General features: G+C 67.6%; 50 protein-coding genes and 1 pseudogene (1 of these 51 only partly in view). 38 read left to right on the top strand and 13 right to left on the bottom strand.

Annotation, left to right across the window (positions count from 1 at the left end):
• Both ASG95_RS22340 and ASG95_RS07340 read left to right on the top strand, forming a co-directional pair.
• A partial coding sequence (locus ASG95_RS22340) for a hypothetical protein (RefSeq protein WP_369820362.1) occupies window positions 1-491 on the top strand: 491 nt, incomplete at its 5' end.
• A gap of 866 nt (window positions 492-1,357) precedes the next feature.
• On the top strand, window positions 1,358-1,585 hold the full coding sequence (locus ASG95_RS07340) for a hypothetical protein (RefSeq protein WP_057377047.1): 228 nt from the start codon (window positions 1,358-1,360) through the stop codon (window positions 1,583-1,585).
• A 49-nt stretch (window positions 1,586-1,634) separates the two neighbouring features.
• Here the strand turns inward: ASG95_RS07340 and ASG95_RS07335 are convergent, their stop codons facing one another.
• The 4 genes from ASG95_RS07335 to ASG95_RS07325 form a co-directional block, all read right to left on the bottom strand.
• The gene (locus ASG95_RS07335; protein WP_057377046.1) at window positions 1,635-2,141 is read right to left on the bottom strand and encodes a hypothetical protein; all 507 of its coding nucleotides are present in this window, start codon (window positions 2,139-2,141) and stop codon (window positions 1,635-1,637) included.
• A gap of 195 nt (window positions 2,142-2,336) precedes the next feature.
• Window positions 2,337-3,428, bottom strand: coding sequence for a hypothetical protein (locus tag ASG95_RS07330; protein WP_057377045.1), 1,092 nt, complete (start codon window positions 3,426-3,428; stop codon window positions 2,337-2,339).
• A 93-nt stretch (window positions 3,429-3,521) separates the two neighbouring features.
• The gene (locus ASG95_RS21250) at window positions 3,522-3,683 is read right to left on the bottom strand and encodes a hypothetical protein (RefSeq protein ID WP_157581807.1); all 162 of its coding nucleotides are present in this window, start codon (window positions 3,681-3,683) and stop codon (window positions 3,522-3,524) included.
• A 69-nt stretch (window positions 3,684-3,752) separates the two neighbouring features.
• Complete coding sequence (locus tag ASG95_RS07325; protein WP_200961887.1) at window positions 3,753-4,256, bottom strand: ATP-binding protein; 504 nt, start codon at window positions 4,254-4,256, stop codon at window positions 3,753-3,755.
• Between the two features lie 148 nt (window positions 4,257-4,404).
• On the opposite strand from ASG95_RS07325, the gene ASG95_RS07320 reads away from it, so the two are divergent.
• Both ASG95_RS07320 and ASG95_RS07315 read left to right on the top strand, forming a co-directional pair.
• Window positions 4,405-4,782 carry a hypothetical protein gene (locus tag ASG95_RS07320; protein ID WP_057377043.1) on the top strand — a complete coding sequence of 126 codons (378 nt, stop codon included), beginning with the start codon at window positions 4,405-4,407 and terminating at the stop codon, window positions 4,780-4,782.
• 336 nt (window positions 4,783-5,118) lie between these two features.
• Entirely contained in the window at window positions 5,119-5,571 is a 453-nt protein-coding gene (locus tag ASG95_RS07315; RefSeq protein WP_057377042.1) for a hypothetical protein, read from the top strand.
• Window positions 5,572-5,677: 106 nt separating this feature from the next.
• Here the strand turns inward: ASG95_RS07315 and ASG95_RS07310 are convergent, their stop codons facing one another.
• The gene (locus ASG95_RS07310) at window positions 5,678-6,097 is read right to left on the bottom strand and encodes a hypothetical protein (protein ID WP_157581803.1); all 420 of its coding nucleotides are present in this window, start codon (window positions 6,095-6,097) and stop codon (window positions 5,678-5,680) included.
• Window positions 6,098-6,268: 171 nt separating this feature from the next.
• On the opposite strand from ASG95_RS07310, the gene ASG95_RS21245 reads away from it, so the two are divergent.
• The 17 genes from ASG95_RS21245 to ASG95_RS07230 all read left to right on the top strand — a co-directional run bounded on the left by ASG95_RS21245 (window position 6,269) and on the right by ASG95_RS07230 (window position 27,737).
• On the top strand, window positions 6,269-7,351 hold the full coding sequence (locus ASG95_RS21245) for a hypothetical protein (protein WP_157581801.1): 1,083 nt from the start codon (window positions 6,269-6,271) through the stop codon (window positions 7,349-7,351).
• A 197-nt stretch (window positions 7,352-7,548) separates the two neighbouring features.
• A complete protein-coding gene (locus tag ASG95_RS07300; RefSeq protein ID WP_157581799.1) occupies window positions 7,549-7,929 on the top strand; it encodes a hypothetical protein in 381 nt (126 codons plus the stop codon).
• Between the two features lie 479 nt (window positions 7,930-8,408).
• Window positions 8,409-10,202 (top strand): ATP-dependent endonuclease, encoded by a 1,794-nt coding sequence (locus tag ASG95_RS20805; RefSeq protein ID WP_082592413.1) that lies wholly within the window; start codon window positions 8,409-8,411, stop codon window positions 10,200-10,202.
• An 818-nt stretch (window positions 10,203-11,020) separates the two neighbouring features.
• Window positions 11,021-12,244 (top strand): urea ABC transporter substrate-binding protein, encoded by a 1,224-nt coding sequence (urtA, locus tag ASG95_RS07295; protein ID WP_057377038.1) that lies wholly within the window; start codon window positions 11,021-11,023, stop codon window positions 12,242-12,244.
• A 123-nt stretch (window positions 12,245-12,367) separates the two neighbouring features.
• Window positions 12,368-13,252 carry an urea ABC transporter permease subunit UrtB gene (gene urtB / locus ASG95_RS21240; protein ID WP_057377037.1) on the top strand — a complete coding sequence of 295 codons (885 nt, stop codon included), beginning with the start codon at window positions 12,368-12,370 and terminating at the stop codon, window positions 13,250-13,252.
• Window positions 13,249-14,340 (top strand): urea ABC transporter permease subunit UrtC, encoded by a 1,092-nt coding sequence (urtC, locus tag ASG95_RS07285; protein ID WP_057377036.1) that lies wholly within the window; start codon window positions 13,249-13,251, stop codon window positions 14,338-14,340. Before urtB ends, urtC begins: the two co-directional genes overlap by 4 nt.
• Window positions 14,337-15,110: an urea ABC transporter ATP-binding protein UrtD gene (gene urtD, locus ASG95_RS07280; RefSeq protein WP_057377035.1), complete on the top strand. Its 774-nt coding sequence runs from the start codon at window positions 14,337-14,339 to the stop codon at window positions 15,108-15,110. The genes urtC and urtD overlap by 4 nt, the downstream gene beginning before the upstream one ends.
• A complete protein-coding gene (locus ASG95_RS07275; protein ID WP_057377034.1) occupies window positions 15,110-15,790 on the top strand; it encodes an ATP-binding cassette domain-containing protein in 681 nt (226 codons plus the stop codon). Before urtD ends, ASG95_RS07275 begins: the two co-directional genes overlap by 1 nt.
• Before the next feature lie 866 nt (window positions 15,791-16,656).
• Window positions 16,657-17,991: a type IV secretory system conjugative DNA transfer family protein gene (locus ASG95_RS20800; RefSeq protein WP_235543560.1), complete on the top strand. Its 1,335-nt coding sequence runs from the start codon at window positions 16,657-16,659 to the stop codon at window positions 17,989-17,991.
• Between the two features lie 363 nt (window positions 17,992-18,354).
• Window positions 18,355-18,750 (top strand): hypothetical protein, encoded by a 396-nt coding sequence (locus ASG95_RS07265; RefSeq protein WP_057377032.1) that lies wholly within the window; start codon window positions 18,355-18,357, stop codon window positions 18,748-18,750.
• An 88-nt stretch (window positions 18,751-18,838) separates the two neighbouring features.
• Window positions 18,839-19,480, top strand: a complete 642-nt coding sequence (locus tag ASG95_RS21235; RefSeq protein WP_157581797.1) for a hypothetical protein — start codon at window positions 18,839-18,841, stop codon at window positions 19,478-19,480.
• Complete coding sequence (locus ASG95_RS07255) at window positions 19,477-20,931, top strand: CHC2 zinc finger domain-containing protein (RefSeq protein ID WP_057377030.1); 1,455 nt, start codon at window positions 19,477-19,479, stop codon at window positions 20,929-20,931. The genes ASG95_RS21235 and ASG95_RS07255 overlap by 4 nt, the downstream gene beginning before the upstream one ends.
• Window positions 20,932-20,971: 40 nt before the next feature.
• Window positions 20,972-21,295, top strand: a complete 324-nt coding sequence (locus ASG95_RS07250) for a hypothetical protein (protein ID WP_057377029.1) — start codon at window positions 20,972-20,974, stop codon at window positions 21,293-21,295.
• On the top strand, window positions 21,292-22,692 hold the full coding sequence (locus ASG95_RS07245) for a hypothetical protein (protein ID WP_057377028.1): 1,401 nt from the start codon (window positions 21,292-21,294) through the stop codon (window positions 22,690-22,692). The genes ASG95_RS07250 and ASG95_RS07245 overlap by 4 nt, the downstream gene beginning before the upstream one ends.
• A gap of 548 nt (window positions 22,693-23,240) precedes the next feature.
• On the top strand, window positions 23,241-25,535 hold the full coding sequence (locus ASG95_RS07240; protein WP_200961886.1) for a LuxR C-terminal-related transcriptional regulator: 2,295 nt from the start codon (window positions 23,241-23,243) through the stop codon (window positions 25,533-25,535).
• Window positions 25,536-25,705: 170 nt separating this feature from the next.
• The gene (locus ASG95_RS07235; protein WP_057377026.1) at window positions 25,706-27,409 is read left to right on the top strand and encodes a glycoside hydrolase family 13 protein; all 1,704 of its coding nucleotides are present in this window, start codon (window positions 25,706-25,708) and stop codon (window positions 27,407-27,409) included.
• Window positions 27,402-27,737, top strand: a complete 336-nt coding sequence (locus tag ASG95_RS07230; protein ID WP_157581793.1) for a hypothetical protein — start codon at window positions 27,402-27,404, stop codon at window positions 27,735-27,737. Before ASG95_RS07235 ends, ASG95_RS07230 begins: the two co-directional genes overlap by 8 nt.
• A gap of 198 nt (window positions 27,738-27,935) precedes the next feature.
• Here ASG95_RS07230 and ASG95_RS21230 read toward each other — a convergent pair whose 3' ends face one another.
• Window positions 27,936-28,085 carry a hypothetical protein gene (locus ASG95_RS21230; protein ID WP_235543542.1) on the bottom strand — a complete coding sequence of 50 codons (150 nt, stop codon included), beginning with the start codon at window positions 28,083-28,085 and terminating at the stop codon, window positions 27,936-27,938.
• Between the two features lie 148 nt (window positions 28,086-28,233).
• Between ASG95_RS21230 and ASG95_RS07225 the strand changes: the two genes are divergently transcribed.
• Entirely contained in the window at window positions 28,234-28,977 is a 744-nt protein-coding gene (locus ASG95_RS07225; protein ID WP_057377024.1) for an SDR family oxidoreductase, read from the top strand.
• Window positions 28,978-29,000: 23 nt separating this feature from the next.
• Here the strand turns inward: ASG95_RS07225 and ASG95_RS07220 are convergent, their stop codons facing one another.
• Window positions 29,001-30,218: an MFS transporter gene (locus tag ASG95_RS07220; protein WP_057377023.1), complete on the bottom strand. Its 1,218-nt coding sequence runs from the start codon at window positions 30,216-30,218 to the stop codon at window positions 29,001-29,003.
• Window positions 30,219-30,281: 63 nt separating this feature from the next.
• Between ASG95_RS07220 and ASG95_RS20795 the strand changes: the two genes are divergently transcribed.
• From ASG95_RS20795 to ASG95_RS21760, 3 genes are read left to right on the top strand one after another with little or no spacing between them, the layout of a single operon-like run.
• Window positions 30,282-30,911 carry an ABATE domain-containing protein gene (locus ASG95_RS20795; RefSeq protein WP_082592409.1) on the top strand — a complete coding sequence of 210 codons (630 nt, stop codon included), beginning with the start codon at window positions 30,282-30,284 and terminating at the stop codon, window positions 30,909-30,911.
• 51 nt (window positions 30,912-30,962) lie between these two features.
• On the top strand, window positions 30,963-31,118 hold the full coding sequence (locus tag ASG95_RS21765; protein ID WP_200961338.1) for a DUF6131 family protein: 156 nt from the start codon (window positions 30,963-30,965) through the stop codon (window positions 31,116-31,118).
• Window positions 31,119-31,165: 47 nt separating this feature from the next.
• The gene (locus ASG95_RS21760; RefSeq protein ID WP_056923668.1) at window positions 31,166-31,375 is read left to right on the top strand and encodes a DUF6582 domain-containing protein; all 210 of its coding nucleotides are present in this window, start codon (window positions 31,166-31,168) and stop codon (window positions 31,373-31,375) included.
• 27 nt (window positions 31,376-31,402) lie between these two features.
• Here ASG95_RS21760 and ASG95_RS22335 read toward each other — a convergent pair.
• Window positions 31,403-31,558: pseudogene (locus ASG95_RS22335) on the bottom strand (ANTAR domain-containing protein); the annotation flags it as partial.
• 301 nt (window positions 31,559-31,859) lie between these two features.
• On the opposite strand from ASG95_RS22335, the gene ASG95_RS07205 reads away from it, so the two are divergent.
• A complete protein-coding gene (locus ASG95_RS07205) occupies window positions 31,860-32,492 on the top strand; it encodes a hypothetical protein (protein ID WP_057377021.1) in 633 nt (210 codons plus the stop codon).
• Window positions 32,493-32,498: 6 nt separating this feature from the next.
• On the opposite strand, the gene ASG95_RS07200 is transcribed toward ASG95_RS07205, so the two are convergent.
• The 4 genes from ASG95_RS07200 to ASG95_RS07185 all read right to left on the bottom strand — a co-directional run bounded on the left by ASG95_RS07200 (window position 32,499) and on the right by ASG95_RS07185 (window position 37,935).
• Window positions 32,499-34,760: an alpha-L-rhamnosidase gene (locus tag ASG95_RS07200; protein WP_057377020.1), complete on the bottom strand. Its 2,262-nt coding sequence runs from the start codon at window positions 34,758-34,760 to the stop codon at window positions 32,499-32,501.
• A 90-nt stretch (window positions 34,761-34,850) separates the two neighbouring features.
• Window positions 34,851-35,684 (bottom strand): carbohydrate ABC transporter permease, encoded by an 834-nt coding sequence (locus ASG95_RS07195; RefSeq protein WP_056923671.1) that lies wholly within the window; start codon window positions 35,682-35,684, stop codon window positions 34,851-34,853.
• Window positions 35,681-36,646: a carbohydrate ABC transporter permease gene (locus tag ASG95_RS07190; protein ID WP_082592408.1), complete on the bottom strand. Its 966-nt coding sequence runs from the start codon at window positions 36,644-36,646 to the stop codon at window positions 35,681-35,683. The genes ASG95_RS07195 and ASG95_RS07190 overlap by 4 nt, the downstream gene beginning before the upstream one ends.
• Entirely contained in the window at window positions 36,640-37,935 is a 1,296-nt protein-coding gene (locus ASG95_RS07185) for an ABC transporter substrate-binding protein (RefSeq protein ID WP_057377019.1), read from the bottom strand. The genes ASG95_RS07190 and ASG95_RS07185 overlap by 7 nt, the downstream gene beginning before the upstream one ends.
• Before the next feature lie 282 nt (window positions 37,936-38,217).
• Between ASG95_RS07185 and rhaI the strand changes: the two genes are divergently transcribed.
• The 7 genes from rhaI to ASG95_RS07150 all read left to right on the top strand — a co-directional run bounded on the left by rhaI (window position 38,218) and on the right by ASG95_RS07150 (window position 46,899).
• Window positions 38,218-39,384 carry an L-rhamnose isomerase gene (gene rhaI / locus ASG95_RS07180; RefSeq protein WP_057377018.1) on the top strand — a complete coding sequence of 389 codons (1,167 nt, stop codon included), beginning with the start codon at window positions 38,218-38,220 and terminating at the stop codon, window positions 39,382-39,384.
• Window positions 39,385-39,444: 60 nt separating this feature from the next.
• A complete protein-coding gene (locus tag ASG95_RS07175) occupies window positions 39,445-41,481 on the top strand; it encodes a bifunctional rhamnulose-1-phosphate aldolase/short-chain dehydrogenase (RefSeq protein WP_057377017.1) in 2,037 nt (678 codons plus the stop codon).
• A gap of 3 nt (window positions 41,482-41,484) precedes the next feature.
• Complete coding sequence (locus tag ASG95_RS07170; RefSeq protein ID WP_057377016.1) at window positions 41,485-42,909, top strand: rhamnulokinase family protein; 1,425 nt, start codon at window positions 41,485-41,487, stop codon at window positions 42,907-42,909.
• Window positions 42,910-42,981: 72 nt separating this feature from the next.
• A complete protein-coding gene (locus ASG95_RS07165) occupies window positions 42,982-44,013 on the top strand; it encodes a LacI family DNA-binding transcriptional regulator (protein ID WP_157581789.1) in 1,032 nt (343 codons plus the stop codon).
• A complete protein-coding gene (locus tag ASG95_RS07160; RefSeq protein WP_057377014.1) occupies window positions 44,013-44,756 on the top strand; it encodes a (Fe-S)-binding protein in 744 nt (247 codons plus the stop codon). The genes ASG95_RS07165 and ASG95_RS07160 overlap by 1 nt, the downstream gene beginning before the upstream one ends.
• Entirely contained in the window at window positions 44,753-46,258 is a 1,506-nt protein-coding gene (locus ASG95_RS07155; protein ID WP_369820361.1) for a lactate utilization protein B, read from the top strand. Before ASG95_RS07160 ends, ASG95_RS07155 begins: the two co-directional genes overlap by 4 nt.
• Entirely contained in the window at window positions 46,255-46,899 is a 645-nt protein-coding gene (locus ASG95_RS07150; protein ID WP_057377012.1) for an LUD domain-containing protein, read from the top strand. The genes ASG95_RS07155 and ASG95_RS07150 overlap by 4 nt, the downstream gene beginning before the upstream one ends.
• A gap of 6 nt (window positions 46,900-46,905) precedes the next feature.
• Here the strand turns inward: ASG95_RS07150 and ASG95_RS07145 are convergent, their stop codons facing one another.
• On the bottom strand, window positions 46,906-47,784 hold the full coding sequence (locus ASG95_RS07145) for a helix-turn-helix transcriptional regulator (protein WP_057378790.1): 879 nt from the start codon (window positions 47,782-47,784) through the stop codon (window positions 46,906-46,908).
• Window positions 47,785-47,885: 101 nt separating this feature from the next.
• Here ASG95_RS07145 and ASG95_RS22200 point away from each other — a divergent pair, with 101 nt between their 5' ends.
• From ASG95_RS22200 to ASG95_RS07120, 5 genes are all read left to right on the top strand, one after another.
• Window positions 47,886-48,455, top strand: a complete 570-nt coding sequence (locus ASG95_RS22200; RefSeq protein WP_255358320.1) for a cyclophilin-like fold protein — start codon at window positions 47,886-47,888, stop codon at window positions 48,453-48,455.
• Between the two features lie 2 nt (window positions 48,456-48,457).
• Window positions 48,458-49,690: a multidrug effflux MFS transporter gene (locus tag ASG95_RS07135; protein WP_369820360.1), complete on the top strand. Its 1,233-nt coding sequence runs from the start codon at window positions 48,458-48,460 to the stop codon at window positions 49,688-49,690.
• 121 nt (window positions 49,691-49,811) lie between these two features.
• Window positions 49,812-52,031 (top strand): MMPL family transporter, encoded by a 2,220-nt coding sequence (locus ASG95_RS07130; protein ID WP_057377009.1) that lies wholly within the window; start codon window positions 49,812-49,814, stop codon window positions 52,029-52,031.
• A 49-nt stretch (window positions 52,032-52,080) separates the two neighbouring features.
• Entirely contained in the window at window positions 52,081-52,953 is an 873-nt protein-coding gene (locus ASG95_RS07125; protein WP_057377008.1) for a bile acid:sodium symporter family protein, read from the top strand.
• Between the two features lie 89 nt (window positions 52,954-53,042).
• A protein-coding gene (locus ASG95_RS07120; RefSeq protein ID WP_157581785.1) for an FG-GAP-like repeat-containing protein crosses the window boundary here: on the top strand, window positions 53,043-54,063 show its start. The gene runs 1,262 nt beyond the window's last position; only the first 1,021 of its 2,283 coding nucleotides appear in the window; its start codon is at window positions 53,043-53,045; its stop codon lies off the right edge, out of view.

Genomic DNA, 54,063 nt, shown 5'->3' with positions numbered 1-54,063 from the left:
CACCCCGGCGGGGCTTGAGGGCATGTTCGAGGAACAGAGCGCGTACTTCGCGAACCTCCGAGGTGCGCCCGACCCCGACAAGATCGCCGAGATCGGTGCTCGCTACGGCGTCAGCGCATTGGGACCACCGCTGCAGCCCTCCTAGCTCAGCATGCCAACCCGATGCCTGCCCAGCAACGCCCGCAGGCGGCGAAGAGACGCACTCCCGCATCGCGGCAGATGAGTGTGGTCAGTCGAGGGGACATACTCGTCCGGTGAGACACAGGGGCAGGGAAAGGCACGAGGGACGGAGTCGGCCCGTTCGTGTTGATGGTTCGAGCCCTCGCCTGGGTGCGAAGGAATGGCTCCTGGTCATCGGGACTCTGGTCTTTGCGCTCCCGTTCTTCTTTAAGTACTTGCTCTCGGGGGAGATGCTCAAGGCGCTTCTGGCGCTCTCGCTCTTCGTCGTCGCCTGCCTCGTGTTGGGGTGGGCGCGAGAACGTGACGAATGATGGGCGGCGAACAAGCGCCACCAACGGCAGGGTCGCTCTTTGGCATTACCGACCGCCGCGCGGCATGTCAGGGCGTTTGCCGTGGACCTCGTCTAAGAGTCGCGGCTAGGACTCCGCCGACCATGAGCACGATTGCGCCGAGGATGAGGATCGGATACCCCGGGCCGGGGAGCGGGATAAGTACAACACCCAAGACAGCGATGGCAGCACCGGCGATGATCAGCAATCTGCTCACGCCTATGACCCTATGTCCGCCGGCGCAGCCTCTGGCATCCGAAACGCGGCGTGAGCGGACGTCGGACGCGTACATGGCGCCACTGATTAAGTCGTCAGGCGTGCCGCTCTACCGTTTAGCAGTCTCTCCCGGCGACACTGCGTGGCGGCGGCGAGGCATCGAGAGCCACCACTCGGCGACGGCGCGGGCCCACATGAGATTGATGGCGGCGATGCCAACGAATGCGACCACGACCGTAGCTGCGCTGTAGAAGTTGCCCGTTGTCGTGTCGCCTCCTGTTGCAGTGGATGTCCAAGTGGCTAGCCAGCCAATTGGATAGGTGAGCAACCAGGAGAACGGGAGCGTGAGGATCGCACTGACCGCGTAGGGGACCACAGACCCACCCGAGACTTGATTCAGGACTGCGGCGATGCCGACGGAGGCAAGATAGGTCGCCTCCCATCTATGCCCTCGCCTCGCTTTCGCCCTCACGCGGCAAGGGTGGCATAAGGAGCGCCGCTAAGTAGACACAACTCAGAAGGATCAGTGCAAGGCCCCGAATCGCGGCATAAGTGTGCGTGTTCGCCCAAGGCGCGGTAACTGTCTCCGCAGCTTTGCACCTGCACTCCATCGCTGATGCGAGGATCGATCCATGACGAATGGTCAGGAGCCCAAGGGGTGGTCGCTCTGGGACGAGCCGGTCTTCCGTCTCCTGATGTTTGGGGGCTTCACCGTGTTCACACTGGACGACGCGCTGCATCGTCACGGGCTTTGGCGCATCGCGTATGGGATCGGCTGCGCGTTCTTCCTCGTCGGCGTCCTCATCGAAGTCCGCCACCTTGTCCGTAGGCGGCGGACCGGTCGCAGTCCGATCGAGTAGTGGTTCATTCATCGGCCGGAGCGACCGGATCGCGGCATGAGCGGACGTCCTAGTGGCGTGTCCAAAGCCCTCGAACGTGTTCTGACTGCTGCACCTGGTCAAGGTGAGTGACGTCGAGTTGGTGGTCCACGTCCAACGGCGCGGATTGGTTCGCGTGCAGAGTCTCGAACTCAACGTCGGTCAGGTACACCTTGCGTGTTCGAGCTCGTCGCCGCGCCTCCACCAGCGACACCGTGAGCCGGACAATGAGTACGTCTGGAATAAGCCGCCGATACTCCGCCAGTGATTGGGCGTCCAGAACGTCCGCCAGAATGACGTTGAACCCGGCACCGAGGAAGTTGCTGGTCAGCGCGGCGGCGTTCGTGACCCCCAGCAACTGCTGGGCTTGCCCCTCAGCACCCTCCCACGGCGCAGCATCGCCATTCTTGATCAACTGGCGAACGTCGTCGACGTCGAGGCAGGCGGTGCGCGGAGTCGTTTCAGCCAAGAGTGTGGCCGTGACGGTCTTACCGACGGCGGGACCACCCGTGAGCAAGAGTGGGGGCAGCGGAGTCATGCCACGAATGTACGAGCAGTTCCTGAACAGCCTGCGACCACGGAATCGTCGCAGCGGCAGCGCTCATCTCGGCACTTTCGAGCACACTGTCGGCGGCATGAGCGGACGTTCGGCGAGCCAAACTTCTGCCATGCGGCACCTATCGCCGGGCGCGTCTGGCGTCCACCTCCTTGAGCCAGTCAGAGCGTTTGAGAGTCAAAGGATCAAGAGCGGCTGCGCGGCCGCCAGAACGGCGGAGTCGGGACCGCGTCCGGTCACCCATGGTTCTCTGTCACGTGCCACGACCAGGACGCGTTGATTCCCGAGTTCCTCTGTCGTGAAGTCCGCACCGTGGAAGCCCTTGTCCAGGTGTCGCGGGTTCAGCACTAGAGCAACGTTTGGCCCGATGAGGAAGTCCTCGGAAAAGATTGAGTCGCGATAGAGCTGTTCGGCCTCGGTGGGCTGCCGCCCGAGGCGGCGCATGCTCACCTGATCCGACGGACGACCAACCCGGTCCATTCGGACATAGGCGGAGTCGAGCAGCGGGCCTACGATGCGCAGCGCTTCTATGACACGCTCCAGGAGGTCCAGGACCGGCTGCGTCTCGTCGTACGCCTGCACAGTGGCTTGAGCGTCGAAACTGAACTTCACCTGGGACAGGCGCCGAGGAACGAGGGTGTACTGCGTCAGGCTCAGCTGCTCGTCGAAACTCTTAAGCAGCTCCCTTGCGCCGGTTCCGGGTTTGCACGGGTAGCGGCCCAGGCCCCTTGACACGAACGTGCGACCACTCGGCCATCGCCCCCACGTTTCCAACCGCTCCGCCACGAGGTCAAGGACTGCCGGTTCGAGGCGCCGGAACAGTCCACCATTAGGTGCGACATGCGAGGGGGCCGAAAAGAAGAGGAACGCGGTCGGGGCATACCGCGTCACATCACGCCATGACTCCAAGATTGTCCAGGGCACACCACTCTCTCGAGGCTGGGTGGTGACGCGCACCGGCACGCCCTTGATCGCAGTGGCGAAGTCCGACAACCAGGCCAAGACCTCCTCCTCGCCCATCAACCCGTTGTTGATCTCCGCCGCGAGGTAGCTCCGAACCACATCGGGGGCCGTGCAGACCGTGGAATCGTCAGGCACCCGCTCCTCGGCCGACTTGTTCGCACTGGCAATCGCCGCTGCGGCCGCGGCCCTGAGCTCGTCCAATGTGGTGGTCCTTCGGCGAGCCACGATCTTGAGAGGTAACGAGTAGTACTCATCCTCACGCAATCGCTCCAAAAGGGCCCGAGTGTCGATGACGACGTCGCTCACTCCAGGGACGCTACAACTAGGCGACGCATGACGCCGGCAGGTCCGAAGTTCTTACACGCACGGATCGCGGCATGAGCGGGCGCTGCGGGCCGCCTAGTTGGGGCGCTGGGATCGGACGTCGCCGGTCCCTGGCTTGCCATCGACGGCGGGGTCACTCGTAGGTCGCAGCCTTTGCTCGATGACCTTCAGCACCACGCTGATCAGGGCGTACAGAAGAAGCGCGGCCACGAGCGCGTACAGCACCTGACTCCACATGCGCCGAGTGTCTCAGGAGGAACAGGCCCCGGGTCCCTGAATCGCGCACTTTGCGGCATGAGCGGACGCTTATGTCAGTGCCAACCAAGTGTCGTATCGGGCGAATTCAGCATCGTCAGGCGCCTCAAATAGCCCAACCCATTCACTCAGATCAGCGCGCTGGACGGGCGGCACCTCGATGGCCCTTTGTTGAATGCGTCGCCAAATTTCCTCGGCATCAACGTCAAGGTAAATCAGTTCGGTGGTGGCCCCGAGCGCTTTTGCCTGGCGCCGGAGCACATCCCGTTCCGATCGCGCCCACGTTCCCCACTCGATGATGACCGTGGTGCCGATGGACAGGAGTTCCTGCGCCCAGCCCCATTGGAGTGCCTCCACGCGCTCACGCATGGCGGCATCCCAGAGGTTGGTGCCGAGCGCGTGCAGCCACTCGTCCGGGCTCAGCCGGACGCCACGCCGCTCAGGGGCCAGCGCCCTTGCAAGGGTGGTCTTCCCGCTTGCAGGCAGTCCACACACGATGACGAGTTGCCCAGCAGTGTGCCCTTGGTTACCGGGCTCGGCACTTTCAGTCGTCACGCCCTCCATTGTTGCGTGCCGGGCATGTTGCACGAGTTCATCGGCAAGTACGCACACGTCCTCAATTCGGCAGTTCCGATCGCGCTGTCCGCGGCATGAGAGTCCGTTTCCACCCGAGCGCCCTGAGACCCTCGATATCGTCACGACTATGCGTCGTGGACTGTTGAAGGACCTCGCGAACACGCCCACTCAGATCGCATGTGGGTGGAGGCTTTACGGCGACCTCCCGCGACTTCGTCAACTGTCGGGTTCGGTCGTCACCGTGGACCTGCTGAGCGGGACGGCGACCGTCGAGGACCGAGAACTCTCGCCGTCGCTTGAGATTGCGGAGGAAACGAGCCGCTGGTTGAGGGACCGGTTCCAGCGCGACGGCGTACCGGCCCAGACCGTGACCGCTGCGCGAATGACACTCGCTCCTCGCGCCGACAATCGCGGGACGCTCACCGTCGAATGTGCCACCGTGCTGGAGACGGATTCGCGGACCTACGACAGTCGCGACGCAACTCGTTGGGCACGAGGCGACTAGTACGCTCATCGGCACGACCGGACTGCGGCATGAGCGGATGTTTTCAGTTAGTGCGCTTGGACGCTTGCCGGCGGCGCCTCGACCACGACCGGTAGAACTGACCCACGAGCACACCGAGGGCAGCGCCTCCCAAGGGCCAGACAACGCGCCAGTCCAACTCGAACCAATCCACGAGCCGACACTACCTCCGCACCGCGGGGATAGAGCGGGTGCAGCTCTTGCACGAGGCACATCGCGGCATGTGCGGGCGGATCAAAGTACGGTCGTGGCGTGCCACTCCTCCTGTCCGGATCGGACATCGTTCACCTCGACAAGAACACGTTCATGTGGGTCTAGATGACGCACTTCGTCATCGACGTCGACCAGGACGATGCCGACGTTCTTGCGTCCCTAATCAGCAGCCCTGGGTATGCGCACGATTACGCATCGCCGTTCCAGTCGGAGAGCGCTCCGTTCGGAAAGCCGGTTCATGGCCGCTGGGTGCTGAGCGAGATCGATGTTGGCCGGTTCGAGCCCTCGACAGCCGGACGTACCGAAGCGGACCTTCACAGGTGGGCCAACGAGCAGGACTGGACAGATCCTGAATATCGGCAGCCGCCTGAAGTCATGCACCAGCTTGGAGCCGTCTACTCGCTACTCAGGGTGGGCAACATCTACAAGCTTCGTAACCCCGGGCCCGAGGCCGAACACGACTACGGCGATGTCACGGGCGGCTTGGGCTTCCACGAGTTCGTAGTCATCGATCGCGCCAACGCGGATCTGCACGTGATCGTCGCGTCTAACGACTGACGCCCGCTGCGATGTGCTCTCACATCGGCAGATGAGTGCATATCCGACCGCCCCGCCCGCGGCGGTAAGACGCACGCTCCGGACGGCGGCAGATGAGGCCACGCCGCTACGGGTATGGGATGTGCGAGGTCCTACGTCCTAGTACCCATTCTCCATGCCCGGTCTGGATTTTGAGGCGTGGACGCGGGCCGCCGAGGAGGTGCCGTCTCCACTCAATGTGACCACCTCCCGCCAAGTACTCCCGGGCAACGGTCGCCAGTTCGCGGATGGTGTCTTCGAGCTCTGCCTCGTCGTAATCGGAATCAAAGATCGTCGCGCTAACACCGAGGTCGTTGGCCCTGATGTCGAACCACTCCGGCGTGGCTTGGATCGTCACGTTGCGACCTGGGACGTCCCGGCTGACCAGATCAGCACGCGCAGAATCAGGCCACTTGTGGTCGACGTCGCACGTGGCAGCTGCCGCGTCACCGACCACCTCCCGGAGCACCTGAGTCAGCACAGCGACTTTCCCGGCTACGGAGTCCATGGGTGCAGTGTTTCAGCCACAGGCGGTGGCCGCCGAGGAACCGTCGGCTCATCGGCATGAGTGCGCGCATTTCCCCTGCCCGGCTCGCGGCGGAAAGACGGCGTCCGGGACGCCCAGCGTCGGACCCTTCTGGCAGGCTCGCGACATGCTTAGCGAACCCATGGTGACTCAATGAAACTGCAGCGCCTGGAGGCTCGGGTGCTCGAGGTAGTGGATCGTGCTCTGTCAGGGCGCAAGGTTGAGGATGACCGAATCGAGCTAAAGGCGGAATGGCCTGACGCGCACAGGGCGGCACGCCAAATTGCTGGGCACGCCAACGCCAGTGGCACCGAGCCGGTTCTGTGGATCATCGGGATTGATGAGAACAGGGCTCGGGTGTGTTCGGTTGATACGGAGGAAGCGTCCTCGTGGTGGCACGGCGTGCGTCGATGGTTCGACGGTGACGCCCCCGAACTGACCGTACTTAATGTGACGGTCCGTCCCGGCACTGCGGTTGTTGCCCTGGAGTTCCAAACTGATCGCGCACCCTATGTCGTAGGAACGAAGTCAGGTGGCCAGGTTCAGCGAGAAGTACCGTGGCGAGAAGGCAATGCCACTCGCTCAGCGCACCGCCATGAGCTACTTCGCTCCGTCGTTGCCCAGGCTTCCGTGCCGACGCTTGAACTCATCAGAGGGCAACTGACGCTGACAAAGTTTGATCCAGGCTCGGAGCGCCATCATGACCCCCACCCATACTCTTCGCTCCCGCTCGAGCAGGGTGACTGCAGCCTTAGCATTGCGCTCTCGCTCTTCCTCTCATCGAGAGGGGTGGCGGATCTCCCTGAGCATCGCCAAACGATAGTTGTCGCGTCCTCGTTGCTGGACCCAATTCCGCTGGACCACATAGCGGTTTCAGGGCCATTTCGTCACGGCCGATACACACAAACGGGCGGCCGTGAGCGCATCGCCGCGGGCGCAATCGACGTGCTGGGTAACAGTTCCCTGGCTGTTCAAGGTTCTGGCGCCCTCGATTTGCGAGCCGGCGCTCGCCTCACGGAACAGGAAGGTGAGCACCTGAGGCGCGCCCGTCGCGTCACCGTGCTGCTTCAATTTCCGATAGATCTCTCGGATCGAATTGCGCGCCTCGAATCGCCCCTGCATTTCGTTGCGGGGTCAGGCGAGAAGCCAGGCGACCAGAACCGGTACTCCTCTTGGCGCCGACTCGCCGCCTTCCAGCCCGCCGGATCCTCGGAGGACGTCAGCCACTACTACTAGCGCCGACCACCCAACACCTTCGCCGCCTCGCGGCGATGTGACGCACTCATCGCGGCTTCGAAGGGGGCCCCTGGCCAGGGCCCCCTCTCGGCATGTAGCCACAGATACGACAGAGACGATGCTCGTCGATACACGAAATGTTCCGCGGTCCGACAAGCACGAGCGCATCCCTTCGCTCCTTGGTGCAGCATGTCCTCATGGCAGACGACCTCGTACTCGACATTCGCCCAGGAACCGCCTTCGAGCAAAGCGACCTCGAGATCGGGGTTCCACGAAGCTATGTCGACGAGATGGTCGAGACCCTCAGAGAAGCTGGCCTGGCTGCGGAGGAACCGATCTCACATTCATCGGGCGACTCCGCCGGTGTGAGGATCACAGTAGCCTTCCTCAAGGCCGGAGGACTCGCTGCTGTCGCAACGGCGCTAGCCGCAATCCTTGCTAGGCACGACAGCAAGCGCCTCCTGCTGGATGGCGAGAGAGTGGATGCCACGGGTTACACCGCGAAAGAGTTGGAGCGGATCCTTCGTGCGCGCTATCCCGATGGTCGGCAGCAGGCCGATCCGACGAGTCGCGAGTAAGACCGCCAGGCCCAGCGGCACGAGGATGAACTGAGCCTGATCGCGGCGGGAGGACACGACTCATGGCACCGACATTCCTGTGCAGGCAGCAGCCATTTGGCGCCGACAGGATCCGCCGCAGTACGCGACGGATGCACACATCTCCCGCACCCCTCACCCTTGCTCGTCCACCCCAGCACGTTCCCAAGCTCCTTCTGAAACCTGAGGATCGAGGTCTTGGCCAGGTGGGCGGGCATAGAAGCGCAACGTCCGTCTCGCCAACCCACTCTTGGCGAGCCCGTGCCGCGAAGGCCAAATTACGGTTGATTGCGGAAGGCGGGAGCCGCGGCCTTCAGGCATGTCAAGATGTCTCAGATGGAACGGTTTCGGCTGGTGAATGCGGCCGGAATCGTGCATCGTTCCGGCCCGGCTGGCTAGACCGGGCAGGCCGAATTGCTGGCCGGCGCCTGACCGGGCCGCTATCTCGAAGGAAGTGACCGTTGACGCAAAGTCTGGCCCTCAAGTCTCTCAGACTGGTCAATTACAAAGGATTTGAGAATCACTCAATCAGCCTTCGACGGACCAACGTGCTCGTGGGAGCCAACAACGCTGGGAAATCGACCGCCTTGGGTGCTATGCGCCTGCTGGCCTCGATGCTCCCGCAGGCCCGACGGATAAATCCGAACGGCTCCGGCGAGGTCGAAGGCAGAGCCACTCGTGGATGGCCCATTACGGCTGCCGCGATCGAAGCATCTGCCTTCTCAGACGAGAACATTAGACACGACTTTCGGTTGGACGAGACACGCATCGAGGCGGTCACGAGCACGGGTGTCCGGATTCTCGTGTCTTGGGCAAGCATGCTCGATTACGACGAAGAAGACGGTCAGGCAGTTGGCACGTTTTTTGTCTTCCCCCCAGACGGCGGAAAACTCATTCAGCCGCGAGCTGCCGCGCGAGACCTAGTGCCGAACATCGCCGTTGTTCCCACGTTAACCCCATTAGACGATCGTGAGGCTTACGTCAGCGACGAGACGTGGCGACGGCATAGAACTAGCAAGCGCTCGAGCCGCTACTTCCGTAATGCCCTCTATAGGCTCGATCCGCAGCAGTGGATCGAGTTCACGTCGTATGTTTACGAAAGAACACCCGAGTTGACGAACCTCACACTTCGTCGCGCCATGGGCACTGTAGAGGACGACTTCGACCTCTTTTTCGAAGAGGAGGGCACGCGACGGGAGCGGGAAATTGCGTGGGCTGGGGATGGTGTCCAAATTTGGCTTCAAGCGCTATATCACCTCTGGCAGCAGCGGGGCGCCCCAGTTGTGATTCTCGACGAGCCAGACGTGTTTCTCCATCCAGATCTACAACGACGTCTCGCACGAACGATCTTTGCGGGCAATCAACAAACGATTCTTGCTACGCATAGCGTGGAAATGCTCGCGGAGGCAGAGCCTGGAAGTGCGGTCTGGATTGACAGATCTCGCCGCACCGCGGAGAGGCCTAAAGGCGATGGATCGCTTGCCCTAATGGGTCGCCGGCTGGGGAGCGGCTATGAACTCGGTGTCGGTAGGGCTCTCCGAAGTAGGGTGGCGCTCTTCGTAGAAGGCGACGACGCGCCGGTGCTCGCTCAACTTGCGCGCCGGGCTGGGCGAACGTCTGTCGCATCGTCGGACGGCTACGCCACTATCCCATTGGGTGGCTTTAGCCGCAATTCTGTTGCTGGGGCCTTCGCCGAGACCATGGGCGCCTTGGGAAGTCAGGTTAGGACGTACGTCATCCTTGACGGTGACCTCCGCTGTGATCACGTGCGTCGGGCGGAGATAACCGCCCTCGAGAACGCTGGCGCACGCGTGCACCTGTGGCGCCGCCGAGAACTTGAAAACTATCTGCTAGTTCCAAGTGCCATAGCGAAGGTTTCGGGCGTTTCAATCCAGGATGCTCGCGAGCTACTAGGGCAGACCCTCGAACAGCTAGGGGACGAGGCTCTGCTTGCACTCCAAACCACGAGAATCGAAGAGAAGGGCGCTAGGGGCAACCCTGCGGCCGCCTTGGCGCCCAAGAGTGTGCTGAGCGCTGCGGGACAAGAGTTCGAGCAGCAATGGGCGACGACGGAGGGGCGTCTCTCGCTGGTGGACGCCAAACTGGCCATACGTTCGATGAACACAGCACTGCAGCAACGGCAAGCTCGCACGATCAACGTCCACTCGCTCGCGAAGTCAATGCCAGCCGCAGACGTGCCCGCGGAGGTACTTTCAGTCATTGATGCTCTCGAGGAACTCATCTCAGGACGCTAGCCCCCATCAGCCATCGCATCCGCCGCCGCGGTCAGCCACGCAGGTGCGCGCGCATGCAGACGCGGCGAAAAGAGGCGGGTCAGGGAAGGGTTGGGAGCCGGCACCCGCAGCTCAGCGCAAGAGCAGATTGAGCCCGACGCTCAGCACAACCGAGAGGAGCACTGACACAAGGATCATGATGAGGCAGCCTGCAGCGCCCCCGAGGGGTTGGACGTCGACTCTTCCTATACGCATGGGGCTTCCCTACCCCGGACTGCCTACATCGACACAGTGCGCGGGAGTTCGGGAACCGCGGTGCGGTGCACCGTCACGGCAGCTGCCGTCCTCGCATCGGCAGCGTGCCCTCCGCACAATCTTGGGCGGCGGAAAGACTGTGAGGACCGCCAAGGCAGCCTGAAGGTGATGAGTACCGGCCCAACTACATGGCCCTCCTCGAGGAACCAGTGATCAGGCTGGTCCATCAGGACCTTGGGCTGACTCAGCCTGAACGCCCTCGTTTGCCCCGCCGCTGGCTATACAAGGCCGCAGGGCACAGCGGTGAACCGGTTGCATGACCGGGCCGTCGCCTGCTCCGTCGAGTGCACTCCCTCATTCTTCTGCGAGCGACCCGACGGCCGTGAACCGCTGCGGCATGCACGAATCGGGGCAGAGCGGTATGCCCGGTCAGCTCCGGTGATGGCGTAACGCGAAGTTAACTGGACCCGACCTCACCTAGAAACACGTCCTCCCTAGGTTTGCCGCGACCGAACGGCACAGCGTGGTGTCGCCCTTGCACGGCAGACCGAGAGGTATCCCCAGTGCTAGACACGCGCACACGTATGACCGCGGCCGCTGCCGCGGTCCTGGCCGCGGCCGCAACCCTCAGCGCCTGCGGCGGCTCAAAGACCGGTGACAAGACAGCTTCGGCCGCGTCCTGCGTCAAGACGGAGGGTGGCTCCATCAAGCTCGGGTTCCTCAACTCCACCAGCGGCGCGATGTCCATCAGCGAGCAGACCGTCCGTGACTCCCTGAAGCTCGCGGCGAGCGAGATCAACGCTGCCGGCGGAATCCTTGACAAGCAGGTCGAGTTCGTCGAAGAGGATGGTGCCTCGGACCCTGCGATCTTCGCCGAGAAGATCGGCAAGCTCCTGACCAGCGACTGCGTGGCCGCGGTCTTCGGTGGCTGGACCTCCGCCTCGCGCAAGGCGATGCTGCCGGTCGTCGAGGCCAACAACGGCCTGCTGTTCTACCCGGTGCAGTACGAGGGCCTCGAGGCGTCGAAGAACATCTACTACACCGGCGCCACGACGAACCAGCAGATCATCCCCGCGATGGACTTCCTCAAGTCCAAGGGCACCAAGACGTTGTTCCTCGCCGGCTCGGACTACGTGTTCCCCCGGACTGCGAACAAGATCATCAAGCAGTATGCCGCCGAGCTGGGGATCAAGATCGTCGGCGAGGAGTACGTCCCGCTGGACAAGGACGACTGGTCGACCCAGGTCGCCAAGATCGTCAAGGCCAAGCCGGACTTCGTGTTCAACACCATCAACGGCTCGTCCAACGTCGGGTTCATCAAGGCCTACTACGAGCAGGGCCTCAGCGCCAAGACGACGCCGATCATCTCTGTGTCCATCGCCGAGGAGGAGGCGCCCGCGATGGGCAAGAACGTGACCGGTCAGTTCGCCGCATGGAACTACTTCCAGTCAGTGAAGTCGCCGACCAACGCCACCTTCATCAAGGCCTTTCAGGCGAAATACCCGGATCGGCCGACCTCCGACCCCATGGAGGCGGCCTACACCTCGCTCTACCTGTACAAGAACATCGTGGAGAAGGCGGGCTCCTTCGACGTCGACAAGGTGAACGCGGCCGCCGACGGCGTGTCCTTCGACGCCCCCGAGGGCAAGGTCACCATCAACGGCAAGAACCATCACATCGCCAAGACTGCTCTCATCGGCCAGATCAACGCACACAACCAGTTCGACATCGTCTGGTCCTCAAAGAAGGCGATCGAGCCGGACCCGTTCCTGGAGGGGTACTCGTGGTGGAACGCCGACGCCAAATGACGCGATAGCGCTCCGCCCGACGACGCGGCGTCCAACGCCCGCGGTGTCCCGCGCCCCGGCCCGTGCCCTGGCCATGGCACGGGACACCGCACCGGGTGACCCCACCGACCTAGGAGCTTCTTCATGGAGTCCTTCACCACACCGCTACTCACGGGAACGTCGACCGGCGCCATCCTGCTGGTCGCCGCGCTCGGCCTCGCACTCACCTTCGGCCAGATGGGCGTGATCAACATGGCCCACGGGGAGTTCCTCATGGCCGGCGCCTACTCGACCTACCTCACCCAGCAGGTCGTCGCCAACAGGACCCTGTCCCTCTTGTTGGCGATCCCTGTCGCCTTCGCTGTCGCCGGCCTGCTGGGCCTGGCGCTGGAAGCGGGCGTGATCCGCTGGATGTACCACCGGCCGTTGGACACCCTGCTGGTGACCGTCGGCGTCAGCATGGTCCTGCAGCAGGCCGCCAAGGACCTGTTCGGCGCTCAGGGCGAGTCGGTGTTCACGCCGGGATGGCTCGACGGCCACTTCACCGTCTTCGGGTACAACTGGCCCTACGTCCGAATGTTCACGATCGTCATCGCGCTCGCCGGCCTCGCGGCCATGGGGGCACTGCTGAAGTACACGTCCTTCGGCCGCCAGATCCGAGCCACCGTGCAGAACCGCGACCTGGCCGAGACTGTCGGGGTGGCGACACGAGGCGTGGATCGGATCACCTTCTTCGTCGGCTCGGGACTGGCCGGTCTCGGCGGTGTCGCGGTCGCGCTCAGCGGCGGCACCAACCCGGGCCTTGGCTCGACCTACATCATTCCGGCGTTCCTGGTGGTCGTGGCCGGTGGCCTCGGGCAACTGCGGGGCACAGTCATCGCCGCGTTCGTAGTCGGCATCGTGATCGCCTACCTGACCCGCTGGCTCAACGCCAGCATGGCGCAGGTAATCATCTTCGCGCTGGTGGTCATCTTCCTGCAGCTCCGCCCGCAGGGGCTGTTCACGGTCCGGACTCGGGGGCTCGCGTGACCGCCCGACGACTGCAGCCCTACCTTCCCCTGGTCGGGATCGCCGTGCTTGCCATCCTGCTGCTCGTGGTCGCGCCGGCAGTCCTCAGCTCGTTCCGGCTCGGCAACCTCGGCAAATACTGCGCATGGGCGATCGCGGCTGTCGGCATCGGCCTGGCCTGGGGCCGCGGGGGAATGCTGGTGATGGGACAGGGTGTCTTCTTCGGCCTCGGCGGCTACGCGATGGCGATGCACCTCAAGCTGGAGGCGGCGATGGCCACCGGAGGTCCGGATGCCGTGCCCGACTTCATGGTGCTGTACGGCGACGGCTCGATGCCCGGGTGGTGGGAGCCGTTCCGCAGCTCCGCTTTCACCCTGGCCGCGATCGTGGTCGTCCCCACGGCTGTCGCGGCGGTCCTCGGGTTCGCGATCTTCAAGCGAAAGGTGAAGGGCGCCTACTTCGCGATCTTGAGCCAAGGTCTGGCGGTCGCCTTCGCCACCCTGCTAATCGCCACCATCAAACAGACCGGCGGCTTCAACGGCCTGAACCAGTTCACCTCGTTCTTCGGCTACAACCTCTACGACCCAGTGAACAAGAGGCTCGTGTACACGATCGTGGCCGCTCTGCTGATCACCTGCCTGGTCGTCGTCTGGCAGCTCAACCGCAGCCGGTTCGGCGAGCTTCTGGTCGCGACTCGAGACGCTGAGGAGAGGGTGCGGTTCCTCGGCTACGACCCGGCCAACATCAAACTCGTCGCATTCGTCCTCGCCGCGCTGATGGCCAGCGTCGGTGGGGCCATGTTCGCGCCGATTGCCGGGATCATCTCCCCTTCCGACGTCGACGCGACGGCCTCGATCTGGCTGATCGCAGGCGTCGCCCTGGGTGGCAGAGCATCGCTCTTCGGGCCGGCGCTGGGGGCGCTGGCGGTCGGGTACGGCCAGTCGACGCTCTCGGAGTCGTTCCCCAACCAGTGGAGCTACGTCCAGGGCGCGCTGTTCGTCGTGGTCATCCTGCTCATCCCGGCCGGGCTGTCCTCAGTGTTGCCTGAGGCTGGATGGCTCAAACGGACCAAGTCACCCGTCCGCGCGAAGGAGGCGCAGCCCGCATGAGTGCACCGGACGTGCTCGGCCGGGACTACCTGGAGGTCCGCAACCTGACCGTGGAGTTCGACGGTTTCAAGGCCGTCGACGGGGTCGACTTGACCCTGCTCCAGGGTCGGCTCCATTTCCTGATCGGCCCCAACGGCGCGGGCAAGACCACGGTGGTCGACGCGTTGACCGGCCTCGTGCCAGCGACCGGCATGGCGCGATACCGCGACCACGACCTCCTCACCTCGAAGTCGCACCAGATCGTCCGGGCTGGGATCGGACGGACCTTCCAGACCGCGACCGTGTTCGAACGGCTCAGCGTCCTGCAGAACCTGGACATCGCCGGTGGCATCCACCGCAAGGCCTGGAGGATGCCCTTCGCCCGTCGCGCTACACCTGACTACGTGGAGCACGCCTTGGAGACGATCGGCCTCGCCGATCAGCGCGACCGGCCAGCTGGCGTCCTGGCCCACGGTCAGAAGCAGTGGCTCGAGATCGGGATGCTCCTGGTCCAGGACGCGAAGGTGATGTTCCTCGACGAGACCGTGGCCGGGATGAGCCACGAGGAACGGGACGCTACCGGGGAGCTGCTACGACGGATCGGCTCGGAGCGGACGACCGTGGTCATCGAGCACGACATGGATTTCGTGCGGAACTTCGCCGACGTCGTCACGGTCATGCACGCCGGGAAGGTCCTTGCCGAGGGCACGCTCGCCGAGATCCAGTCCGACGAAAGGGTGCAGGACGTCTATCTCGGACGGGCCGCTACCGCCATGGAGGGGATCGCCTGATGCTCGAGCTGCGCAATGTCACTGCGGGGTACTCCCGGGCCCCCGTGCTCCATGACGTCTCGATCACCGTGCCCACCGGACGTGCTGTGGCGATGACCGGACACAACGGCGCCGGCAAGACCACCCTCCTGCGCGCTGCGGTGGGGTTGCTGCCACCCCAGCGTGGCCAGATCCTCCTCGACGGCGAGGACGTCACCAGGCTGCCCCCGAACAAGCGCGTCCGCCGCGGGATCGGCTACGTCCCCCAGGGACAGCTCTGCTTCGGACAGATGACGACGCTGGAGAACCTCCAGCTCGTCGACACCTCCCAGTCCGCCATCGATGCGGTGCTCGACATGTTCCCCGCCCTGCGGGACCTGCTGACTCGCCCCGCAGGGCTGCTGTCGGGCGGCCAGCGCCAGCAGCTCTCCATCGCGCGGACCCTGCTCACCAAACCGCGGATGCTGATCCTTGACGAGCCGACCGAGGGCATCCAGCCCAACGTGGTCACCGAGATCGAGCGTGTCATCTCCGAGCTGACGCAGCGCGGCGACATGTCGGTGCTACTCGTCGAGCAGCATGTGGGCTTCGCGCTCCGGACCACCGATCGGTACTACGTCCTCGAGTCCGGACGCGTTGCGGCCAGTGGCGACGGCGGCGACGGGGCGATCGACACGGTCCGTGACGCGATGGCCGTCTGAGGCGCCGGGACCCATCTGGGCCCAGGAGACACCGAGAAGGCCGCGAGGTAACCGGATTATCGGGCTCGGGAGTCATCTGCTGACCGCAAATCAGGTGAAGCACAAGGTCGCGGCGAGACTCACTGACGTCCGGGAGAAGGCCACAGCGGTGATGTGCCGATACCTCCAGCCGGGGTGTCCCGTTCGGTAGCACGGCGACCGCGCCCTTGACGGGAGAACCGCTCCGGGTCAGACACGCGCACGCTGGCTCTCCAACGGGCGGAAAGCCGCTACGGGCGCAATACCTGAGCTGGACGAGTCCAGCGCAAGCTGCAGAGGGTTGGCGTCCGTCAAGGTGCGCCTGGGCGCCCTTAGTGGGCGGTATGCCCTAGTGGCTAGGCGAGCGCTGCCGGCACGTTGCAGTCCCACCCTCAAAGCCCGCATGGTGCCCCCATGGCCGCGTCTTCCTACCAAGGGAGATCGGGAGGCAGAGCGAGCAAATGAGCGCAGGACGGCCTAGAGACACACAGGCGCGCCGCGCGCGACCTGGGAGCCGCGTTGCGGGCATGCGCCGATCGTTGGGGACAGCATCCGCAGCCGTGGTTCTCGGCCTAGCGAGTCCGGTTGAGGAAGCCCACGCCTGGACCGAGAGTCTCTCAAACTCCGAATGGGCCAGAACACTCGTCCACCTCCCACGGATAGACCGGCTGGCCCTCATCGTCGTTCTTGCCACTGCCGCAATGTGCACTGCTTCGTTGGCAGTGCGGCGAAGCACGCTCACCCCTCGGAGGCCAGGGATGGCAGCCCGTCGACACGTTCAAGCCAACGCCGGCCGACGTCGCCTCCATGCCAGAGCAGCGGCCCTCCGGCCGTCGATGACTAGAACCGTGACGTCCCAGGACCTGGGCTATCACCTCGGCGAGTCAGGTGGTGTGTCCTGCTACTGCTCGGTCGAAGACTCAGTCGTGGTCCTGGGTCCGCCGCGTGCAGGCAAGGGATTGCATCTGGCCATTCCCATGATCCTCGACTCCCCTGGCGCCGTCCTCACGACGAGTACACGGCCAGACAACCTGACGGCGACAATGCGACGACGAGCCCTCCGCGGACCGGTCGCCGTGTTCGACCCGCAGGGGCTCGCACGCGGCATACCGTCCGCCACCCGCTGGTCGCCCATCCGCGGGTGCGAACACCCACACACAGCGATGGTTCGCGCGAAGGCACTCACGAGCGGAACTGCCGCTGGCACCACCGATTCCAACTTCTGGCAGGCCTCGGCCGAGCAGGCTGTGCGCTGCCTGCTCCATGCCGCGGCTTTAGGCGGCTACACCTGCTCGGAGTTGTACCGGTGGTCTCTGTCTGCGGTGCATGCCCGCGAAGCCGTTCAGGTACTCAACGTCACCCCCAACGCCGCCCCTGGATGGCATCAGGGGCTCGATGCGATCATCAGCGCGGACCCGCGTCAGCGTGATTCGGTCTGGGCCATGGTGACGATCGTCTTCTCGGCGCTGGCTGACCCGCGAGTCTTGGATGCCGTATCCCCCTCCCCCGATGAGGTCTTCGAACCTGCTGACTTCCTGCGCAGCGACGGGACCGTGTACCTGCTGGGCACCTCGACGGGCAGCGCGGCCACCGCGGGTCTGGTTGGGGCGTTCGTTGAAGACGTCGTCGAAGCAGCCCGCCGCATCGCCGCCCGCTCCCCTGCCGCCCGACTCGACCCGCCCTTGACGCTGGTCCTGGACGAGGCGGCCAACTATCCGTTGCCGTCCTTGCCCGCCCTGATGTCCGATGGAGGCGGCACCGGGATCTCCACCGTCGTAGTGCTGCAGTCCCTTGCACAGGCACGCGCCGTCTGGGGTGAGCACGCCGCCTCCGCGATCTGGGACGCCGCCATCGTCAAACTGATCCTTGGCGGCGGCTCGAACACGCGTGACCTCGAGGACCTCTCGAGACTCCTGGGTCAACGCGAGGAGAAGCAGACCTCGACCAGCCGTGGCGCCGATGGACGACGCACCTACTCCACCACGACCACACGCGTGCCGATCCTCGAACCCGCCCAGCTGCGCACTCTGCCGTTCGGCAACGCGATCATGCTGCTTCGCGCGGCCCAGCCCATCGACCTTGCCATGAACCCGTGGACGAGCCGCGCGGATGCCAAACAGCTCGTCGCGGACCGCCGGCTACTGGAGGGGGCGGTCCAGCGTGCAAACGCGTCGGACCGCTAGGCGACACCGTGTCGACTCCATCGCTCGCCGGGCAGCCTACGACGCGTACCTCGCCTCTGGCGGATGGCGGGCCCGACGACGAGCTTGGTATGCCGCCTGGCTGACGTCACACGGGACACCGCCCCAATGCCGGGTCTGCGACCGGGTCTGGTGCCCGCGCAGAGGGCACCTGCACCACCTCACCTACATCCGTATCGGGCGCGAGGACGATGAGGATCTCGTGCCATTGTGCGCCCGCGACCACCGACAACTGCACCGGGTCCTCGAGCGCAGCAGTGGGTGGCGGCACCTGAGCCGACGACAGGCGAGCTTGGGGATCATCGAGCTACTGCGCCGCCGCGACGTCATCCGTCGAAACGCCTCATGACCGGCCAACCAGCGCTGGCCTTCGGCGACGACGAGTACGCGACGACCTTTGGTCAGCTGACCGGACCGGTGCACCTGCCGTCGCTGTCACGCGGCGAGTGTGAGCAGGTCAAGGCGGAGCTACGCGAGTGGGTGGCCGATTTGGTGCGCCGCTTCTGCGTCGACGCCCGCGCGATCCCTCCCTGCTGGGAGAAGCACAGCGGCATGATCGAGGCGCTGTTGGCCCTGAGGGACCACGAGCGGGCCTGTTTCGCGCAGTCGGCGGCACCGACCGCGGCCGTCGACTGGCTGCGCGCGCTGCAAGAGGTGACGCACTTCCTCAGAGAGCTCAACGCGATGACCCAGTGCACCATCCATGAACACCGGGACCCGCCACAGCGACCCGCACCCTAGGCGCCTTGATGCTTGCCACCCGCATAGTGCCCCCCTGATGCCGTTGTCCAAACGGAGCGCGGGAAGGCCCCGCGCGAGGAAGGCCGCTATGAGCGCCACCTCCGACGGAACAATGCAGAACCGCGTCGCCGAGCAGTTGATCGCCCTGTCCCGCAATGCACATCAGCACGTCGACCTCGACGACCCCGCGGACTACTGGTACCGCCTCGGCCAACGCAACGCCTACGCCCACGCAGTCGGGCTCACCCTCAGCAACGGTGTGGACGACGTCGCCTTCACCGTCGCCGACCGCATCACCGGCGCGCTCAGTGACGGTGTCCACGAGCTCAGCGCATTGACGATGGCCGCCTCCGGCCGCGCGCCCGGCGACCCCGCTCCGACGTCGCTCACCTGGACCGGTCCGCAGGCGTTCAAGGCCGCCTACGGACACCTGCCCGGCATCGACCGCGACTACGGCATGCGGTGGGGCGACCGGCACGAACAGCGGATCTCACTGCGCCGAACCGCCGACGCCAACGAGGGCCTGCTGTACGCGTTCGACCCCACCTGGGACGAGTACGCCGTCATCAGCACCCACGCACCAGCCGATGCCGTGGAGACGACCTTCACCAAGGCCCTCCAAGTCGATGTGCACATGACCGTCCCGCAGTTCGCAGAGCTCTTCACAAGCCAGCTCCTCGAGCGAAGCAGCTCCATGCAACGCCACCCAGCCCGCGGAGTCGAACTGTGACCACAACCTCCGGATCCGTCGACGTCGCCGAGGTCCGGCGCCGTCACCCGATCGAAGACGTGATCACCGCATCAGGGGTCGAGCTGCACCGCTCGGGGCACGGCTTCATGGGCTGCTGCCCGTTCCACGACGACTCCACAGCCTCCCTCTCCGTGGGCGGCAAGATCCCGGACCGGTTCCACTGCTTCGGGTGCGGCGCGTCCGGCGACGTCATCGATTACGTCCAGCGCCGCGCAGGTGTGGGGTTCCGCGACGCTGTCGCCCGTCTCGAGAACACCCACCGTGCGACCAGGGCGACGCGCCCCGCAGCCGGACAACGGCCATCGCAACCAATGCCCACTCCGTGGAGGCTCACCAGCGTCGATCGTGCCCACGAAATCCATGTGTTGGCGTGGGAACACCTCACGTCGAAGGTCCGGCACGCGTTCGCAGTCAGCTACCTGCACAACCACCGCGGCATCGACGTTCGCGAGCTGGAGTCGGATCTCGCCCAGCCGGTCATCGGTCACAGCGGGCGTAGCTGGTCCTGGCTGACCGACCGCCTCCTGCGCGACGGGGTCTCGATCGACGAGCTGCAAGCCGTCGACCTCGCGCATCGCAGCCGATCCGGTTTGCCCCGCGACACCTTCCACGGCCGCCTCATGGTTCCGGTCCGATCGGAGTCAGGCCACATCGAGGGCTTCATCGGACGCAAGGTCGATGACACAGAGCGGGGGCCGAAATACCGCAACCCAACCCGCACTGCGACCTTCGACAAGTCCCAGGTGCTCTACACACCCCGCGTCGAGCCCCCGGGTGCGCAGGCCACGACGGTGGTCGTCGAGGGACCGCTCGACGCCCTAGCGGTGGCCGCCGCCGCCGCCCGGGCGAAGCGTCTCGATGAGTTCTGGCCATGCTCCACCAACGGGGTGACGGTGTCATCGACACAGGCAGAGCGCGTGACCGCGTCGGGGGCGGCACGCATCGTCGTTGCCATGGACGGGGACGAGGCGGGCGCCGAAGGCACCCAGCGGTGGGTGGACTCGGTATGCCGCGGTATGGGTCAGCCTGCCATGGTCACCCGGCTGCCGGACGGGCTTGACCCCGCCGAATGGCTTGCGGCGCATGGCTGCTCGGGACTGTCGGCCTTCGACGCGCAGCGCCAATCGGAGCCGAACGTGGTGGCACCCAGGCAACCAGGGCACGAGCTGGTGCGAGCCATCGCAGCGCGGGGCCGTGAGCCCCTTCAAGAGACCGTCGACACCGTCGTACCGCTGAGCCTGCTCACCACCTCACCCCGAGAGGCGGCCGAGCTCTTGGCGCAGGTCGAAGCCGAGCTGACCCTGCTCGGCTTCGACCCGGCGGCGACCGCGATCCCCGTACTGCGCCGCCGTGCCATTGAAGGCCAATCGCCCGAGCGCAGCATGCTCCTGACCGCCCTCGCGATCGACCACCCCGGCCCCAGCCTCTGACACGCAGACCCGAGCACCCTGCATACCTAAGCGAGGAGCCATGACCAACGCGTCCGAACTGCTCGACCGTGCCGCAGGCCACCTGCACGCAGCCGCCCACCAGGTCGAGAAGCTAGGGGACCTGCGCGACTCGCTTTCGTTGCGCGCGTTCGCCGGCCAGATCCGGCTGAACGCCGCCGGGCTCAGCGGCGACCCGCAGCCGACCGACAACCAGCAGGTCGACTGGTCCATCCCAGAGCAGCTCCAGGCTGCTCTCGACACCCTCGATGAGATCCCCCCACTTGAGGGCCCGCCAGATCTTCCGATGTGGGCATGGCACGTCGCCGACCTCGTCCGGAGCGCCAAGGACATCGAAGCGCGATGAGCACGACCAGCGCAGCTGATCTGCTGGCCCACGCCGACCTACTCACCCGGCAAATGCGTGACAGCGACGTCCCCATCTCGGGCGGCCAGTGGGCCACTTTCGACGTGACCGTGCACCGGCTCATGTTTGAGCTCGTGGGTCCTGGCGCGCTGCATGAACCTGGCATGCCGCGGACGGCGCTCGCGCCCACGCTCGAGGTGTTTCGCTCCTACCCCGAACCTCTGCGGCATCCCGTCAACACCCGGCTCAGCCTGAGACAGGCCGCCGCGCTCACGTCCAAACCTGAGGACTCCTTGCGACGCAGGGTTCAGCACGGCAACCTGCATGTGGTCCGTGACGCGGGCATCAACCTGGTCAACACCCGTGACCTGGACACGGACCCCGACGTAACACCCGCGGACCTTGGCGACCCGCACCCGCTGGCCCGAATCGCTTGCGCGCTCGGCGCGGCGGCAGATCTGGCCGTGGCCGAGCGACAGGTCGCACAGGGCCGCTTCATGGACGACGCACAGGTGGCCGGTACCTACGTCCACATCCTTTCCCTTGCCTACTCGGCAGCCCGCCATGCCTTGGCGCACGGCGCAGTCCTGGACGCCGACCGACCCTTGGCCGTCGCGCAATTTGCCGAACAGTCAATAGACCTCTTGCGCGAGGCTGCGGAACGCCCGATGGCGTTGGTGCGGCTCACCGCCACCTCAGCTGAGCCCGCACCCGCGACACTCAACGAGCGCCTTGAAGCCGCCGTCGACCACTGGACGAAGGCCACTGAGCCGGAGCTCCTGCGGCAAGTTCCGAGTGCAGACACCTTGCGGATGGTCGCCAACCAGGGGGCGCACCTGTACGCGGTCATCCACGAAGTGGTAACCGCCACACCCCACAACGTTTTCGGCGACGTGTCACGCGACGAGACCAGCGCCTCCCTGGCCAGCGCGGCACGCGCCTTCAGAGCCGCCGACAAGCCCTGGGAGACCCTCACCACCGCAAGCCGCAGCAGCGCCGCGTTCGTCGCCGCAAGTCGCAAACTCTTCAACGCCCTCAACGAAGTCGACTCGCAGGCACCGGAGCCCGCGCCTTACTGGGACGGGCTCCACGGCCTGCGCGACCTCAGCCGAGGTGCCGAGACGTTGAGACAGGTCATGGAGCTCAGCCAGACTCTTCCGGACCGTCTGCTCCGATCTGGACTCATCTATGCCCCTGCACGGACCCTGCCAAACTCCCTCCCCCGGCTGCGCTCTCAACGGCAGGGAAGATTCGTGCCTGTTACGCGGGAGGAGATGCCGGACCTCCAAGCTCTGTGGGACGACGCCTATCGGCAGGCGCAGGACGTCGAGCATTCATTGCTACGGCTCGACGTGCATCCTGTTCCCACGCCAGTCCAGAGATCGCTCGAACTCTGAACCAGCCACTCGGCTTTCCGCTGGGCACAGTGGCCGTACCCGAAATCAACAGTCACGGGTAAAGAGGCGGGCCTCAGTCGGCTCGCTCGCCGGAGCTCGCAATCGAGGCCGGGGGTCCGACAAACCGTCCGACTTTGGTCGAGAAACGCGGCGAACTGACGAGCACCTTAAGGCCCCCAAGACCAGCATCTGCGCAGGTCAGAGGGTATTCACGGGTTTGAATGGGCAACGTCGCGAATCGCCATCGGATAATCAGCGGGTTCGGGGTTCGAGTCCCTGATGGCGCACCATCCACGTGTACGAGTTCGCCCGACGCTTGACGTTTGGGCTTCGGTTGATGCCTGACAAGCTGTCCGCATCAGATGGACCCGGCGGTCGAGGTCGCGGTGCTGCCCCAAACGATGTGCGCCAAACGACGTAAGGATCGAGCGCCAGAGCGGACCTAGACTGAGTGGACCCCTGCGGCTCAACCGGCGGGGTGAAGGGTTCGGACGGCCATGGCACGTGCGAAATCAGCGGCGAAGGCGCCTGGCTCACTTCCCGCCGAGATGACCAGCTTCGTCGGGCGGCGACGCGAGCTGACTGAGACCCGCCGTCTCCTGTCCGCCAGCCGTCTGCTCACGCTCACCGGCATGGGTGGTGTCGGAAAGACCCGCTTGGCGCTGAGGACGGCGGCCGACCTGCGCCGGACCTTTCCTGACGGGGTCTGGTTCGTCGAGCTCGCCTCGCTCCACGACCCGCAGCTGCTCCCCCACACCGTCGCCAACACCTTGGACCTGCGACAGGTCTCCGCGAACCCCGCCGCCGACCTGGCGGAGTACCTGGAGGACAAGCGGCTGCTGGTGGTGCTCGACAACTGCGAGCACCTGACCGATGCCTGCGCGGTGCTCACCAGCAAGCTGCTGGCCGCGGCTCCCGGGCTGCAGGTCCTGGCCACCAGCCGACACGTCCTCGGGGTCGAGGGGGAGCAGATCCTGCCTGTCCCACCGCTCTCGTCACCGGACGAGGACGCCACGGAGACCCGGGAGCCCCGACGCTATGAGTCGGTGGCGCTGTTCCTGGACCGCGCCACCGCCGTGACCCCCGACTTCCAGCTCGTGGACGCCAACCGGGCCGCGGTGCTCGAGCTGTGTCGGCGCCTCGATGGGATTCCCCTGGCCATCGAGCTGGCCGCGGTGTGGCTGCGGACCCTCACCCCCGCACAGATCCTCGAGCGGCTCGAGGACCGCTTCGCGCTTCTCACCTCCGGGCGGAACGCCGCGCCAGCCCGCCAGCGTGCCCTGGACACCGCGATCGGGTGGAGCTTCGACCTCTGCTCTCCTGCCGAGCGCCTCCTCTGGGCGCGGCTCTCGGTGTTCGTCGGAGGTTTCGACCTCGAGGCCGCCGAGGACGTGTGCTCGGGGGGCGGCATCGTCCGAGACGATGTCCTTGGCCTGATCGCGGGTCTGGTCACCAAGTCGATCATCACCCGACAGGACGGTACGAGCCAGGCATCGTCCCGCTACCAGATGTTGGAGACCCTCCGCCAGTACGGTGCTGCGCAGCTCGTCGAGTCCGGGGACGCGCCGGACATCCACCATCGACACCGGGACCACTACCGCTCACTCGCGCAGCAGTTCGGGCGTGAGAGCTTCAGCGCGCTGCAAGCCGACTGGTTCCTGCGGCTGAGGCGCGAGCACGACAACGTGCGAGCCGCCATCGACCTGTGCTTGGAGACACCGGGCGAGTCCTCCGCCGCGTTGGACATAGCAGCCCCCCTGTGGAACTTCTGGTTTGCCGGCTTCCTGCGGGAAGGACACCGCTATCTCGTCCGGGCGTTGGAGGGTGCCACGGCGCCGGACCTCTGCCGCGCTTATGGGTTGTGGGCTGCGAGCTACCTGTCCATGTTCGCCGGCGAGTTCGACCGGACGCACACGATGCTCGCCGAGTGCACGGACCTGGCCGAGCAGTTCGACGACGAGCTGTTGCGAGGGCGCATCGACGAGTGCCGTGGCCACGCGGCCATGTACCAGGGGGATCTTCCTGGCGCCTGCGTGCTCTTGGAGAGCGGGCTCAGTCGATTCCGCGCGGTGGGCGACCCACTCGGCGAGTTCGACACCTTGCTCCTGCTGTCGGCCGCCGCGTTCTTCATGGACGACCCTCGGACCGAGGAGTTCAGCGAGCAGGCTCTGGCCCTCGCCGCGCGCCACGGCGCGCTCTCCTCGAAGGCCTACGCGCTATGGAGTGTCGGGATCGTGCGCTGGAGCCAAGGTCGGCTCGACGAAGCTCGCCGAGCGCTCCGCCAGTCGATCAGCCTGTTCGAGCCGATGCACGACCTGACCGGGCTCAGCTTCGACGTCCAGGCGCTGTCGTGGTGCGCCGCGCTCGAGGCCCCCGACGAACGGGCGGCCCGGTTGCTGGGCGCATCGCAGGCGGTGTGGCGGGCCAGCGGGGCAAAGGTCGACGAGACCACGGCATACGGCATGTTCGACCGGCGATCGGAGGACGCGGTCCGCGAAGCTCTCGGTGACACCCTGTTCGAGAAGGCATTCGCCGAGGGTGCCGCCTCTTCACTCGACCAGGCACTCGGCCTGGCCAAGGGAGACGACGAGGGCCCCGACCAGGGAGCCAGCGACGGCGAACCACCCCCAGCTGCCGACGTCGGCACCGCCCATGGACTGACCCGCAGGGAGCAGGAGATCGCGGCCCTCATCGCTCAGGGGCTGAGCAACAGGGAGATTGCCGCACGTCTCGTGATCTCGAGCCGCACAGCCGAGACGCACGTCGGCAACATCTTGAACAAGCTGGGGCTCACCTCACGAGCACAGGTGGCCAGCCGATTGGGGCAGCACTGGCCTCACTGACGGTCGACTACGTACTCGGACGATCTCAGTACCGATCCCCGTAGTTCTCCGGATGCCGCGGTCGTGACGCACGCGGAACTCTGTGGTGCACGAAAGTTAGCGCTCACACCCCGAGGCCCACCACGATGCACAGCCTGCCCAGCACCGCACTCCGCCAGCCTGGCGGACCTGTGCGTCCTGCGCGGCACCCCCACCCGCAGGCCGCCCGCAGCAGCGGGTCGCACAGCGACCAGGGGAACCTCGGCTGGTGGCGCCAGGCCGTTACCTACCAGGTCTATGTGCGCAGCTTTCAGGACTCTGATGGTGACGGCGTGGGCGACCTCGGCGGAGTCCGCCAACGCCTGCCGTACCTGCGCAGCCTTGGCGTCGACGCCATCTGGCTCAACCCGTTCTTTCCCTCGCCCCAGCATGACCACGGGTATGACGTCGCTGACTATCTCGACGTGGACCCCCAATACGGCACTCTCGAGGGTTTCGACGCCCTGGTCCGCGACGCTCACCGGCTCGACATCAAGGTCCTCATCGACGTCGTTCCCAACCACTGCTCGATCGAGCACGCCTGGTTCACTGCAGCAGTGGCCGCCGGACCGGGCAGCCCCGAACGTGGTCGCTTCCACTTCGCCGACGGCCGAGGCGCGCAAGGAGAGCTGCCGCCCAACAACTGGCGCTCCATCTTCGGGGGACCGGCATGGCGGCGGATCATCGAGCCCGACGGCACGCCCGGGCAGTGGTACCTGCACACCTTCGCTGAGGAGCAGGCTGACTTCAACTGGCGACACCCAGCCGTGCCGGCGTACTTCGAGGAGGTGTTGCGGTTCTGGTTCGACCGGGGCGTCGACGGGTTGCGGATCGACGTGGCCCACGGTCTCCACAAGCAGGAAGGGCTGCCGGACCACGACTCCGCCCTCGACGACGAGCTCACCGGCGACCCGAACAACCCCCATGCCTGGAACCAACTGGAGGTGCACGACGTGTGGCGCCGCTGGCGCGCCATCGCCGACTGGTACACCGCTTCCACCGGACACGAGCGCGTGCTCATCGGCGAGGTCGGGGTGTTGGACACGGCGGAGCTCGCCGCATACCAGCGCCCGGACGAGCTTCACCAGAGCTTCTTCTTCGAGTTCCTGCGGACCCCCTGGGACGTCGAGCAGCTGCGCAGCGTGATCGATCGCGGACGGCTGACGGTTGCCGCCACCGGCTCACCCGTCGCGTGGGTGCTCAACAACCACGACATGCCCCGGGTGGTGACCCGGTACGCAGGCGGCGCCCCGGGCGGCCCGGTCGGCGACATCGAGCTGGGCCTCAGCAGGGCTCGCGCCGCCGCCCTGCTCATGCTGGCGCTCCCCGGGTCGGCGTTCATCTACCAGGGCGAGGAGCTGGGTCTGCCGGAGGTCACCGACCTGCCGGAACACCTCCTGACAGACCCCATGTTCCACCGCACGGCCGGTGCGCGCCGGGGACGGGACGGCTGTCGGGTCCCACTGCCCTGGGACTCGGGCAGGGACGCCTTGGGCTTCTCCCCGGAGCCCGCTGCTGCGACCACCTGGCTCCCGCAGCCGGACTGGTTCGGTTACCACGCCGTCGACCGGCAGCTGGAGTCCGGCGAGTCGATGCTGCACCTGTACCGCGAGGCGATCGCGCTGCGCCGCAGGGTGCCTGGCATCACGCAAGGGGAGTTCCGGTGGCTGCCCACCGAGCCGGGAGTGCTGGCCTTCATGCGCGGTGACGGCTTCGCGTGCGTGGTGAACTGCTCGTCCCGACCCGTGTGCATGCCCGTCGACGGTCACGTGCTGCACGCCAGCAAGGCCGAGGTGGGCGAGAAGCTGCCGCCCGACAGCGCGGCATGGCTGCTCGTGAGGGCCTGTGATGAGTGACCGCTTCCGACCCCTGGTGTTCGGCTACATCTGTGAGGGCGCGCTCGATGAAGGGGAGCCCCTCACCAGCGCCGAGACGCGTCTCGAGCACTTCGCCCGCAGCGAAGGGTTCACGCTCGGGACCATTTTCATCGACCGACGCCACGCCGCGCCATCGGCGTTCGACGCGCTGATGCAGCACTTCCGCCGCGGCGACGAGGCCTGGGGCATCGTCATTCCGGACATCGGGCACCTGAGCGATGCGAACCGGCGGGCCATGAGCGCCAGCCAGGAGGACTACACGAGCCTGACCGTCCTCGTCGCCAACGCGTCCTTGCGCTCCCCCTAAACCGGCGGACCTGGCGGTTGAGCCCCCCTATCGCCGCCAGGTCCGCCTTTCCAAGAGTCGCGGCTTGGTGCAGTGGTCAAAGCCGTCTCGCCGGGCAGTAGACGATGCCGCTATCCGCCCAGCAGCGCTCGGGTGCGTATCTCCGCGTGACATCCGGGCGCTTCGCCGGCGGCGCGGGCGCCTGCCCCCCTGGTCAGGCTAGTGGGCGGGCGCACGGGTGTTGAGGCTGAACACCTGGTGCGGCGGCTTCTGTGACAGCTCCAGGCGTCTGTATGCGCTGGGTGTCATGCCGACTTCGGCGAGGAACTGGCGGTTGAAGTTCGCGAGTTGCTGTAGCCGCTCAGTCACGGCGGCTCCCCGACCGGGTCGGCTGGGAACGGCTGGACTCGGGTCGGAACGACATCGTCGCCTGCCTCTCAAGGACACGAGAAAAGTATCGAGAACGCGGGTCGGGGGCGCTTGTCGTGCGTCTCGCCCGCCTCCTAGCGTTCCCCGCATGAGCAGACAGCGCAGCCTGCGAGACACAGTCGTCGTCGTCACCGGTGCGGGTGGCGGGATCGGGGGAGCGATCACCCGCCAGGTCCTGGCGGGTGGCGGCCGGGTCGTTGCGGGCGACCTGCGCCCCCAGTCGTTGGCGACCGTGCAGGCTGAGCTCCAGGACGAGGACCGGCTCGTGGTCGTCCCCGGGGACGTCCGCGACGAAGCCACCTCGGCAGCCCTCATCGAGGCCGGGATCAGCGCGTTCGGGCGGGTGGACTCGGTGGTGGCCAACGCCGCCATCGGCTTCTACGGCGGAGTTCTCGACTTCTCGGCCGACGACGTCAGCCTCATGATCGACGTCAATGTCAAGGGTTCCGTCTGGCTGGCCCGCGCGGCCGTGCGCCAGTTCCGCGTGCAGGGCGACGGAGGCGACATCGTCATCATCGGTTCCGTCGCCGGCCTCCTGATCGGAGGTGGCAAGGAGGCGGTGTATGCCGCCACCAAGGGCGCGCAGATCAACCTGGGTTACGCCCTCGACCGCGAGCTTCGAAGCGAAGGTATCCGCACGACCGTGATCGCGCCGGCCGGCGTGAACACGGCGTTCGCGGCCGCCGATGGACGGTTCGGAGGCGCGGACCCGTCCGAGGGGCAGTTCATGGAGCCGACCGACATCGCCGAGGCCGTCGTCTACACGCTGCAACAGCCGCGGCGGATGCGCACCGAGCTCTGGACCATGTGGAGCATGGCCGAAACCCACTAGCTTCCGTTGCGTTGGGTTGGCGGTCAGCGAGATCGTCCGCCGGCGAGGCCCGCCACTGTCACGGCGCCCAGGGTCAGGGCGCCCAGCGCGGCTAGCACTTGTGTTGGTGGCAGGCCGGCGGTGAGACCGGCGGCTGCCGTGCCGGCGGACGCGAAGGCCACCTTCGTCCCGGCCACGGTGACGAAGACGGTGCCCTGAGAGCCTGCGGGTGCGTACTCGCCTCGGGCCGCGAGGCTGAGCATTGTCTGGGGCGCGACGACCAGGCCCAAGGTCGTGAAGGTGGCCAGCAATGGGGGAAGGCTCGTCCCGAGGAGCGCACCCGCGGTGAGCACCGGGACGAGCCCACCGACCCACATCATCATCCCGCGGGCTGGGTCCGCTCGCAGTGGGTGCACGGCGAGCAGAAGGCCGCCGACAAGGCCACCGCTTCCGAAAGCAGCGGCGATCCATCCGCCGTGGCCGGTGGCGTTCCGTTCGCCCAAGGACATCCCGGCGAGCAACGCTGCCGCGACGACGAACGCGCCCAGCCAGGTGAGTATCGCGACCTGCCTGAGCCGCCGGTCACGCCAGATCGCGGACAGGCCGGACCGAAGACCAGAAAGCGCGGGGGATGTCGGATCGTGTTGGCTTTCGGCGCCCCACGACGCATGACGCGTCCGCTCGCTCCGCCCCTTCACCTGTCGGGTGGAGGGTAGGTGCATGACCAGCCCGGCGCCCAGAAGGCCCAGACCGCAGAGAGCCAGGAGCGCACCGCGGGGCGACACGAGCGTCGCGAGGACCGCGATGAAGGCGGGCGCGGCTGCCCCGGCAAGGCCGTAGGTGAGAGCGTCGAGAGCGCGACTCCGTCGTGCCTGTTCGTCGGCCCGACGTCCGTCGACCAAGCTGCTCAACCCACCGGTGAGCAACGGCCCTGACCCGCCGGCGATCAGGCAGAGAAGGAAGACGACCCCCAGTGGAGCGGTTGCGAGTGCCGTCGTGGCCGCCGCAAGCATGCTCGCAAAAGTGGCTGCGGCGGCACCGATGACCCGTCGCGGGTCGCGGGAGTGGTCGAGGAGGGGGGCCGTGACGAAGCCGAGGACGTGCGGAGCGGTGAGGGCCGCCCCGAGGAGTCCGGCGGTCCGCAGCGGCGACGACATCTGCGAGGCGCTGCACAGGAGCACCACGCCGACGGTGGCTCCCGCGTCCATGGCCCGCACCAGCACGGCCGCTGCCATGTAGGTGGTCATCGTCCTCGAAGGCATGACACTCCTCAAACCGGTTACCTCCACGTTGCCAGACGCGAGGTAACCGGTCAAACTGGTGGCATGTCAATGGCGCACGTCGCTGGGAACGCCGCGCTCGATTTCGTGGGCACTGTGAGCGAGCGGGGCACCCGCAACGAGGAGGGCCTCGACAGCGGCGCCACGCTCGGTCGCTGGTACGTCGAGGCGGGTCTGGTCGACCGCGTTCCCCCGGTGAGCGAGCCAGACTTGAACCGCGCCCGTGAGCTGCGAGAGCACCTGTTCGACGTGGTTACTGCACTCTTGGAGGGGACACCGATACCTGAGCGCAGCCGGCTGGCCCTCAACAGGGTCGCCAGCCAACAAGGGCCCATCAACAGCGTGGGGCCAGACGGCCGACGTGTCCGACGTGGCGATGCAGCAGCCTGTCTTGCGGCCGTGGCCCAGGCCGGCGTCGCTCTCGTCGACCCCACCGACGGCGCCATCCTGAAGCTGTGCGCAGACGACCTGTGCACTCACCCCTTCCTCGACCGCTCGCGCGCGAAGGCGCGACGGTGGTGTGACATGGAGACGTGCGGAGATCGCGCCAAGGTGCGCCGTTACCGCGCCCAGCAGGCGGCGGCCCGATCGCATCGTGACGGCTCTCTCGTCGTCTCTCGGCCTTCGCAAGGGCTGCCCCCGGCTCGGTCAGAATTCGGGGTCGACGACGTTTAGAAGCTCCCGGTCTGGGCACTATCTCTGAAGCCTGAGATCAAGGAGGTAGGCATGATCATCCTCGGCATCATCCTGGTCATCATCGGCTACGTGGCCGATCTCCCCATCCTCATCACGATCGGCGTCATCCTGGCCGTCATCGGCCTGGTGCTGGTGCTGCTCGGCTCGACGGGCCGCGCGATCGGCGGGCGTCGGCACTGGTACTGACCTCGCCGCGGAGTGCCAGGAGGAAAGAACCACGGAAGGAGTCCACCGTGTCCAAGGACCTCAGTGACACCGAGAACCGCAAGAAGCTGAAGAAGTCGTCGTTCGCGTTGCCGGAGCAGGAGAAGTACCCCATTCCGGACATCGAGCACGCGCGTAACGCCCTGGCCCGGGTCGCCCAACACGGGTCGGAGTCCGAGCAGAAGAAGGTCCGGGCGGCGGTCGAGAAGAAGTACCCGAGCCTCAAGAAGGACGACTGACGAGCGAGTCTCGGGCGCGGCCAGGGTCGCCAGCTTGATGTTGTGCTGTTTCGAGTAGCCTCGCAGGAGTCCGAAGGCGACCTCGGCGTCGACGCCGAAGCGCAGCATCAGCGCGCCCTTGGCCTGCTCGATCGCCGATCGATGTGCTGCCGAGGATGAGCTCGGTCGTGGGCGCCTGGTGATCGCTGCCCTTCAGGGGCACGGAACCCACCGTGTCCAGCAACAGCCCCTTGCGTTGACCCCACTGCTACATACCATTGACAGAAGCGCCTGCCCGGACCCGCAGGCCATGGTCGATGGCCATCGTCGGGTCCAGCAGCGCCGCTCAGACCCCCGGCCATCACGGCGACGTCCTGCAAGTTCAGGGGCGCTGGACGTCGGCCGAGGTGGTGCCCCCGCTCGCTCGGGTGGGGGCACTGCTGCGTCAGGGGTCTGGCGTTCGGCAAGCCCTTTCGCACCGTTGACCGAGCCCGAGGAGGACAAGATGGCCGATCCGGCCGACACCTACACCCAGACCCGGCTCAGCCTGCACGCGCTGGCCGAGCTGGTCCTCGCCGGGCCGCGGTTCCGCGAGACCGGCGACCTGCGGCTGCGGGTGCGCCCAGAGGGCATCGGCACCTGGGACGACCCGGTCATCGCGCTGGCCGCCGGTGAGCTGGTCACCCCGCACTCACGGATTCCCCTCAACGGGCTCACGATCTCGGACGCGGCCAAGCAGGCCGGCTGGGAGGCCAGCCCGCTGGACGACGTCTACAGCGACGGTCCCCACGTCCCACCGTCGGAGACCGTGCACCTGGATCCCGACTCGGTCCACGTCATCGAGACGGCCTTCCGACTCGGCGAGGAGGCCCTCCGCGATTTCAGACCCGACGCCGAACGCACCCTCTGGCCGGAGCACTTCGACGTCGCCACCACTGTGGACGAGGTCAACTACGGGGTCTCCCCCGGCGACGGCTACCTGGACCGGCCGTACGCCTACGTCGGCCCGTACCGCCCGGTGACCGGTGACTTCTGGAACGCCCCGTTCGGCGCCGCTCGCCTCGTCGACGAGCTCGCCGACGTCGCCGGGATCGCAGCCTTCTTCACGGAGGGTTCCCGCCTCGCCGCCCGCTCCTGACAAGACTCAGCTGGACGCGGTGAACTGGTGGTCCCCGGCGCCCGCCACCACCCGTTCCGTGCCGTCGGGCAGCCGCACTGTGGCCTCGACGCCCTGAGGCACGGTCATCCGAAGCGACAGCGTGCCGTGGTCGTCCAGGGACCAGTCGGAGGCGATGGTGCCGTGCCTGGTGTCCAGGGCTCCCTTGGCCCAGGTCAGCCCTCCACCCGGTCGTGGCGCGATGAGGACACGGTCGTACCCGGGCGCGAGCGGGGCGATGCCGGCGATGGTCCGGTGCATCCAGTCGGCCACGGCGCCCAGGGCGTAGTGGTTGAAGCTCGTCATCTCGCCGGGGTTGATGGTCCCGTCGGGCAGCATCGAGTCCCAGCGCTCCCAAACGGTGGTGGCACCCATCGTGACCGGGTACAGCCACGACGGGCACTCCCGCTCCAGGAGCAGCTGGTAGGCATCGTTGAGGTGCCCCGTGGACGTCAAGGCGTCGGTCACGAACGGCGTACCGGCGAAACCCGTGGAGATGCGGAAACCGTTGTCCCGCACCAGTTCTGCGAGCCGGTCACCGGCACCCTGGCGATCGGCCTCGTCGAGCAGACCGAACTCGATGGCCAGGGCGTAGACGGTGGCGCAGTCGCTCAGGACGCGGCCGCCCTCGGTGACGTAGTGCTTCTGGAAGGCACTGCGCACCCGCTCGGCCAGGGCCGAGAAGTAGCCCGCGTCGTCGGGGATGCCGAGGATCTCGGCCGTCGCAGCCACCTGGCGCAGGGTTCGGTAGTAGCACGCCGTTGCCACGACGCCGTTGTCCGCCTTCGCCTTGAACGGCTCGTCCGGTGGAGCTTGCGGGTCCAGCCAGTCGCCGAACTGGAAACCCTTGTCCCACAGGTCGTTGTCCGAGAGCAGCCCTTCGACCCGACGGGCGTGCGCCGTCATCGCCGGGTACTGGCGCTCGAGGGCCGCCTTGTCGCCGTAGGCGGTCCACAGTGCCCACGGCACCCAGGCCGCCGCATCGCTCCAGACCGCCGTGCTGTCGGGGTCAGGGAAGTCTGCCGGGATCTCCATGTACTTGAGGACGTCCGGCACGACGAAGGGCACCATGCCATCGGCATGGCTCTGCTCGAGGTCGACGTCGACGAGCCAGTTCGACAGGAAGCCGGAGACGTCATAGAGGTATGCCGCGGTGGGGGCGAAGGCAGCGATGTCACCGGTCCAGCCCAGCCGCTCATCGCGTTGCGGGCAGTCGGTGGGGACATCGAGGAAGTTGCCCTTGAGGCCCCAGACCACGTTGCGGTGCAGCTGGTTGAGGAGCTCGTCGGACGACTCGAAGGTGCCGGTCCGCTCGAGCTCGGAGTGCACGACCACGGCCTCGATCGAGTCCTCGGTGAGCTGGCCCGGCCAGCCCGACACCTCGGCATACCGGAAACCGTGGAAGGTCTTGGTGGGCTCGAAGGTGTCGACCCCCCCGCTGAGGATGAAGCGGTCGGTCGCCTCGGCGGTGCGTAGCGGCCGGGTGCCGAGCTCGTCGCGCTCGAGGACCTCGGCATGGCGCACCGTGATCTCGCTGCCTGCCTCGCCCTGCACGGAGAAGCGGAGCCAGCCGACCAGGTTCTGCCCGAAGTCGACCAGCGTCGCTCCCGCCGGGGAGGTCCACACCTTCACCGGCGCCACGACCTCCTGACGACGGACGGGGGGCCCGAGGTACGGCTCCAGCCGTCCACCGTCATGGGCCACCGCGTGCACCCCGGACCAACCCTCGAGGGCGGCGCCGGGCCGGGTCCAGTCGGAGGACTCCAGGCGGGCGTCGATGGTCTGGCCGTCGTACAGGTCGTTGACTAGCGTGGCGGAGGGACCTGCCTGCCAGGTGGCGTCAGTGCCCACGAGCTGGCGGTGCCCGTCCTCGAACTCCACGTGGAGCTCCGCGAGGCCCGCGAGCTCGGCGCCGTAGAACCCACTCTTTCCACTCCACCCCAGGCGCCCACGGAACCAGCCGTTGCCCAGGGCGAGCCCCAACACCGAGGTGTCCGAGACCAGCGGCGTGACGTCGTAGCTGCGGTAGCGCAGGCGCCACTCGTAGCTGGTCCACCCCGGGGTGAGCACCTCGTCCGAGACGGGAGTGCCGTTGATGGTCGGCTCGACGATCCCGTGCGCCGTGACGAAGAGCGTCGCCCCCACCACGGGACCGTGGCCCTGGTCGAGCGCAAACTCCTTGCGCAGCAAGGGGGCTCCGGCGAAGTCCTCGTCAGGGGCGATCAGGTCCGCGGACCATTCGTGGGTCATGGCTGCCTTTCGGGAGAGCTGTGCGAGCTGTCGGGAGAACGGTTTGGTAGGGATGGTCGGGCGGGCCCTGCGCCCACCCGCCGAAGGGCGTCAGCCCTTGACGGCGCCGGACGTCATTCCGGCGACGATCTTGCGGTTGAAGAAGATGAAGAGGACCAGCGGAGGCAGCGTGACGAGCACGATGTCCATGAAGAGCAGGTTGTACTGCGTGCTGAACTGGCTGAGGAAGTTGAACAGCGTGAGCTGCACCGTGGCGTTCTCGTCACCGGGCAGGAAGTACAGCGGGTTGACGAAGTCGCTGTAGATGAAGACCGAGCTCGTGAGGATCACCGTGATCGTGACTGGCCGAAGGAGCGGGAAGATCACGCGGAAGAACAGGTTCAGCCCCGTGCACCCGTCGATCATGGCTGCCTCGTCCAGCTCCCGGGGGATGGCGGCGACGAAGGCGCGGAAGAGCAGCACGCAGAACGCCATCTGGTAGGCGACCTCGACCAGGATCAGCCCGGGCAGGGTCTTGAACAGGTGCATCTGCTGCAGGACCCAGATGGTCGGCACGACGGCCGGCGGGATGATCAGCCCGGAGATGACCAGGATGTTGGCGAGGTTCGCCACCCGCCCAGGACGGCGCTGGATGACGTAGCCGACCATCGAGCACAGCACCACGAGGATGGCCACCGAGACGACGGTGAGGATGGTGCTGTTCTTGAAGGCCGTGAGCAGCATCCCGTCCCGAGCTGCGAAGGCCTCCTTGATGTTGTCGACGACAGCCCAGTCGGTGGGCAGCGAGAACTTCAGGTCGGCCGACTCGAACTCGTCCTTGGACGCGGTGAGGAACATGAACACGAACGGAACGACGAACACGACCAGGGCGACCAGGATGGCCACGACTTCCAGCGAGACGCTTCTCAGGGTTTTCGTCCTCATGACTCCACCTCCTTCGAGTTGAAGTACCGGAACAGCGGGAAGATGATCAGGGACACCATGACGAAGAGGACGACGTTGCCCGCCGTGGCCAAGCCGTAGAAGCCGGCTTGGTACTGCTTGTAGATCACCGACGCGATCACGTCGCTGCTGAACCCGGGCCCGCCCCCGGTCATCGTCCAGATGAGGTCGAACGACCGGAGGCCTCCGATCAGGGACAGGAGGATGACGGTGAAGGTCGCCGGGCGGGCGAGCGGGAGGGTGATGTTCCGGAACTTGGTCCAGGCATTGCCGCCGTCGACGTCGACGGCCTCGTAGTAGTCCTTGGGGATGGCGAGGATGCCCGCGATGTAGATCAGCGTCGCGAGTCCCACGCCCTTCCACACGTCGACGAGGGCCACGGACAGCAGGGCGAGGCTGGGGTCACCGAGCCAGTCGGGCGAGGTGATGCCGACCTTGCTCAGGACGGTGGCGACGAGGCCGAAGTCCGGCTGCAGCAGCACGCTGAACGTGATGCCCACGGCCACGGTGCTCACGAGGACGGGGAAGAACACGACCGAGCGCAGGAGGCCACGCGAGCGGATCGGGCCGGTCAGCAGGACCGCGAAGAGCATGCCGAGCACCACCTTGAGGCCACTGGTGAGGACCGCGTAGATCAGCGTGTTCTTGAGGCCGCTGACCAATGACTGCTCGGAGAAGAACTGCCTGAAGTTGTCCAGCCCGATGAACTCTGAGTCGAACAGGGTCCAGCGAGTGAGGGAGTAGTAGAAGGCGATCACGGTCGGCACCAGGAAGATCAGCCCATAGATCACCGCTGCGGGCGCGTAGAACCAGTAGGAGTAGGTCCGGGCGCGGAGGTTGCGGGCGCCACCGGACCGGGCCTGCTTCCGGGTGGGCCGACCGGCCCCCGCGTCACCGCGGGGGCCGGTCGTCCGAGTCTGGCTCGGGGTGACGCTGGTTACCATCCCGGCAGTCCCAGCTGCTTGGCCTGCTTGGTCACGTCGGCGTCGTACTGGGCGGCACCGTCCTTGCCCGAGGTCTGGCCGGTCTCGACGGCGACGGTGATCTGCTCCAGCGACGGGCCCTTCACCGGCGACAGGAACTCGAGGGCCGGGGTCGTCGCCTTGGCGTCGATGTAGGCCTGGAGGTCCTGGGCGACCGGCGGTGCGTCAGCGGGCACCTTCGATCCGGTCACCATGTACGGGCCGGTGGGCGGGGCTGCGGAGGAGTACACCTCGGAGCCGGCGGGCGAGGCCACGAAGGCGATGAACTTCTTGGCAGCGTCGATGTTCTTGCTGGTCTTGGGGATGTACTGACCGTTGCCGGGCCAGATGGTGGCGCCGTTCTTGCTCGCGTCGTCACCCGGGATCCCGAAGAAGCCGATCTTGGCGGCGTCCTCCTTCGACAGCGTGCCGACCGGGAAGGTGAGCAGCGGGTACTGGCCCGCCTTGCCACTGGCCAGCAGCTTCATGCCCTGGTCGAAGGTCGTCGAGCCGGCACTCTTGTTGAGCCAGCCCCTGGCCTTCGCCTCTGCGGTCTTCTCGAAGCCCTTCACCGCCGTCGGATCCGTCGCGTACTTGACCTTGTTCGCGGTGTAGTCGGCAGCGAAGCTGGGGTTGGCCGAAGCGACGTTGTGGAAGTCGCCGAGCACGAACAGCTGGGACGTCCAGGTGTCCTTGAAGCTGCCCACCACCGCGGTGAGCCCGGCGGCCTTGATCTTGTCGCTGTTCGACTCGAACTCCGCCCACGTCTTGGGGACCGACAGGCCGAGCTTGGAGTAGACCTCCTTGTTGTAGAGGATCCCGCCACCCATCACGGTGCCCACGGGAGCACCGTAGACCTTGCCGTTCTGCGTGACCGTCGGCAGGAACGCCGGGTCGGTGTCCTTGAGGGCAGGGTCGCCGGTCAGGTCGACCAGGTTCTTCGCCGGGCTGAGCGCCTGCAGGAGCGAACCGGAGTTGTACCAGAACACGTCTGCCATGTCGCCGGTCGACAGCTTGGTCTTGACCAGGTTGTCGCCATCGGCGCCGCCGGGTCGGGACTCCAGCTTGACGGTGATGGTCGGGTTGGCCTTCTCGAAGGCCTCGGCGATCGCCTTGGCCGGCTTCACCGTCGTCTCCGCGTTGTCGGTGAGCAGCGTGATCGTCGTCTTGCCGGACGAGGCCGCATCCCCACCGCCGCCACAGGCAGCGAGCGACACGACGGCAGTTGCAGCAACGACGGTGGCCGCGAACTTTGAACGGGAAATCTTCATGGGTACCTCCACAGCATTGGGGCGCGTATCCGCGTTGGTCTCACGTCGTGTTTTGAATCGCTTCATTTCCTGACGTGGCTCCAAGGTAGGGGCGCCGCCTGGACCTGTCAACCATTCTCCCTCTATTTGTTTCTGCTGTGAATTGCCTTGATATCAAGACTTCCAACCCCAGCGCTCCTCCTGCAGGGCGTTCCCGAGCTCGGCGTTGACGCGCGTCGCTTCTTGCTGTTTACTCCATGCAACTGAAGCGCTTCATTTGCACTCATGAACGGACGGTCAGGCATGAACACCTTCGCCGACATCGCGGACAGCCTCGCCCAACAGGCGATCGAGCTGCCCTCCTGGGCGTTCGGCAACTCGGGCACGCGCTTCAAGGTCTTCACCACCCCGGGCACGCCGCGCACGGTCGAGGAGAAGCTGGCGGACGCGGCCCAGGTGCACCGGCTCACCGGGCTCGCGCCCTCGGTCGCCCTGCACATCCCCTGGGACAAGGTCGACGACTACGACAAGCTCGGCCGGGTCGCCGAGGACCTCGGGGTGCGCCTCGGGACGATCAACTCCAACACCTTCCAGGACGACGACTACAAGTTCGGCAGCCTGACCCACGTCGACGAGCGGATCCGGGCGAAGGCGATCGCCCACCAGCTCGAGTGCATCGACATCATGGACGTCACCGGCAGCCGAGACCTGAAGATCTGGCTCGCCGACGGCACCAACTACCCGGGCCAGGGTGACCTGCGCGACCGCCAGGACCGGCTCGCCGACTCGCTCGCGCAGGTCTACACGCGACTCGGCCAGGACCAGCGACTGGTCCTGGAGTACAAGTTCTTCGAGCCGGCGTTCTACGCGACCGACGTCCCCGACTGGGGCACCTCCCTGGTCCACTGCCTCGCCCTCGGCGAGCGCGCCACGGTCTGCCTCGACACCGGCCACCACGCACCCGGCACCAACATCGAGTTCATCGTCGCCCAGCTCCTGCGGCTGGGCCGGCTGGGCTCGTTCGACTTCAACTCGCGCTTCTACGCCGACGACGACCTCATCGTCGGCGCGGCCGACCCGTTCCAGCTGTTCCGGATCCTCTACGAGGTGATCCGCGGCGGCGGCTACGGCGAGGACAGCGACGTCGCGTTCATGCTCGACCAGTGCCACAACGTCGAGGACAAGATCCCCGGTCAGATCCGCTCGGTCCTCAACGTCCAGGAGATGACCGCTCGGGCCCTGCTCGTCGACCGTGCCGCGCTGCGCGAGGCCGAGCGCGCGGGCGACGTGCTGGGCGCCAACGGCATCCTCATGGACGCCTTCTACACCGACGTCCGCGCAGACCTCGCCGACTGGCGCGTCACCCGCGGGCTGCCCGCCGACCCCATGAAGGCCTACGCCGCGAGTGGCTACCAGGACCACATCGCCGCCGACCGCGTCGGCGGCACGCAAGCCGGCTGGGGCGCCTGAGCCCCACTCCCCCTCCCTGGCTCTCCCCACGTCCTCCCGTTCGACCGAGAAAGAACCCCGATGACCAACAACGCCGTTGCCGACCTGATCGCCCGCTCCAACCGGCTGGGTGCCGACCCGAGGAACACCAACTACGCGGGTGGCAACACCTCCGCCAAGGGGTCCGAGACCGACCCGGTGACCGGCGAGCAGGTCGAGCTGCTGTGGGTGAAGGGCTCCGGCGGTGACCTCGGCACCCTGACCGAGTCCGGTCTGGCCGTCCTTCGCCTGGATCGGATGCGTTCCCTCGTCAAGGTCTACCCCGGCGTCGACCGTGAGGACGAGATGGTCGCCGCCTTCGACTACTGCCTGCACGGCAAGGGCGGCGCAGCTCCCTCGATCGACACGGCCATGCACGGGCTCGTCGACGCAGCGCACGTGGACCACCTGCACCCCGACAGCGGCATCGCCATCGCCACCGCCAAGGACGGCGAGCAGCTCACCAAGGAGATCTACGGCGACAAGGTGGTCTGGGTGCCCTGGCGGCGCCCCGGCTTCCAGCTCGGGCTCGACATCGCGGCCATCAAGGCGGCCAACCCGCAGGCCGTCGGCACCATCCTCGGCGGGCACGGCGTGACCGCGTGGGGCGACACCAGCGCGGAGGCCGAGGCCAACTCGCTGTGGATCATCCAGACCGCGCAGGCCTACCTCGACGAGCACGGCAAGCCCGAGCCCTTCGGCCCGCAGGTGCCCGGGTATGCCGCCCTACCGGAGTCCGAGCGGCGCGCCAAGGCCGCGGCCCTCGCGCCACACCTGCGCGCGGTCGCCTCGCAGGACAAGGCGATGGTCGGCCACTTCACCGACAGTGCTGTCGTCCTCGAGTTCCTGGCCAGCGAGAAGCTCGCCCCCCTCGCCGAGCTCGGCACCTCCTGCCCCGACCACTTCCTGCGCACCAAGGTCAAGCCCCTGGTGGTCGACCTCCCCACTGACGCAACGGTCGAGGAGATCGTCGCCCGGCTCGGCGAGCTGCACGCGGCATACCGGGAGGACTACCAGGGCTACTACGACCGGAACGCCACCGCGGACTCCCCCGCGATCCGCGGCGCCGACCCGGCCATCGTCCTCGTGCCCGGCGTGGGGATGTTCTCCTACGGCAAGGACAAGCAGACCGCCCGCGTCGCCGGCGAGTTCTACACCAACGCCATCAACGTCATGCGCGGCGCCGAGTCGGTCTCCACCTACGCCCCCATCGACGAGTCCGAGAAGTTCCGGATCGAGTACTGGGCCCTCGAGGAGGCCAAGCTCGCCCGCCTGCCCAAGCCCCGCTCGCACGCTGGTCGGATCGCCCTCGTCACCGGCGCCGCCTCCGGCATCGGCAAGGCCATCGCAACCCGCCTGGCCGCCGAGGGCGCCTGCGTCGTCATCGCCGACCTCGACCTCGCCAAGGCCCAGGAGGCCGCAGCCGAGCTCGGCAACGCCGACGTCGCCATCGGGGTGCAGGCGAACGTCACCGACGCCGCCGCCGTCCAGGCCGCCGTCGACGCCACGCTCCTGGCCTTCGGCGGGCTCGACCTGCTGGTCAACAACGCCGGACTGTCCATCTCCAAACCCCTGCTCGAGACCACCGAGGCCGACTGGGACCTGCAGCACGACGTCATGGCCAAGGGCAGCTTCCTCGCCTCCAAGTCCGCCGCCGGCGCGATGATCGCCCAGAAGCTCGGCGGCGACATCCTCTACATCTCCTCCAAGAACTCGGTCTTCGCCGGCCCCAACAACATCGCCTACTCCGCGGTCAAGGCCGACCAGGCCCACCAGGTGCGGCTGCTCGCTGCCGAGCTCGGCGAGCACGGCATCAAGGTCAACGGCATCAACCCCGACGGCGTCGTCCGCGGCAGCGGCATCTTCGCCGGCGGCTGGGGCGCCAAGCGCGCCGAGGTCTACGGCGTCCCCGAGGAAGAGCTCGGCGCCTACTACGCCAAGCGCACCCTGCTCGGGCGCGAGGTCCTGCCCGAGCACGTCGCCAACGCCGCTGCGGTCCTGACGTCCGACGAGCTCAGCCACACCACCGGCCTGCACATCCCCGTCGACTCGGGCGTCGCCAACGCCTTCCTGCGCTAGACCATGGCGGCAAGGGTGTTCGGCGCCATCGACATCGGCGCCTCCGGTGGGCGCGTGATGGCGGGCGTCGTCGACCCATCGAGCGGGCGGACCCAGTTGCACACCCTGCATCGCTTTGCCAACGGGGCGGCGATGCAGGGTGGTCACCTGAGGTGGAACCTCACGGGCCTGTTCGCCGAGGTCATGACCGGCCTGACCGCACTGGCAGCCCAGTTCCCCGAGGTCGAGTCCATCGGCATCGACACCTGGGCCGTCGACTACGGCCTGCTCGACGCCCACGGCCGGCTCCTCGCCGAACCCATCTCCTACCGCGACAGCCGCACCGACAGCGTCATCGAACGCGTGCACGACCGGATCACCCCGGACCAGCTGTATGCCGTCAACGGCCTCCAGTACCTGCCCTTCAACACCCTCTACCAGCTCGAAGCGGAGAAGCGCTCCCCGTTGTGGGACAAGACCGCCCACGTCGTCCTCCTGCCGGACCTGTTGGCCTACTGGCTCACGGGCCAGCTCCGCACCGAAGCCACCAACGCCTCAACCACCGGGCTGCTCGACGTCTCCACCGGGGACTGGTCGGCCGCGCTGCTTGAGCTGCTCGACCTGCCTCCGCAGCTGCTTCCGGAGATCGACCAGCCGGGCGAGGTCCGCGGTCGGCTGCTCCCACGTGTCAGCCGCGCCACCGGTCTGGCTGACCGGGTCGTGGTCACCACGGTCGGGTCGCACGACACCGCCTCGGCCGTCGTCGCGGTCCCCGCGACCAGCCGGCGCTTCGGCTACGTCTCCAGTGGCACCTGGTCCCTGGCCGGGCTGGAGCTCGACAAGCCGGTGCTGACCGCGGAGAGCCAGCACGCGAACTTCACCAACGAAGGTGGTGTCGACGGCCGGGTCCGGTACCTGCGCAACGTCGGCGGCCTGTGGCTGCTCCAGGAGTCGCTGCGGACCTGGGCCGACGAGGGCACCAACCACGACCTCGCCTCGCTCCTCACCGAGGCCGAGACCCTCCCCAGCGGCGGCCCGACCATCGACGTCGACGACCCCGAGCTCATCCCGCCCGGACGGATGCCGCAGCGGATCGCCGCCGCCGTGACCCACAAGGGCGGCACTCCCCCCACCGGACCCGCTGCCACGGTGCGGTGCATCCTCGACTCGCTCGCCGCGGCATACGCAAGCACTCTGGGCCGGGCGAGCGAGCTGGCCCACGGCATCGACGTCATCCACATCGTCGGCGGCGGGTCACAGAACGCCCTCCTGTGCCAGCTCACGGCCGACCTCTCCGGCACGCCGGTCACCGGCGGGCCGGTCGAGGCCACGGCGCTCGGCAACGTCCTGGTCCAGGCACGCACCCACGGTGCCGCACCGGACAGCCTCGAGGAGCTCCGCGCCGCCCTGCGGGAGACCCAGGAGGTGCGTGTCTATGTGCCTTCCTGACCCCACCGACTCCTCCCCACCGCAACAATGAGAGGGCGTCCCGGTACCGTGCATGGACGGATAGGAGCGCAGATGGCATCGGCCAGCATCAAGGACGTCGCCGCAGCGGCGGGTGTGTCCGTCGGCACCGTGTCGAACGTGCTCAACCGTCCTGCTGCCGTCCGTCCGACCACGCGCGCCAAGGTCGAGACGGCCATCGCCCGGCTCGGTTTCGTGCCCAACGCCTCGGCGCGACAGCTCGCGGCGGGCCGCAGCGACACCCTGGCCTACCTCGTCCTCGATGCCTCGAACCCGTTCTTCACCGATGTGACGCGAGGGATCGAGGAGGTCGCCAAGACCGAGCACCTCTCGCTGTTCCTGTGCAACAGCGACCTGGACGCCGACCGCGAGGACCAGTACCTCGAGCAGCTCACCCAGCTGCGGGTGCGCGGGGTGCTCATCACCGCGATGGACTACTCGAACCCGCGACTGACCCGACTGCGCGAGCAGGGGGTGCCCGTCGTCCTCGTCGACCGGGCGCCACAGGACGGCCACGACTGGTGCACCGTCGGCGTCGACGACGTGAGCGGGGGGGAGCTGGCCATCAGCCACCTGCTGGAGTCCGGTCACCGCAAGATCGCGTTCATCGGCGGGCCCCTGGAGATCCCCCAGGTGACGGACCGCCTCACCGGGGCCCGTCGGGCGATGGAGACCGCCGGCCTCAGCGCCGACGACCTGAGCCTCATCCAGACCGACGCCCTGACCATCGCCGACGGCAGACGGGCCGGGGAGCGGCTCCTCGGGCTGCCGCGGAGTGGCCGGCCCACCAGCGTGTTCTGCGCCAACGACCTGCTCGCCCTCGGTCTCCTGCAACACCTGGTCCAGCTCGGGGTGCGGGTCCCTGACGACGTGGCCATCGTGGGCTACGACGACATCGAGTACGCCGCCGCGGCGGCGGTCCCCCTCACCACCGTGGCGCAGCCCCGCCAGCTGCTGGGGCGCACGGCAGCCCGGCTGCTCATGGACGAGGCGGAGCGGGGCGACGACCACCACCACGAGCACGTGGTCTTCCAGCCGGAGCTCGTCGCCCGCGCCTCGTCCGCAGCGGTCCGCAGGACTGCCTGATGAAGGTCGCCCTGTTCGTCACCTGCCTGGGTGACGTCCTCTTCCCCGACGTGGGCCGCGCGACGGTCACGGTGCTCGAGCGCCTGGGCCACGAGGTGGTCTTTCCCCAGGCGCAGACCTGCTGCGGCCAGATGCACACCAACACCGGCTACCAGCGCGACGCCGTGGGCCTGGTGCGCCACCACGTCGAGGTGTTCGAGCAGGCCCTCGCAGACGGCTGCGAAGCCATCGTGGCGCCGTCCGGGTCGTGTGCCGGGTCGGTCCGCCACCAGCACGCCGCCCTCGCCCGCCGTGCCGGCGACGAGGCGCTCGCCGTCCGCGCGGAAGCCGTTGCAGCACAGACGTTCGAGCTGTCCCAGCTGCTCGTCGACGTGCTCGGGGTCACCGACGTCGGAGCCTCCTATCCCCACCGCGTCACCTACCACCCCACCTGCCACTCGCTGCGGCTGCTGGGGGTCGGCGAGGCTCCGTTGCAGCTCCTGCGGGCGGTTCGTGGCATCGACCTGGTCGAGCTGCCGGCCGCCGACGTGTGCTGCGGCTTCGGGGGCACCTTCTCGATCAAGAACGCCGAGACCTCCACTGCGATGCTCGCCGACAAGATGTCCTCGGTGCTCACGACCAAGGCGGAGGTGGTCACCGCGGGCGACGCCTCCTGCCTGATGCACATCGGCGGCGGCCTCTCCCGCCTCAAGACCGGCGTCCGGTCCGTGCACCTCGCCGAGATCCTCGCGAGCACGGCGTGACGACCTTTCTGGGTATGCCGGGTGGCCGGGTCCGTGGGCCGGCCGCCGACCCCGCCGTGGGTCACCTCACCGGGGACCGGTCGTTCCCGGCTGCGGCCCACGACGCGTTGGCCAACACCCAGCTGCGGCGCAACCTCGCCCACGCGACCTCCACCATCCGGGCCAAGCGCGCGAGCGTGGTGGCCGAGGTGCCCGACTGGGAGGCGCTGCGCGACGCCGGGTCGGCGATCAAGGCCGACACCATGGCCCGGCTGCCCGAGCTGCTCGAGCAGCTCGAGGCCAACGTCATGGCCCGCGGCGGCACGGTGCACTGGGCCCGCGACGCCGCCGAGGCCAACCGGATCGTGACCGACCTGGTCCGCGCCACCGGCGCCGACGAGGTCGTCAAGGTCAAGTCGATGGCCACCCAGGAGATCGGGCTCAACGAGGCCCTCGAGGCCGCGGGGATCACCGCCCACGAGACCGACCTCGCCGAGCTGATCGTCCAGCTCGGCCACGACAAGCCGTCGCACATCCTCGTGCCCGCGATCCACCGCGGCCGAGCCGAGATCCGCGAGATCTTCGCCCGCGAGATGCCCGGCGTCGACCCCTTGCTGACCGACGAGCCAGCGGTGCTCGCTGCCGCCGCACGGACCCACCTGCGTGAGGTGTTTCTGCGCGCCAAGGTGGCCGTGTCCGGCGCCAACTTCGGGGTGGCCGAGACCGGCACCCTGACCGTGGTCGAGTCCGAGGGCAACGGACGCATGTGCCTCACCCTGCCCACCACCCTCATCACGGTGATGGGGATCGAGAAGGTCGTCCCGACCTGGCGCGACCTCGAGGTCTTCCTCCAGCTGCTCCCCCGGTCCTCCACCGGCGAGCGGATGAACCCCTACACCTCGACCTGGACCGGCGTGGTCCCCGGCGACGGGCCCCAGGACTTCCACCTCGTCCTCCTCGACAACGGCCGCACCCGGGCCCTGGCCGACGAGCTCGGCCGGACCGCCCTGCACTGCATCCGCTGCTCGGCCTGCCTCAACGTGTGCCCTGTCTACGAACGCACCGGCGGCCACGCCTACGGCTCGGTCTACCCCGGGCCGATCGGCGCCATCCTCAGCCCCCTGCTGACCGGGCTCACCGGCGGCGACGACCCCAACGACTCGCTTCCCTACGCCTCCAGCCTCTGCGGCGCCTGCTACGACGTCTGCCCGGTCAAGATCAACATCCCGGACATGCTCGTCCAGCTGCGCGCCGAGCACACCGAGGCCCACGCCGACACCCATCGCCTACCCAGCCCCGAGGCCGCCGCGATGAAGGCCGCCGCCTGGTTGATGGCCGACGAGGGCCGCTTCGCGAAAGCCGGTCGCGCCGCCGCCGTGGCGCGACACGGCATACGTCGAGGGAAGCCACGCATCCCGCTGCCGCCGCCGCTGAACGGCTGGACCGCCTCGCGCGACGCACCCGCCCCGGCGGCCGAGTCGTTCCGCGACTGGTGGGCCCGCACCCGGGGAGCCTCCTCATGACGACGGCAGGGACCGCCCGCGACGAGGTGCTGAGCCGCATCCGCGGGGCCCTCGGTGCCGACCCCACGGCGCCGCCGGTCCCGCGCGCCTACCGCCAGCACGGTGAGTATGCCGCCGGGGCACCAGAGCTCGTCCTGCAGCTCGTCGACCGGCTCGAGGACTACCGCGCCACCGTGGTCCGGATCGGCGCGGAGGACGACGACTCGATCGGCCGGGCCGTTGCTGACGCGCTGGCCTCCCGGGAGATCGGCCAGGCCGTCACGCCGCCCGGCACGCCCCGGGAATGGACCGGCTGGCTGGCCGACGTCGTCGTGGACGACGGGTCGCTCGACGCCAGGGCGCTCGACCGCATCCCCGCCGTCGTCACCGGATCCGTCGTGACCATCGCCGAGACCGGCACCATCGTCCTCGACGGCGGCGAGCTGTGCGGACGACGAGCCATCACCCTCGTGCCCGACACCCACGTCTGCGTCGTCCGCGTCAGCGACGTGGTGCAGACCGTCCCCGAGGGCCTGCAGCGTGTCGACCCCCACCGCCCGCTCACCTTCATCAGCGGCCCGTCCGCCACCAGCGACATCGAGCTCGACCGGGTCGAAGGAGTCCACGGCCCCCGGAAGCTGGTCGTCATCGTGAGCGGCTGACGCCGGTCACGTGCGCCCGACGCTGGCTTCCTGCTGCGTCGCTGCCCACGAGGCAAGCAGTGAAAGGGCCTGCGCCGTGGGCGATCCCGGTTCCGCACTGTAGATGGTCATGCTCAGACCGGCCCCGGAGCGCAGGTCCATCGACTCGTAGGCCAGCTCGAGGTCGCCGACGACGTGGTGGTGGTAGTGCTTGGTGCCACCAGCATGCGTCCGGACGTTGTGTGTACCCCACCGGCGTCGAAAGTCGTCACTTCGCGTGGACAGCTCCCCGATGAGGTCCTGAAGGGCCCTGTCGTGGGGGTCCTGCCCCGCCGCGGTGCGCAGGTTGGCGACGGTGATGTCGGCCATGTGTTCCCAGTCGGGGTAGAGCCGATGGGCGGCGGCGTCGAGGAACGCGAACCGAGCCAGGTTCGGCGGACGGGTTGGGTCGGTGTACACGTCGACATACAGAGCTCGCCCCAGGTGGTTGGCGGCGAGCAAGTCGGACCGGTTGTTGCCGACGATCGCCGGTCCGGTGGTGATGGAGTCCAGCACCCACTGCAGGCTCGGCGGGAGCGCCCACTGGGCGGGGCTACGTCGGCGGGGGCGCATGGCTGCCGTGGTGCCGTCGGCAGCTTGGGCAAGCATGAACAGGTGGCGGCGCTCGGCATCGTCGAGCTGCAGCGCGCGGCCGATCGCGTCGAGGACACCCGCAGACACGCCCCCAAGTGCGCCGCGTTCGAGCTTGGCGTAGTACTCGACGCTCATCCCGGCCAGTGCGGCCACCTCGCTGCGGCGCAGGCCTGGTACCCGGCGCTGCCCAGCCTGGGGCACGCCCGCCTTCTCGGGGGTGATCTTGGCTCGCCGCGAGGTCAGGAACTCGCGGACTTCGGCTCGGTTGTCCACGTCGACCACGGTACGACCGCGAGTGACGATGAGGGATGCCCTGTCGGTACACCCATCATCAGTGACTTTTCCAGGCGTCGCGCCGACGGTCTCCTTGGGACATGACCAGCACCCGACGACCCCGACGCCAACCCCGCCTGGTGGCGGGCGCAGCATTGGTCCCCGCGTCCGTGGTCGCGTTGCTGGCGTGCTGGACCCTGAGCGGCCCCGCTCCCTCCGGGTCGACACTTCCCGCCGTCCCGGCTCTGCCGACCGACGCAAGCGTCAGCCGCGTTCCCAGAACGGGCGACGTCTTCTTGCGTGTCCCCGCCGGACGGGCGGTGGTCAGCCTTGATGACACTCCGGCAGCGCGAGCGTTTGCTGCGATGCTGCCGTTGCGGGTGTCCATGGGCGACCCGATGGGTCAGGCCAAGTCCGGCAGGCTGCCGGCGCCGATCGACGTGTCCGGCGCGGCGCGGGTGTTCGACCCCCGCGAGGGGGAGCTGTACTACTGGGCTCCGAGCCACACGGTCGCGATCTTCCATGACGACCTTGGGCAGTCGGTTCCCCCGCCTGGCCTGGTTCGGCTCGGGGTCGTGGACAGTGGGCTCTCGTCGATCGACGAGGCCGGCAACAGCTTCCTCGTCCGGATCGAGCCAGCGGCCGGCACCCCCACGACCATGGGGTCTTGAGCGTGGAAACCACTCCGCCCCTCGTTGACCCAGGGCCTGTGACGTCCTCGGCAACAGTCGAGGTGGGCCGCGGCGTCCCTGCGATCCTGGCGTTGCTCACGGTCTTGGGGCCAGCCTCCATGGACCTCTACCTTCCGGTTCTGCCCGCCCTCGCCCGCGACGTGGAGGCGAGCACGTCGTCCGCGCAACTGACCATGACCACGTGCCTGCTCGGTCTGGCGCTCGGCCAGGTGGTCGCGGGGCCGGTCTCTGACCGCCACGGTCGCCGTCGGCCGCTGATCGCCGGCTTGGTCGTCTTCATGGTTGCCTCGGCGTTGTGTGTCTTCAGCAGTTCCGTCGGGATGCTCATCGCACTGCGTTTCGTCCAGGGTTTGGCCGGCGCTGTAGGCCTGGTCATTGCGCAGGCCGCAGGCCGCGACATCTACGTGGGTCGGCAGCTGACGCGTTACTACGGTCGGATCGTCGTGCTGTCCGGGCTGGCTGCGATCGTCGCCCCGGTGGTCGGAGGGCAGCTGGCGACGCTGCTCGCGTGGCGAGGATTCTTCGTCGTTCTCACCGCGATCGGTGGGCTCGTGCTGCTCGCCGTCATCCTCGGATTCCGGGAGAGCCTGCCCGTCGCACTGCGCGTCAGTGGGGGCGCTCGGAGCACCGGCGGACACGTCCGGACCCTCCTCGGCGACCGCGTCTTCCTCGGCGCGATGCTCGCCAGCGCGTTCACAGCCGCTGCCTACTTCGGCTACCTTGCGGGGGCATCGTTCGTCCTGCAGGACGTCTACGCGCTGCCACCGGCGACGTACTCCCTGGTCTTCGGTCTCAACGCGGCAGGGTTCGCTGGGTTCGGATTCCTCGGTGGGCGCCTGGCCGAGCACTGGTCGGAGAGACTGGCCTTCATCGTCGGTCTCGGCATCATGGCGGCGGGGGCTGGCGGGCTCCTGGCGACGGCCGTGACCCACCTGCCGCTGCCGTGCGCGATCGCGTCGTTCTTCGCAGTTGCAGCGGGCGCGGCGGCGGTCTCTCCGCCGGCGACATCGCTGGCCCTGGCCGACTACCCGCAGTTCGCCGGCACCGCGTCATCCATCCTCGGCGTCACCCGGTTCGCGGCCGGCGCCCTGACCGCGCCACTGGTCGGCCTCGGCGGCTCAATGACGCTGGTTCCCCTGGGCATCGTCACCGTGGCCAGCGTTGGACTCGCTGTCGCGGCCTACGTCTGGTTCGTCCACAGGGCCGTAGCCTGACGACGTTCCGATCGAACGGCGGCCGGCCGGAGCTCAGCACCCCCGGCGAGGCGTTCGACATCAAAGGTGTGCGCGACCGAGATCTGGGGTATGCCTTCTCCATCACACGAGAGGCTGGTCAATGAGGTCGTGGCGCAAGTCCGAGGCCGGCGGTCTCGCCAGGCTGTTCGCGTGGCTCGTGGTCACGTTCCGCTGGTTCCTGGTGGCCGGGTGGGCGGTCGTCCTCGTCGCTGCGGCCCTCTGGCTTCCGGCAAGCACGTCCAACGCCGACCTCGGCGGTTTCGCGCCGCCCAACAGCCGCGCCATCGCGACGGAGACGACGTCGGCCAAGGCCTTCGGGTTCCCCATCCTGTCGCGCACCCTGCTGGTGCAGCGCGACGAGGACGGTCTGTCGCAGGCCGCGCAGCAGCGCGCCGTGGAGCGGGCGGTGGCCGTGGCGAAGCACACCGCGGGAGACGTCGGCCCGATCGTGGCGGTCGTGCCGATCGGCAACGCCGAGGCCGTCTTCCCGTCGTCGTCGGAGCGGGACACCACCGCCCTGAGCTACGTCTTCACCAAGCCGGGCACCACGTTCGGCGACGAGGTCGCTGCCGCGAAGAGGTTCGCCCGGGAGCACGTGAACCAGCCCGACGACCACTACGTCGGGGTCACGGGGACGGTCCCCGCCCAGCTGGCGCAGTCGGACATCCTCTACGGCCACCTGCTGCTCCTCGAGTGCGCCACGCTCGTCGTGGTGATCGGGATCGTGGCCCTCAAGTTCCGTTCGATCGTCGCGCCGCTCGTGGCGTTGGTGACCGCTGCGGCGTCGTACTTCCTGGCCGTTCGCGTCACCAACTACGCCGGCGGGTTCATCGAGGGCGGGGCACCCGAGGAGCTGAAACCGCTCGTGCTGGCGCTGGTGCTGGGCATCGTGACGGACTACGCGATCTTCTACCTCTCCAGCATGCGCACCGGTCTCGAGGACGGCCTGGACAAGGTCGAGGCGGCCAAGGCCTCGGCCACCCAGACCGGTCGGATCGTGCTGGTCGCCGGGATCGCGGTCGCGGCAGGCAGCGCGGCGATGCTCGTGGCCAAGTCGGGCTTCTTCCGCGCCTTTGGTCCCGTGCTCTCGCTGTCCGTGCTGTCCGCGGTCGTCGTCTCGCTGACCCTGATCCCGGCGCTGATGGCGATCTTCGGTCGCGCGCTGTTCTGGCCCAGCCGGCCCAGTCGGAACACCACGCTCCCCCTCGCACGGGCCGCCGCCCGGCTGCTGACGGTGCGGGTGGTGGCGCTGGTCCTCGGTGGAGCGTGCGTGCTCGGGCTCGCGACCCTGGCCACCGACGCAGGACGCCTGCACCTGGGCGTCTCCTTCGCGGCGTCCCTCCCTTCCGACAGCGCGCCGCAGCGGGCGGCGCAGGCCGCCGCGTCCGGGTTCGCGCCCGGCATCGTCGCGCCGACCGAGCTGCTGCTGCAAGGCAGCAAGGTCGGGGGCGACCGGGACAAGCTCACCCGCCTGGGCAAGGAGCTCGCGGAACAGAAGGGCATTGCGGGGGTGCTGAGCCCAGAGGCCCTCCCCGACGAGGTGGTGGCCGGGGCGCTGGTGACCAAGAACGGCGACGCGGCTCGTCTCATCGTGGTCCTCGACCACGATCCGTTGGGGCCCACCGCGATCCGCGACCTCAACCGGGTGTCTGCGGCCATGCCCGACCTGCTGCAGCGGGCGGGACTGGGTGACGCCCGCTACGGCCTCGCCGGCGACACGGCCGTGGCGAGCGAGCTCGTGGCCGCGACCAACGCCGACCTGCAGCGCATTGCCGTCGCGGTGCTGCTCGTCAACCTGGTCCTGCTGATGGTCTTCCTGCGGGCCTTCGTCGCCCCGGTGCTGCTGCTCGCGTGCAGCGTGCTCGCCCTCGCCGCATCGCTGGGTTGCCTCACGCTGGTCTTCCAGGACCGGCTGGGCCACGAAGGGGTGGCCTTCTACGTGCCGTTCGCCGCCTCGGTCCTGCTGCTGTCCCTCGGGTCCGACTACAACATCTACGGGGTCGGTCACGTCTGGACCCGGGCCAAGCAGACCACCATGCGCAAGGCCATCGCCGAACGCGTGCCGGAGACCTCCGGCGCCATCACGGCCGCTGGCATCACCCTCGCGGCGAGCTTCGGCATGCTCGCCCTCGTCCCGCTCCGCCAGTTCCGCGAGCTGGCGTTCGTCATGGGGCTGGGAGTCCTGATCGACGCCCTGGTGGTGCGCGCGGTCCTGGTCCCCGCCCTGCTCGCACTCCTCGGCGGGTTCAGCGCCTGGCCCCGCAAGCTCAGGGGCGCCGAGGTCGACCGGGAAGAGGTGCCGGCCAGCACGACGGCGTGACTCGGCGAACCCAGCCCCATCTGCAGCGCGCGGCCCCTACAGTCCGGTCATGGACTCAGCGCTGACCACCGTGGGGCTGCCCGTCGCCCTGGCCATCATCATGTTCGGGCTCGGCCTCTCGCTGACGCCCGACGACTTCCGCAGGGTGGGCCGCCACCCGCGGGCCGTCGCGGTCGCCCTCGCCTGCCAGCTCCTCCTGCTGCCCGCCGTCTGCTTCGGGCTGGTCAAGCTCTTCGACCTGCCCCCGCTCCTGGCCATCGGCATGATGCTGCTCGCCGCCTCGCCCGGCGGCACCAGCGCCAACCTCTTCAGCCACCTGTTCCGGGGCGACGTCGCGCTCAACGTGACGCTGACCGCGATCAACTCGATCATCGCGATCGTCAGCCTGCCGATCATCACCAACCTCGCGATCGCGCACTACGACCAGTCCGACACCGTGAGCCTGCAGTTCGGCAAGGTCCTCGAGGTGTTCGCCATCGTCCTGGTCCCCGTCGCCATCGGGATGGCGGTGCGCGCCAAGGCCCCCGCCTTCGCGGCCCGCACCGACAAGGGTGTGCGGATCGCGTCGGCCGTGATCCTGGCCGTGCTGGTCGTCGGCATCCTGCTCGACCAGCGCGAGAACGTCGCCGACTACCTCGCCGACGTCGGTCTGGTCGCCGCCCTGTTCTGCGCCGCCAGCCTCGTCTCCGGGTACGTCATCCCGAAGGCGCTCGGCATCGTCGAGGGTCAGGCGATCGCCTCGTCGATGGAGATCGGGGTGCACAACGCGACCCTCGCCATCTTCGTGGCGGTCGAGGTCCTGGAGGCCACCGAGATCTCCATCCCGGCCGCGGTCTACTCGTTGTTCATGTTCGTCTTCGCTGCGGCGTGGGGCTCGCTCATCAGCCGGCGGCTCACCGGGAGGGCCACCACCGCAGCCTGAGCGCCAGTCGGTTCGTTGAAGCGCCCCGACCCACGGCTCCGGGGCCTTACACTCATGCCGCCACACGACATCTCTTGGGGGGACCAACCGTGAGCTCTCTGCCGACCTGGCGCCATGTCCTGAGTGGAGCCACCGCGTTCGCCGTGCTCGTCGGCGTGCTCGCCGTCTCCGCGCCGACTGCCCAGGCCGCCGACACCGACGCGCCCGTGCTGACCTCCTTCTCGGTCTCCCCCCGCGCCGTCGGGCCCGGCCAGGACGTCACCGTGGCCTACGCAGCGACGGAGGCGGCCGGGACCCTCGCGTCGGTCGAGTTCCAGTTCCAGTACGCCACCGTCATCTACACGGCCCACGCGACCAGTGCCGTGCCGACCTCGGGCACCGTCCACGTCAGCCTGCCGGACGGTTCCGCGAACGGGACCTACGCCCTCACCCTGGTGCGGCTCAAGGACCCAGCCGGCAACACCTCCACCGCCTTCCGCAGCGGCACGGTCGGCTACTCCGCGGGCGCCACCGGGCCGGCGACCCATGCCTTGGTACTCGCCCAAGGTGACCTCACCCTGACCGGCTCGCTAGCCGACTGGACGTCAGCGCTGTTGACCTCCGCCTCCGTCACCGACTCGACAGTCACCGTGGGCGACCAGGTGTCCGTCGGCTATGGGACGGACGAGCAGCACCTCCTGCGCGCCGTGACCGTCTACTACCAGAACAAGACCGCCAACTTCTCGACGTTCGTACGGGTCTCCAAGCTGACGGACTCCGACCTGCCGAGCTCGGGCACTGCGACCACCACGGTCCCGAACACCTGGGCCAACGGCACGTATGCCGTGACGTCGGTCGTCGTGGTCGACCAGTTCGGCAACAGCTCGAACTTCTACCCCGACGGTAGGGCGTACCGCGATGGGGTCTGGGGCACCCACGACGTCGACCTCACGGCCCTGTCCTTCACCGTCTCGGGGTCCCCGGCCGACTTCGAACCCCCCGTCCTGACCAGTCTGGGCCTTCCCACGCCGGTGGCCACCTTCGGGGGCACGGTGTCCCTGCCGTACACCACGACCGACGCCAGTGGCCCGCTCAGGAGCATCGCGGCGACGTTCAGCACGCCCCAGGGGG

This window comes from Phycicoccus sp. Soil803, assembly GCF_001429685.1.
Taxonomy (GTDB): domain Bacteria; phylum Actinomycetota; class Actinomycetes; order Actinomycetales; family Dermatophilaceae; genus Pedococcus.
The sequence above is the reverse complement of the archived record's forward strand: the minus strand, read 5'-3'. Positions and strand labels throughout refer to the sequence as shown.

Excerpts from the sequence above, each read along its gene's own strand:
- ASG95_RS07340 (WP_057377047.1), top strand. The coding sequence starts at position 1,358 with ATGACGAATGGTCAGGAGCCCAAGGGGTGGTCGCTCTGGGACGAGCCG.
- ASG95_RS07335 (WP_057377046.1), bottom strand. The coding sequence starts at position 2,141 with ATGACTCCGCTGCCCCCACTCTTGCTCACGGGTGGTCCCGCCGTCGGT.
- ASG95_RS21250 (WP_157581807.1), bottom strand. The coding sequence starts at position 3,683 with ATGTGGAGTCAGGTGCTGTACGCGCTCGTGGCCGCGCTTCTTCTGTAC.
- ASG95_RS07320 (WP_057377043.1), top strand. The coding sequence starts at position 4,405 with ATGCGTCGTGGACTGTTGAAGGACCTCGCGAACACGCCCACTCAGATC.
- ASG95_RS07315 (WP_057377042.1), top strand. The coding sequence starts at position 5,119 with ATGACGCACTTCGTCATCGACGTCGACCAGGACGATGCCGACGTTCTT.
- ASG95_RS07310 (WP_157581803.1), bottom strand. The coding sequence starts at position 6,097 with ATGGACTCCGTAGCCGGGAAAGTCGCTGTGCTGACTCAGGTGCTCCGG.
- ASG95_RS21245 (WP_157581801.1), top strand. The coding sequence starts at position 6,269 with ATGAAACTGCAGCGCCTGGAGGCTCGGGTGCTCGAGGTAGTGGATCGT.
- ASG95_RS07300 (WP_157581799.1), top strand. The coding sequence starts at position 7,549 with ATGGCAGACGACCTCGTACTCGACATTCGCCCAGGAACCGCCTTCGAG.
- urtA (WP_057377038.1), top strand. The coding sequence starts at position 11,021 with ATGACCGCGGCCGCTGCCGCGGTCCTGGCCGCGGCCGCAACCCTCAGC.
- urtB (WP_057377037.1), top strand. The coding sequence starts at position 12,368 with ATGGAGTCCTTCACCACACCGCTACTCACGGGAACGTCGACCGGCGCC.
- urtD (WP_057377035.1), top strand. The coding sequence starts at position 14,337 with ATGAGTGCACCGGACGTGCTCGGCCGGGACTACCTGGAGGTCCGCAAC.
- ASG95_RS07275 (WP_057377034.1), top strand. The coding sequence starts at position 15,110 with ATGCTCGAGCTGCGCAATGTCACTGCGGGGTACTCCCGGGCCCCCGTG.
- ASG95_RS07265 (WP_057377032.1), top strand. The coding sequence starts at position 18,355 with ATGACCGGCCAACCAGCGCTGGCCTTCGGCGACGACGAGTACGCGACG.
- ASG95_RS21235 (WP_157581797.1), top strand. The coding sequence starts at position 18,839 with ATGAGCGCCACCTCCGACGGAACAATGCAGAACCGCGTCGCCGAGCAG.
- ASG95_RS07250 (WP_057377029.1), top strand. The coding sequence starts at position 20,972 with ATGACCAACGCGTCCGAACTGCTCGACCGTGCCGCAGGCCACCTGCAC.
- ASG95_RS07245 (WP_057377028.1), top strand. The coding sequence starts at position 21,292 with ATGAGCACGACCAGCGCAGCTGATCTGCTGGCCCACGCCGACCTACTC.
- ASG95_RS07240 (WP_200961886.1), top strand. The coding sequence starts at position 23,241 with ATGACCAGCTTCGTCGGGCGGCGACGCGAGCTGACTGAGACCCGCCGT.
- ASG95_RS07230 (WP_157581793.1), top strand. The coding sequence starts at position 27,402 with ATGAGTGACCGCTTCCGACCCCTGGTGTTCGGCTACATCTGTGAGGGC.
- ASG95_RS07225 (WP_057377024.1), top strand. The coding sequence starts at position 28,234 with ATGAGCAGACAGCGCAGCCTGCGAGACACAGTCGTCGTCGTCACCGGT.
- ASG95_RS07220 (WP_057377023.1), bottom strand. The coding sequence starts at position 30,218 with ATGCCTTCGAGGACGATGACCACCTACATGGCAGCGGCCGTGCTGGTG.
- ASG95_RS20795 (WP_082592409.1), top strand. The coding sequence starts at position 30,282 with ATGTCAATGGCGCACGTCGCTGGGAACGCCGCGCTCGATTTCGTGGGC.
- ASG95_RS21765 (WP_200961338.1), top strand. The coding sequence starts at position 30,963 with ATGATCATCCTCGGCATCATCCTGGTCATCATCGGCTACGTGGCCGAT.
- ASG95_RS07205 (WP_057377021.1), top strand. The coding sequence starts at position 31,860 with ATGGCCGATCCGGCCGACACCTACACCCAGACCCGGCTCAGCCTGCAC.
- ASG95_RS07200 (WP_057377020.1), bottom strand. The coding sequence starts at position 34,760 with ATGACCCACGAATGGTCCGCGGACCTGATCGCCCCTGACGAGGACTTC.
- ASG95_RS07195 (WP_056923671.1), bottom strand. The coding sequence starts at position 35,684 with ATGAGGACGAAAACCCTGAGAAGCGTCTCGCTGGAAGTCGTGGCCATC.
- ASG95_RS07190 (WP_082592408.1), bottom strand. The coding sequence starts at position 36,646 with ATGGTAACCAGCGTCACCCCGAGCCAGACTCGGACGACCGGCCCCCGC.
- ASG95_RS07185 (WP_057377019.1), bottom strand. The coding sequence starts at position 37,935 with ATGAAGATTTCCCGTTCAAAGTTCGCGGCCACCGTCGTTGCTGCAACT.
- rhaI (WP_057377018.1), top strand. The coding sequence starts at position 38,218 with ATGAACACCTTCGCCGACATCGCGGACAGCCTCGCCCAACAGGCGATC.
- ASG95_RS07175 (WP_057377017.1), top strand. The coding sequence starts at position 39,445 with ATGACCAACAACGCCGTTGCCGACCTGATCGCCCGCTCCAACCGGCTG.
- ASG95_RS07170 (WP_057377016.1), top strand. The coding sequence starts at position 41,485 with ATGGCGGCAAGGGTGTTCGGCGCCATCGACATCGGCGCCTCCGGTGGG.
- ASG95_RS07165 (WP_157581789.1), top strand. The coding sequence starts at position 42,982 with ATGGCATCGGCCAGCATCAAGGACGTCGCCGCAGCGGCGGGTGTGTCC.
- ASG95_RS07160 (WP_057377014.1), top strand. The coding sequence starts at position 44,013 with ATGAAGGTCGCCCTGTTCGTCACCTGCCTGGGTGACGTCCTCTTCCCC.
- ASG95_RS07150 (WP_057377012.1), top strand. The coding sequence starts at position 46,255 with ATGACGACGGCAGGGACCGCCCGCGACGAGGTGCTGAGCCGCATCCGC.
- ASG95_RS22200 (WP_255358320.1), top strand. The coding sequence starts at position 47,886 with ATGACCAGCACCCGACGACCCCGACGCCAACCCCGCCTGGTGGCGGGC.
- ASG95_RS07130 (WP_057377009.1), top strand. The coding sequence starts at position 49,812 with ATGAGGTCGTGGCGCAAGTCCGAGGCCGGCGGTCTCGCCAGGCTGTTC.
- ASG95_RS07125 (WP_057377008.1), top strand. The coding sequence starts at position 52,081 with ATGGACTCAGCGCTGACCACCGTGGGGCTGCCCGTCGCCCTGGCCATC.